At 69.4% G+C, this 55,208-nt stretch carries 50 protein-coding genes and 1 pseudogene (1 of these 51 running past the window's edge); 19 read left to right on the top strand and 32 right to left on the bottom strand.

The annotated features are described in order from the left end of the window. On the bottom strand, positions 1-1,647 hold the 5' portion of the coding sequence (locus tag KIT53_RS16585) for a PBP1A family penicillin-binding protein (protein ID WP_297754799.1). It extends 657 nt beyond the left edge of the window; the window shows 1,647 of its 2,304 coding nt (coding positions 1-1,647); its start codon is at positions 1,645-1,647; its stop codon lies beyond the left edge, outside the window. 126 nt (positions 1,648-1,773) lie between these two features. On the opposite strand from KIT53_RS16585, the gene creB reads away from it, so the two are divergent. The 3 genes from creB (at position 1,774) to creD (ending at position 5,375) form a co-directional block, all read left to right on the top strand. Continuing rightward, positions 1,774-2,469, top strand: a complete 696-nt coding sequence (gene creB / locus KIT53_RS16580; RefSeq protein WP_297754797.1) for a two-component system response regulator CreB — start codon at positions 1,774-1,776, stop codon at positions 2,467-2,469. Between the two features lie 3 nt (positions 2,470-2,472). Beyond that, positions 2,473-3,915, top strand: coding sequence for a two-component system sensor histidine kinase CreC (gene creC / locus KIT53_RS16575; RefSeq protein ID WP_297754794.1), 1,443 nt, complete (start codon positions 2,473-2,475; stop codon positions 3,913-3,915). A gap of 98 nt (positions 3,916-4,013) precedes the next feature. After that, entirely contained in the window at positions 4,014-5,375 is a 1,362-nt protein-coding gene (gene creD / locus KIT53_RS16570) for a cell envelope integrity protein CreD (RefSeq protein ID WP_297754791.1), read from the top strand. Here creD and KIT53_RS16565 read toward each other — a convergent pair. After that, positions 5,340-5,627, bottom strand: a complete 288-nt coding sequence (locus KIT53_RS16565; RefSeq protein WP_297754788.1) for a DUF1330 domain-containing protein — start codon at positions 5,625-5,627, stop codon at positions 5,340-5,342. The genes creD and KIT53_RS16565 overlap by 36 nt on opposite strands. Positions 5,628-5,708: 81 nt before the next feature. Between KIT53_RS16565 and KIT53_RS16560 the strand changes: the two genes are divergently transcribed. The 3 genes from KIT53_RS16560 (at position 5,709) to KIT53_RS16550 (ending at position 7,024) form a co-directional block, all read left to right on the top strand. Then, a complete protein-coding gene (locus tag KIT53_RS16560) occupies positions 5,709-6,086 on the top strand; it encodes a metalloregulator ArsR/SmtB family transcription factor (RefSeq protein WP_297754786.1) in 378 nt (125 codons plus the stop codon). After that, the gene (locus tag KIT53_RS16555) at positions 6,083-6,613 is read left to right on the top strand and encodes an SRPBCC family protein (RefSeq protein WP_297754783.1); all 531 of its coding nucleotides are present in this window, start codon (positions 6,083-6,085) and stop codon (positions 6,611-6,613) included. Before KIT53_RS16560 ends, KIT53_RS16555 begins: the two co-directional genes overlap by 4 nt. Positions 6,614-6,733: 120 nt before the next feature. Then, on the top strand, positions 6,734-7,024 hold the full coding sequence (locus KIT53_RS16550) for a hypothetical protein (protein WP_297754780.1): 291 nt from the start codon (positions 6,734-6,736) through the stop codon (positions 7,022-7,024). Between the two features lie 23 nt (positions 7,025-7,047). On the opposite strand, the gene KIT53_RS16545 is transcribed toward KIT53_RS16550, so the two are convergent. The 6 genes and pseudogenes from KIT53_RS16545 to KIT53_RS16520 form a co-directional block, all read right to left on the bottom strand. Continuing rightward, the gene (locus KIT53_RS16545; protein ID WP_297754777.1) at positions 7,048-7,395 is read right to left on the bottom strand and encodes a LysR family transcriptional regulator; all 348 of its coding nucleotides are present in this window, start codon (positions 7,393-7,395) and stop codon (positions 7,048-7,050) included. 66 nt (positions 7,396-7,461) lie between these two features. After that, positions 7,462-8,358 (bottom strand): annotated as a pseudogene (gene glxR / locus KIT53_RS16540) (2-hydroxy-3-oxopropionate reductase); the annotation flags it as partial. Between the two features lie 22 nt (positions 8,359-8,380). After that, positions 8,381-9,172, bottom strand: a complete 792-nt coding sequence (locus KIT53_RS16535; protein WP_297754770.1) for an aldolase/citrate lyase family protein — start codon at positions 9,170-9,172, stop codon at positions 8,381-8,383. A 31-nt stretch (positions 9,173-9,203) separates the two neighbouring features. Continuing rightward, positions 9,204-10,550, bottom strand: a complete 1,347-nt coding sequence (gene gudD, locus KIT53_RS16530; RefSeq protein WP_297754768.1) for a glucarate dehydratase — start codon at positions 10,548-10,550, stop codon at positions 9,204-9,206. Positions 10,551-10,671: 121 nt separating this feature from the next. Continuing rightward, positions 10,672-11,622, bottom strand: coding sequence for a tripartite tricarboxylate transporter substrate binding protein (locus KIT53_RS16525; protein WP_297754765.1), 951 nt, complete (start codon positions 11,620-11,622; stop codon positions 10,672-10,674). A 133-nt stretch (positions 11,623-11,755) separates the two neighbouring features. Beyond that, on the bottom strand, positions 11,756-12,784 hold the full coding sequence (locus KIT53_RS16520) for a LacI family DNA-binding transcriptional regulator (protein ID WP_297754762.1): 1,029 nt from the start codon (positions 12,782-12,784) through the stop codon (positions 11,756-11,758). 74 nt (positions 12,785-12,858) lie between these two features. On the opposite strand from KIT53_RS16520, the gene garD reads away from it, so the two are divergent. After that, positions 12,859-14,436 (top strand): galactarate dehydratase, encoded by a 1,578-nt coding sequence (gene garD / locus KIT53_RS16515; protein ID WP_297754760.1) that lies wholly within the window; start codon positions 12,859-12,861, stop codon positions 14,434-14,436. A 7-nt stretch (positions 14,437-14,443) separates the two neighbouring features. Here the strand turns inward: garD and KIT53_RS16510 are convergent, their stop codons facing one another. The 13 genes from KIT53_RS16510 to mutL all read right to left on the bottom strand — a co-directional run bounded on the left by KIT53_RS16510 (position 14,444) and on the right by mutL (position 29,632). Then, positions 14,444-14,854, bottom strand: a complete 411-nt coding sequence (locus tag KIT53_RS16510) for a hypothetical protein (RefSeq protein WP_297754757.1) — start codon at positions 14,852-14,854, stop codon at positions 14,444-14,446. Positions 14,855-14,973: 119 nt separating this feature from the next. Next, complete coding sequence (locus tag KIT53_RS16505) at positions 14,974-15,336, bottom strand: hypothetical protein (RefSeq protein WP_297754755.1); 363 nt, start codon at positions 15,334-15,336, stop codon at positions 14,974-14,976. Between the two features lie 124 nt (positions 15,337-15,460). After that, the gene (pgi, locus tag KIT53_RS16500; RefSeq protein WP_297754752.1) at positions 15,461-17,047 is read right to left on the bottom strand and encodes a glucose-6-phosphate isomerase; all 1,587 of its coding nucleotides are present in this window, start codon (positions 17,045-17,047) and stop codon (positions 15,461-15,463) included. Positions 17,048-17,068: 21 nt separating this feature from the next. Continuing rightward, the gene (gene eda / locus KIT53_RS16495) at positions 17,069-17,701 is read right to left on the bottom strand and encodes a bifunctional 4-hydroxy-2-oxoglutarate aldolase/2-dehydro-3-deoxy-phosphogluconate aldolase (protein WP_297754750.1); all 633 of its coding nucleotides are present in this window, start codon (positions 17,699-17,701) and stop codon (positions 17,069-17,071) included. 21 nt (positions 17,702-17,722) lie between these two features. Further along, complete coding sequence (gene edd / locus KIT53_RS16490) at positions 17,723-19,555, bottom strand: phosphogluconate dehydratase (RefSeq protein WP_297754748.1); 1,833 nt, start codon at positions 19,553-19,555, stop codon at positions 17,723-17,725. A 138-nt stretch (positions 19,556-19,693) separates the two neighbouring features. Then, positions 19,694-20,395 (bottom strand): 6-phosphogluconolactonase, encoded by a 702-nt coding sequence (pgl, locus tag KIT53_RS16485; RefSeq protein ID WP_297754745.1) that lies wholly within the window; start codon positions 20,393-20,395, stop codon positions 19,694-19,696. Then, entirely contained in the window at positions 20,396-21,874 is a 1,479-nt protein-coding gene (gene zwf, locus KIT53_RS16480; RefSeq protein WP_297754742.1) for a glucose-6-phosphate dehydrogenase, read from the bottom strand. It lies immediately after the preceding gene. 163 nt (positions 21,875-22,037) lie between these two features. Then, entirely contained in the window at positions 22,038-22,688 is a 651-nt protein-coding gene (locus tag KIT53_RS16475) for an ABC transporter ATP-binding protein (protein WP_297754739.1), read from the bottom strand. 10 nt (positions 22,689-22,698) lie between these two features. Beyond that, on the bottom strand, positions 22,699-23,670 hold the full coding sequence (gene miaA / locus KIT53_RS16470; protein WP_297754736.1) for a tRNA (adenosine(37)-N6)-dimethylallyltransferase MiaA: 972 nt from the start codon (positions 23,668-23,670) through the stop codon (positions 22,699-22,701). Continuing rightward, the gene (locus KIT53_RS16465; protein ID WP_297754733.1) at positions 23,667-24,932 is read right to left on the bottom strand and encodes a Bcr/CflA family efflux MFS transporter; all 1,266 of its coding nucleotides are present in this window, start codon (positions 24,930-24,932) and stop codon (positions 23,667-23,669) included. Before KIT53_RS16465 ends, miaA begins: the two co-directional genes overlap by 4 nt. A 49-nt stretch (positions 24,933-24,981) precedes the next feature. Then, positions 24,982-25,857 carry an alpha/beta fold hydrolase gene (locus KIT53_RS16460; protein ID WP_297754730.1) on the bottom strand — a complete coding sequence of 292 codons (876 nt, stop codon included), beginning with the start codon at positions 25,855-25,857 and terminating at the stop codon, positions 24,982-24,984. A 382-nt stretch (positions 25,858-26,239) separates the two neighbouring features. Next, positions 26,240-27,583 (bottom strand): NADP-specific glutamate dehydrogenase, encoded by a 1,344-nt coding sequence (gene gdhA / locus KIT53_RS16455; RefSeq protein WP_297754834.1) that lies wholly within the window; start codon positions 27,581-27,583, stop codon positions 26,240-26,242. 114 nt (positions 27,584-27,697) lie between these two features. Further along, the gene (gene mutL, locus KIT53_RS16450) at positions 27,698-29,632 is read right to left on the bottom strand and encodes a DNA mismatch repair endonuclease MutL (RefSeq protein ID WP_297754727.1); all 1,935 of its coding nucleotides are present in this window, start codon (positions 29,630-29,632) and stop codon (positions 27,698-27,700) included. 38 nt (positions 29,633-29,670) lie between these two features. On the opposite strand from mutL, the gene KIT53_RS16445 reads away from it, so the two are divergent. Then, a complete protein-coding gene (locus KIT53_RS16445; protein WP_297754725.1) occupies positions 29,671-30,324 on the top strand; it encodes a DedA family protein in 654 nt (217 codons plus the stop codon). A gap of 42 nt (positions 30,325-30,366) precedes the next feature. Here KIT53_RS16445 and KIT53_RS16440 read toward each other — a convergent pair whose 3' ends face one another. Then, a complete protein-coding gene (locus KIT53_RS16440; protein ID WP_297754723.1) occupies positions 30,367-31,830 on the bottom strand; it encodes an N-acetylmuramoyl-L-alanine amidase in 1,464 nt (487 codons plus the stop codon). After that, entirely contained in the window at positions 31,827-32,357 is a 531-nt protein-coding gene (tsaE, locus tag KIT53_RS16435; RefSeq protein ID WP_297754721.1) for a tRNA (adenosine(37)-N6)-threonylcarbamoyltransferase complex ATPase subunit type 1 TsaE, read from the bottom strand. Before tsaE ends, KIT53_RS16440 begins: the two co-directional genes overlap by 4 nt. A 33-nt stretch (positions 32,358-32,390) precedes the next feature. On the opposite strand from tsaE, the gene queG reads away from it, so the two are divergent. Continuing rightward, positions 32,391-33,467, top strand: coding sequence for a tRNA epoxyqueuosine(34) reductase QueG (queG, locus tag KIT53_RS16430; RefSeq protein ID WP_297754719.1), 1,077 nt, complete (start codon positions 32,391-32,393; stop codon positions 33,465-33,467). Here the strand turns inward: queG and KIT53_RS16425 are convergent, their stop codons facing one another. Next, positions 33,468-33,917 carry a MarR family winged helix-turn-helix transcriptional regulator gene (locus KIT53_RS16425; RefSeq protein ID WP_297754717.1) on the bottom strand — a complete coding sequence of 150 codons (450 nt, stop codon included), beginning with the start codon at positions 33,915-33,917 and terminating at the stop codon, positions 33,468-33,470. 94 nt (positions 33,918-34,011) lie between these two features. Between KIT53_RS16425 and KIT53_RS16420 the strand changes: the two genes are divergently transcribed. The 4 genes from KIT53_RS16420 to KIT53_RS16405 all read left to right on the top strand — a co-directional run bounded on the left by KIT53_RS16420 (position 34,012) and on the right by KIT53_RS16405 (position 37,413). Next, the gene (locus KIT53_RS16420) at positions 34,012-34,815 is read left to right on the top strand and encodes a siderophore-interacting protein (protein ID WP_297754714.1); all 804 of its coding nucleotides are present in this window, start codon (positions 34,012-34,014) and stop codon (positions 34,813-34,815) included. Between the two features lie 83 nt (positions 34,816-34,898). Then, positions 34,899-35,705 (top strand): ABC transporter permease, encoded by an 807-nt coding sequence (locus KIT53_RS16415; RefSeq protein ID WP_297754710.1) that lies wholly within the window; start codon positions 34,899-34,901, stop codon positions 35,703-35,705. Positions 35,706-35,713: 8 nt separating this feature from the next. Beyond that, positions 35,714-36,724, top strand: coding sequence for a mammalian cell entry protein (locus KIT53_RS16410; protein ID WP_297754707.1), 1,011 nt, complete (start codon positions 35,714-35,716; stop codon positions 36,722-36,724). Beyond that, a complete protein-coding gene (locus KIT53_RS16405) occupies positions 36,721-37,413 on the top strand; it encodes a hypothetical protein (RefSeq protein ID WP_297754704.1) in 693 nt (230 codons plus the stop codon). Before KIT53_RS16410 ends, KIT53_RS16405 begins: the two co-directional genes overlap by 4 nt. A gap of 24 nt (positions 37,414-37,437) precedes the next feature. On the opposite strand, the gene KIT53_RS16400 is transcribed toward KIT53_RS16405, so the two are convergent. Further along, a complete protein-coding gene (locus tag KIT53_RS16400; RefSeq protein ID WP_297754702.1) occupies positions 37,438-38,415 on the bottom strand; it encodes a tripartite tricarboxylate transporter substrate binding protein in 978 nt (325 codons plus the stop codon). Between the two features lie 42 nt (positions 38,416-38,457). Then, a complete protein-coding gene (locus tag KIT53_RS16395) occupies positions 38,458-39,330 on the bottom strand; it encodes a fumarylacetoacetate hydrolase family protein (RefSeq protein ID WP_297754701.1) in 873 nt (290 codons plus the stop codon). A 158-nt stretch (positions 39,331-39,488) separates the two neighbouring features. Here KIT53_RS16395 and KIT53_RS16390 point away from each other — a divergent pair, with 158 nt between their 5' ends. Continuing rightward, the gene (locus KIT53_RS16390; protein WP_297754700.1) at positions 39,489-40,160 is read left to right on the top strand and encodes a FadR/GntR family transcriptional regulator; all 672 of its coding nucleotides are present in this window, start codon (positions 39,489-39,491) and stop codon (positions 40,158-40,160) included. 243 nt (positions 40,161-40,403) lie between these two features. On the opposite strand, the gene KIT53_RS16385 is transcribed toward KIT53_RS16390, so the two are convergent. Together KIT53_RS16385 and KIT53_RS16380 are read right to left on the bottom strand one after the other, a co-directional pair. Next, the gene (locus KIT53_RS16385) at positions 40,404-41,552 is read right to left on the bottom strand and encodes a carotenoid 1,2-hydratase (protein WP_297754699.1); all 1,149 of its coding nucleotides are present in this window, start codon (positions 41,550-41,552) and stop codon (positions 40,404-40,406) included. Then, positions 41,552-44,107 carry an ABC transporter permease gene (locus KIT53_RS16380; RefSeq protein ID WP_297754698.1) on the bottom strand — a complete coding sequence of 852 codons (2,556 nt, stop codon included), beginning with the start codon at positions 44,105-44,107 and terminating at the stop codon, positions 41,552-41,554. The genes KIT53_RS16385 and KIT53_RS16380 overlap by 1 nt, the downstream gene beginning before the upstream one ends. A gap of 82 nt (positions 44,108-44,189) precedes the next feature. On the opposite strand from KIT53_RS16380, the gene KIT53_RS16375 reads away from it, so the two are divergent. Further along, positions 44,190-44,360: a hypothetical protein gene (locus KIT53_RS16375; protein WP_297754696.1), complete on the top strand. Its 171-nt coding sequence runs from the start codon at positions 44,190-44,192 to the stop codon at positions 44,358-44,360. A 66-nt stretch (positions 44,361-44,426) separates the two neighbouring features. Here KIT53_RS16375 and KIT53_RS16370 read toward each other — a convergent pair whose 3' ends face one another. Then, on the bottom strand, positions 44,427-45,527 hold the full coding sequence (locus KIT53_RS16370; protein WP_297754694.1) for a crosslink repair DNA glycosylase YcaQ family protein: 1,101 nt from the start codon (positions 45,525-45,527) through the stop codon (positions 44,427-44,429). A gap of 162 nt (positions 45,528-45,689) precedes the next feature. Here KIT53_RS16370 and KIT53_RS16365 point away from each other — a divergent pair, with 162 nt between their 5' ends. Genes KIT53_RS16365 through KIT53_RS16350 form a run of 4 tightly spaced genes read left to right on the top strand, consistent with a single transcriptional unit; the run spans position 45,690 to position 50,629 of the window. Then, positions 45,690-46,172, top strand: a complete 483-nt coding sequence (locus tag KIT53_RS16365; RefSeq protein ID WP_297754692.1) for a MarR family transcriptional regulator — start codon at positions 45,690-45,692, stop codon at positions 46,170-46,172. A gap of 52 nt (positions 46,173-46,224) precedes the next feature. Further along, positions 46,225-47,688 (top strand): efflux transporter outer membrane subunit, encoded by a 1,464-nt coding sequence (locus KIT53_RS16360; RefSeq protein WP_297754690.1) that lies wholly within the window; start codon positions 46,225-46,227, stop codon positions 47,686-47,688. 42 nt (positions 47,689-47,730) lie between these two features. Further along, a complete protein-coding gene (locus tag KIT53_RS16355) occupies positions 47,731-48,993 on the top strand; it encodes an efflux RND transporter periplasmic adaptor subunit (RefSeq protein ID WP_297754689.1) in 1,263 nt (420 codons plus the stop codon). A 40-nt stretch (positions 48,994-49,033) separates the two neighbouring features. Next, positions 49,034-50,629 carry a DHA2 family efflux MFS transporter permease subunit gene (locus KIT53_RS16350; RefSeq protein ID WP_297754831.1) on the top strand — a complete coding sequence of 532 codons (1,596 nt, stop codon included), beginning with the start codon at positions 49,034-49,036 and terminating at the stop codon, positions 50,627-50,629. Between the two features lie 18 nt (positions 50,630-50,647). Here KIT53_RS16350 and KIT53_RS16345 read toward each other — a convergent pair whose 3' ends face one another. The 3 genes from KIT53_RS16345 to KIT53_RS16335 all read right to left on the bottom strand — a co-directional run bounded on the left by KIT53_RS16345 (position 50,648) and on the right by KIT53_RS16335 (position 55,110). After that, positions 50,648-51,808, bottom strand: coding sequence for an epoxide hydrolase family protein (locus tag KIT53_RS16345; protein ID WP_297754688.1), 1,161 nt, complete (start codon positions 51,806-51,808; stop codon positions 50,648-50,650). Positions 51,809-51,871: 63 nt separating this feature from the next. Then, complete coding sequence (locus tag KIT53_RS16340) at positions 51,872-53,770, bottom strand: ankyrin repeat domain-containing protein (protein ID WP_297754687.1); 1,899 nt, start codon at positions 53,768-53,770, stop codon at positions 51,872-51,874. Positions 53,771-53,916: 146 nt separating this feature from the next. Then, positions 53,917-55,110, bottom strand: a complete 1,194-nt coding sequence (locus KIT53_RS16335; RefSeq protein WP_297754685.1) for a lytic murein transglycosylase — start codon at positions 55,108-55,110, stop codon at positions 53,917-53,919. Positions 55,111-55,208 lie beyond the last annotated feature (98 nt).

Genomic DNA, 55,208 nt, shown 5'->3' with positions numbered 1-55,208 from the left:
GAGCGTGAGATTGTCCGGCTGCCGTGCGGGGTCCAGGCCGTAGCGCGCCAGCCAGTCGCGCGCAGGCTGCGTGCCGGTGTGCTGCAGCACCCGCACGCTGGCCAGGTTGCTGGAGCGGGCCAGGGCATCGCGCACCGTGATCGGGCCGGCGAACGCGTGGTTGCTGTTGCTCGGACTCCAGCCGTTGGCGGCGGTGAAGGGCATGTCGTCCACGAAGGTGCCCGGCATGACGCGGGCTTCGAGCGCGGCCGAGTAGAGCAGAGGCTTGAGCGCCGACCCGGGCTGGCGCCAGCCCTGGGTCACATGGTTGAAGGGTTGGCGCGTGAAGTCGAAGCCGCCCACCAGGGCGCGGATGCGGCCGTTCTGCGGGTCCACGGCCACCAGTGCGGCTTCGGCCTCGGGCCATTGGGAGATGGCCCATTGCTTCTTGCCGGTTTCCACCACCCGCACGACGGAACCGCGCTGGATCTTCAGCGGCGCCTTCGCCTTGGGATCGAGCGCACGTAGGGCCCAGCGCAAGCCCTCCCCCTGTACCGTGACACGTTCTCCGCTGGTGAGCTGAACCTGCATCGCCTTGGGGCTGGCCGCGAGCACGATGCCCACACGCAGGGTCTCGTCGTCGCGGTGGTCCTTGAGCGCCTGGGCCGCGGCGCGCTCCACCTCGGGGCCGTCGCCCACCGGCAGTTCCTCCTGGTCTTCGGGCCCGCGCCAGGCGCCTCGGCGGTCGAATGCGAGTACGCCGCGCTGTACCGCTGCATGGGCCGCACGCTGGTCGGCCGCGCGCAGGGACGTGGTCACACGCAGGCCGCTGGAGTAGGCCTCGGTGCCGAAGCGCTCCACCACCGCCAGGCGGGCCATCTCGGCCACGTGGGGCGCGTGCACGCTGCGCAGGCCTGGCGGGCGTACCGTCAGCTTCTCGGCCTTCGCGGCCGCCAGTTGCTGCTCGTTGATGGCGTCGACCGCGCGCATGCGTTCGAGCACCACCCGCTGGCGCTTGACGGCCCGGTCGAAATTGGCCACCGGGTTGGCGTAGTAGGGGTTCTGCGGCAGACCGGCGAGCATGGCGTTTTCCGCCAGCGTGAGCTTGTCCAGGGGTTTGCCGAAGTAGGTCTGTGCCGCGGCCGCAAAGCCGTAGGCGCGTTGACCGAGAAAGATCTCATTGAGGTAGATCTCCAGGATGCGGTCCTTGGAGAGTTCCTGTTCCAGCTTGAGCGCCAGCCAGATTTCCTTGGCCTTGCGTTCGGCCGAGAACTCGCGCGTGAGCAGCATGGTGCGCACGAGCTGTTGCGTGATGGTGGACGCTCCCTGCCGCTGGCCACCGGTGATCGCTGCCACCAGGGCGCGCGCAATGCCCTTGGGATCGACGCCCGAATGCTCTCGATAGCGTGCGTCCTCCACCGCCAGCACGGCCTGCTGCAATTGCACCGGAATGCGCGAGAGCGGTACATACTCGCGCCGCTCCGCGCCGAACTGCGCGATCTCCACACCGTCGGAGGTGAGCACCTGCAGAGGCAGCTTGGGCTGGTAGTGGACGATGCGGTCGAGCGCCGGCAGGTCGAAGGCCGGTGCGGTGGCGGGCACCACGGAGAGACAGACGGCGACCGCGCCTGCAGCGAGGAGCGCGCGCCGGGGAAGCGGCGGAAACATGGAGGCGAATTGTCCCGGATCGGTGTGAAGCCGGCGTGCGCCCGCCAGCCTGGCAAGGTAACGAGCTGTGACGGCGTGCGGGGTTAACATCCGCCGTCCGACCCGATCCACCGACCCCAAACCCTCATGCGCAAGCACATCCTGCTGCTGGAAGATGAACAGGCCATCGCCGACACGCTGATTTACGCGCTGGACAGCGAGGGTTTCGAGGTGCGGCACGTCCACTTGGCGCGCGAGGCGCTGCAGGCATGGGGCGAGACCGCAGCGGACCTGGCGATCCTGGATGTGGGCGTGCCGGACGGCAGCGGCTTTGACGTGTGCCGATCCATTCGCCGACGCAGCGATATGCCCATCGTCTTTCTGACGGCGCGGCACGAGGAGATCGATCGCGTGCTGGGCCTGGAGCTTGGTGCGGACGACTACGTGGTCAAGCCGTTTTCGCCACGCGAGGTGGTGGCCCGGGTACGCGCCATCCTGCGCCGCGCAGCAGGCGCCGCCGTGGTGCCATCGCCATCATCGTCGGTGCCGGATGGCCGCCTTGTGCTGGACGAAGGCACGCAGCGCATTGCCTGCGGCGGCGAGTACCTGCAGCTCACGCGCTATGAATTCCAGTTGCTGGCAACGCTGCTGCGCCGTCCCCAGCGAATTTTCTCGCGTGCCGAACTGATGGCGCTGGTTTGGGACGGTGCGCATGAGACCTCCGAGCGCACCGTGGATGCCCATGTGAAGCTGCTGCGGGCCAAGCTGCGCGGGCGTGGCCTGCCGGCGGACCTCATCCAGACCCATAGGCACATGGGCTACTCGATCCGTCGGCCGGACTGAGGCATGCGCATTGGTTTGCGCCTGCTGCTGGGCTTCTTCCTCATCCTGGGGCTGGCGCTGTTTGTGGTGCTGCGCGTGTTCGTGGAAGAAGTCAAGCCTGGCACGCGCCTGGCCATGGAAGATAGCCTGGTCGACGCAGCCTACACGCTGGCCCGCCTGGCTGCGCCCGATATGAAGGCTGGCATCATGCCCAGTGGCGACTTCGCCCTGGCGCTGCAAGGCTTGCCGGCAGAAGACCCACAAGCCCGCATATGGGGCTTCCGCAAGGACCGCATCGACTACCGCGTCACTGTCACCGATGCGCAAGGCATCGTGCGCTTCGACACTCGACCCGAGGCGGTTGGGCAGGACTTCTCGCGCTGGAACGATGTTGCCCGTGCGCTGCGCGGCGAATACGGTGCTCGTTCCAGTCCAGCCAGCCCGTACGAGCCCGAGCCCACCACCGTCATGCATGTGGCTGCGCCCATACGCGATGGCGATCGCATCATCGGCGTACTGTCCGTTTCGCGCCCCAACCACCGGCTGGAGCCCTATATCGAGCGCAGCCAGCAGCGCATACTGCGCTGGTCCTGGGCTCTGCTGGGCCTGTCGCTGCTCATCGGACTGCTGTTCAGCTGGTGGATAGCCCACTCGCTGTCGCGCTTGCGCGGCTACGCCAATGCGGTGGCCAAGGGTGAGAGGGCCTCGCTGCCGGTGCTGGGTCGCTTCAGCGGCAACACCGAATTCAGCGAGCTGGCGGGTGCGCTGGAGCGCATGCGCTTGCGGCTCGAGGACAAGGCCTATGTGGAAAGCTATGTGCACACGCTCACGCATGAGCTCAAGAGCCCGCTGGCCGCGATACGGGGCGCCGCTGAGCTGTTGCAAGAAGACCTGACGGCCGCAGACAGGCAGCGTTTCACCGGCAACATCCAGCGCCAGACCGAGCGCCTGCACCAACTCGTGGACAAGTTGCTGGCGCTGGCGCGCGTTGAACAGATGCGCGACCTCGGGCAGCGTGGTCCTGTCGATCTCTCGCGTCTCACACGCGAACTGCTGCAACGCCTGGAGCCGCGGCTGCGTCTGAGAAGGCTCACGGTGCGCGACGAACTTGGTGAAGGCATGACGGTCTCCGGCGACGCCTTCCTGATCGGGCAGGCGCTGCAGAACCTGCTGGACAACGCGATCGACTTCTCACCCCCCGGTGGTGAACTGTGGCTGCGGCTCGAACGGGATGCGGGCGGCCTGGCGTGGTCCGTTCGAGACCAGGGACAGGGCATACCCGACTATGCGCAGGCCCATATCTTCGAGCGCTTCTACTCGCTGCCGCGCGTGGCATCCGGAGAACGGAGTTCGGGGTTGGGCCTGTGTCTTGTGCGTGAGGTGAGCGACCTGCATGGCGGACGCATCGAGGTCTGCAATGTGGCCGACCCCGTGGGGTGTCTGGTGCGCTGGGTGCTGCCAGCCTGATACGGCGCTTCACTTTCGCTGCACAAATTTCCCGCTCGCTGCACGGGTGTTGCTCATGCGAGGGAGAGACTGCCCGGGTTTCATCCACGGAGCCTGTCTTGAACAAATACCCCTTGCTGAACAAAGTGCTGGTCATCGGTGTGCTGATGCTGCTGCTCCTGATTCCACTGACCATGGTGCGTGACGTGATCCGTGAACGCTCCCAGAACAGAGGCACCGCGTCCTCCGACGTGGCCAGGGCGCATGCCGGTCCACAGACGCTTACCGGGCCGGTGCTCTACCTGCCGTATACAGAGACCTTTACGCGAACTGTGGCGACCGCCGAAGGCAGAACGCGGGAAGAGCGCGTCTCCGAGGAGCGGGTGGCGATCCGCTTTCCTGTGCGTATGGATACCCGCAGCCGGCTGGATACGGAGGTGCGCTGGCGCGGCATATTTCCCGTCACCGTCTACACCAGCATCCACGAAATTTCCGGCAGCTTCGTGTGGAGCGAAGTCGAGCCACGCGAGAAGAATGGCGAGGTCGTACTTGGGCAGCCGCGTGTCCTGCTGGGTGTGAGCGACCTGCGCGGCCTGCAGAGCGTGCCGCAGATGAACCTGGGCGGCCAAGCCCTGGTGGTGTCGCCCGCCATGTCGCCGCAACGCGCGCCGTTGCCCCTGGGCGCGCCAGTGAACCTGCAGGTGCTGCGCTCGGGCGAGGCGGTTCCCTTCACCCTCCGGTTGGAACTGGCCGGCACCGGGCGACTGGGCTGGGTGCCGCTGGCCGACGAGAACACCGTGAGCATCAGCGGTGCCTGGCCGCACCCGAACTTTGGTGGCGACTTCCTGCCGCGTTCACGCACGGTGAGTGGACAGGGTTTCGAGGCCCGATGGAGCGTGCCATCGCTCTCTGCTCGCTCGCAGCAACAATTCCTGCAGCACGAAGGCCGGGGCGAGGCGATCGAAGGCTTCTCCGTCAGCCTGGACGACCCCGTGGACGTCTACCGGCAGACCGAGCGTGCCACCAAATACGCGACGATGTTCATCGTGCTGACGTTCGCGGCCTTCTTCGTGCTGGAGATGGTGCGCCGCTGGCGCATCCATCCCATGCAGTACCTCATGATCGGCGCGGCCTTGGTGTTGTTCTTTCTGCTGCTGCTCTCGCTGTCGGAGCATGTGGCATTCCGCTGGGCCTATCTGTCGGCCAGCCTGGCCTGTTCCGGGCTGCTGGCGCACTATCTGCGCCACGTGCTGGGAGGCTGGCGGCCGGGCCTGCTCATGAGCGGCTTGCTTGTGGCGTTGTACGGGGTGCTTTACGGCATCCTCATCTCGGAAGACAACGCGCTGATGATGGGCTCCTTGCTGCTGTTTGGTGTGTTGGCCGCCGTCATGACGGCCACCCGTCGTGTGGACTGGTACAACGTGATGGGCTCGGCCCCTGCGGCCTCAGACCCCCTCGATAGCCACCAGCGTGCCGCGTGAGGCGCTCTGGCGTATGGCCACCAGCCGCTGGTACTCGGGCGAATGGTAGAAGGCCATGAGGTGGGCCATGTCAGGAAACTCCAGGATCACCTGTCTGCGCGGTGTGCCGTCGCCTTCCAGCATGGTGGCGGCACCGCCCCGCACCAGGAAACGCCCGCCGTGTGCTGCAACGACCGCGGGCACGTCCTGGCGGTAGCGCTCGTAGGTGGCGGGGTCGGTCACTTCCACGTTGGCATGGATGTAGGCGGGCATGGGGCAGCTCCTTAAAAAGGGTGATGAAAACATTTAACCATCCGGTTGACATTTTGCCGCGCCTGGCCTAAATTCAACCATATGGTTAAACATTCAAGCCCAGACCGCCTTGATGCCGTGTTCCACGCACTGGCCGATCCCACGCGCCGCGCGATGCTGCAGTCTCTGGCCGAGAACCCTCGGCCGGTGGGTGAGCTGGCGGCACCGTTCGCGATCTCGCTGGCGGCGGCCTCCAAGCACATCAAGGTGCTGGAGGGAGCCGGGTTATTGCAGCGCACCGTCAGCGGCCGCACGCACCTGTGCGCGCTGGACGCGGCGCCGCTGCACGCGGGCATGGAATGGATACGCCATTACGAGCGGTTCTGGCAGGAGCGCCTGGACGTGCTGGAGGCCCTGCTCAAGGCCGAGGACCGCGCCCGCCAACCCCGAACCCGCCACCCATCCAGGAGAAAACCATGAACGACGACTACGGCGTGCTCACCGCCACCGATACCGTGCGCATCGAACGCCTGTTGCCAGGTCCCATCGAACGCCTCTGGGCTTACCTTACCGAAGCCGACAAACGCGCCCTGTGGCTGGCCGGTGGCCCGATGGGGTTGCAGCCCGGCGGACAGGTGGAGCTCGTGTTCCGCAACAGTGGCCTGGCCAAGGACGACATTGCACCACCCGAAAAGTACCGCAGCGAATCGGGTGAGCACCGCCTTCACGGCGTCGTGACCGACTGCGAACCGCCCACCTTGCTGGCTTTTACCTGGGGCGAGTCCTCGGCGGTGCGCTTTGAACTCACGCCGCGTGGCGCTCAGGTGCAGTTGGTCATCACGCATTCGAGGCTGGCCAACCAGGGCGCCGTGCTCGCCGTCTCGGCTGGCTGGCATGCCCACCTGGGCATCCTGCGCGCGCGGCTGGAAGGCCAGGAGCCTGTCGGTTTCTGGGCCACGCATGCGCGCCTGGAGGCGGAGTACGCCCGGCGCTTTGCGGCGAGCTGAACCCGGCCCGTGATCTCGCGGTCGTTTTTTTCTTGCTCGCGGGATGCAGTGTGGTTATATTCTGGTGAACATAGCGTCTCCCCTGGGAGGCGCAGCCGTTTCATCTTCCCCAGGCACACCATGGCCACACCGCTGCCTTCCAATCCCTTGTCAGCCGGGCTTGCGCCCATGGCCGCGGACATCCTGCCCGGGCGGCCGCAGCAGCAGGAGGTCTGGGTGCGCGCGGCCCTCAGCCGCCTGCAGGAGCCGCGCAGTGCGGTGCGCGTATGCGAATGGCTGGTGGAGCCCGTGGCAGGCTCTGGCGAAGTGGCGCTCACCCTGGTGCTGTCGAGCAACGTCAGCCTGTCTTTCCTGCTCGGTGCCGAGGACGCCTCGGACCTGGGACAGGTGCTGCGGCCGCCGGGAGACTGAGCCGCCGTGTTGTGCTGGTGGCGTCAGGGCTTCAGCAGGCGAGTGAGCTTGCGCAGTTCCTTGTCGGCGGCCTGCAGTGCCAGGTTTTCGACTGTGCGGTAACACCGCACGATCTCCTGGCCGACGGGTGTGAGCGCGGCACCACCGCCATGCGCGCCGCCGACCGAGGCCGCCACGGCGGGCTCGCGCAGACTGCGGTTGATCTCGTCGACCAGCAGCCAGGCGCGCCGGTAGGACATGCCCAGTTCCCGGCCCGCGGCGGAGATCGAGCCGGTGCGCTCGATGGCTTCCAGCAGGCCGATCTTGCCGGGTCCGATGGCGATGACATCGTCGCGCCGTATGCGCAGACGGAACTGCACCTGGGGTTGCATGGGGCTCCTCGTGGACGCGCGGAGGCGCGTGCGCGGACCATGCTACCCCATGCAGGCGCGATGCGATCAGGCCTTGGCCACCTCGTGGTCCGCCATCAGTTCCAGGGCCTTGACGAGCGCGGAGTGGTCGAGATCGCCCATGCCGTGCGCCGCGCAGGTCTGCATGAGTTGCGCGGCGTTGGCCGTCTGCGGCAGCGCCACGCCGATCTCGCGCGCGCCCTGCAGCGCCAGCCCCAGGTCCTTCTGATGCAGCCGGATGCGGAAGCCTGGGTTGAAGGTGCGCTGGATCATGCGTTCGCCATGCACCTCCAGGATGCGGCTGGCCGCGAAACCGCCCATGAGGGCCTGGCGCACCTTGGCGGGATCGGCCCCTGCCTTGCTGGCGAACACCAGGGCTTCGCTGACGGCAGCGATGTTGAGCGCCACGATGATCTGGTTCGCCACCTTGGTGGTCTGGCCGTCGCCGTTGCCGCCCACCAGGGTGATGTTCTTGCCCATCAGCGCCAGCAGAGGTTGTACGCGCTCGAACACAGCCGCATCGCCGCCACACATGATGGTGAGCGTGCCAGCCTTGGCGCCGACCTCGCCGCCGGAGACCGGTGCGTCCAGGTAGTCGCAGCCCAGCGCGTTGATGCGCCGGGCGAAGGCTTTGGTTGCCATCGGGCTGATGGAACTCATGTCGACCACCACCTTGCCGGCGCTCAAACCGTCGGCCACGCCGTTCTGGCCGAACAGCACGGCTTCCACGTCCGCGGTATCGGGCACCATGGTGAAGACCACCTCGGCCTCGCGGGCCACAGCAGCGGCGTTCTCGCAACGCCGGGCACCGGTCGACAGCATGGCCTCGGGTACCTGGCTTCGGGTGTGCACGTACAAGTCATGGCCCGCGCCGGCCAGCCGCAGTGCCATGGGCGTGCCCATGATGCCCAGGCCGATGAATCCGATTTTCATGGAGTGGTCCTTCGTGTATGAGAGAGTGGCGTGTTCAGTAGGCGTTGGTGTCGCCTGCGGGTTTTTGAGAGGTACGCAGCGTGGCCAATACCTGCTGGGAACCGGCTGCCATCAGACGTGCGTCGGAGCCGATGGTGACGAACTGGAACCCCATGGCGATGCGGCGTGCCGCTGCCTCGGGCGTACCGTTGTGGATGCCGGCCACCAGGCCGTGCGCCTTGGCGCGCGCCAGGATGTGCTCGACGGCCGCGGCCGCTTTCGGATCGAGATCGTCGAAGGTCGGGGTGCAGCCCAGCGCCAGTGAAAGGTCCGAGGGACCGATGTAGATCGCGTCCAGGCCCGGCACCGAGAGGATGTCGTCCAGGTTGTCCAGCGCCTGAGCGGTCTCGATCATCGCGAAGGTCACGATGGTCTCGTTGGCGTGGCGCGGGTAGTCGGCGCCGCCATAGAGGAGGGCGCGCACCGGTCCGAAGCTGCGTGTGCCCTGCGGCGCGTAGTGGGTCCAGGCGACCAGCCGCTCGGCATCCTGGCGGGTGTTGACCATGGGGCAGATCACACCGTAGGCGCCAGCGTCGAGCACCTTCATGAGGATGCCTGGCTCCAGCCAGGGCACGCGCACCACCGGCACCGTGGACGTGGTGGAGATCGCCTGCAGCATCGGCACCATGGCCTGGTAGTCCACCACGCCATGCTGCAGGTCGATGGTGAGCGAATCCCAGCCCTGGTGCGCCATGGTCTCGGCGGAGAAGCTGTTGGGGATGGCCAGCCAGCCGTTGGCTACCGCGCCGCCGCTGGCCCAGATCTCGCGCAGTCGGTTGGGTCTCATGGTGTCGTGTCCTTTGTTGTGCAGGAGGGGGTCATCGGTCCAGCGCCGGTCGCTTGGGGTGGAAGGTCCAGCCCGGGAGCAGGTACTGCATGGCCACGGCGTCGTCGCGCGCGCCCAGGCCATGCTGGCGGTAGAGCTGGTGAGCCTTCTCCACTTCGGCCATGTCCAGTTCCACGCCCAGGCCGGGCTTGTCGGGCACCTGCACATGGCCGTCGACGATGCGCAGCGGCTCGCGCGTGAGGCGCTGCCCGTCCTGCCAGATCCAGTGCGTGTCGATGGCGGTCACCTTGCCGGGTGCCGCGGCACCCACGTGGGTGAACATGGCGAGCGAGACGTCGAAATGGTTGTTGGAATGGGAACCCCAGGTCAGGCCCCAGTCGCGGCAGGTCTGTGCCACGCGCACGCTGCCGGCCATGGTCCAGAAATGCGGGTCGGCCAGGGGGATGTCCACGCTCTGCAGCGAGAGCGCGTGGCTGAGTTGGCGCCAGTCGGTGGCGACCATGTTGGTCGCCGTGGGCAGGCCGGTGGCACGGCGGAACTCGGCCATCACCTCGCGCCCGGAGAAGCCCTCTTCGGCACCGCAGGGGTCTTCGGCATACGCCAGCACGCCGCGCATGTCGCGCATCAGGCGCACCGCGTCTTTCAGCAGCCAGCCGCCGTTGGGGTCGAGCGTCACGCGCGCCTGCGGAAAGCGTTCGTGCAGCGCGGTGACGGCTTCCACCTCGGCCTCGCCGCGCAGCACGCCGCCCTTGAGCTTGAAGTCGTTGAAACCGTAGCGCTCGCGCGCGGCCTCGGCCAGGCGAACCACGGCCTCGGGCGTCAGGGCTGTCTCGTGGCGAAGGCGTGACCAGGCGTCGGGCGCATCGGGCTCGCTGGCGTAGGGCAGGGTGGTCCGGTTGCGGTCGCCCACGAAGAACAGGTAGCCCAGCATCTCGACCGACGCGCGCTGCTGACCCTCGCCCAGCAGGGCCGCCACCGGCACCTGCAGGTGCTGGCCCAGCAGGTCCAGCAGCGCCGACTCCACCGCAGTGACCGCATGGATGGTGGTGCGCAGGTCGAAGGTCTGCAGGCCGCGTCCGCCCGCGTCGCGGTCGGCGAAGCGGGCATGCAGTTCGCGCAGCAGGCGCTGGTGGTCGCCGATCGGCTGGCCTACCACCAGCGTGCGGGCGTCCTCCAGCGTCTGCCGGATCTTTTCTCCCCCCGGTACCTCGCCCACTCCCGTGCGCCCCGCACTGTCGGTGAGGATCAGCAGGTTGCGCGTGAAGAACGGCGCGTGCGCGCCACTGAGGTTGAGCAACATGCTGTCGCGCCCGGCGACAGGGATGGCGCGCAACTCGGTGATGCGCGGCGTGTCGGACACGGTGACAGGTTTGAGCATAGGGAAGGGAGGAAAGATGGCCGGTGCGACATGCCCCGGACCCCGGGATGCCGAGGAATCGGCTTCGCCGGGCCGGGACATCGCCCCCTTGAGGGGCGCGGCGCGGTGGGGGTGGTGGTCCTCAATCCGCCTTGATGTTGCGCGCCTCGATCAGCTTTTTCCAGCGAGCGAACTCGCTCGCCTGGAACGCGGTGAACTGCTCCGGCGTGCTGGCGACGATCTCAAACCCCAGGTCCAGCAGCTTGGGCTTGATCGCGGGGTCGTTGAGCGCGTCCTTGATCGCCGCGTGCAGCTTGCCGCGCAAGTCCGCGGGCAGTCCCTTGGGGCCGGCCACAGCCTGCCAGGAGTTCACGTTCGCGTCCTGGATGCCGAGTTCCTGCAGCGTGGGCACGTCCGGCAGCAGCGGCGAGCGTTGGGCGCTGGTGATGGAGAGGGCGCGCAGCTTGCCGGCCTTGATCTGCGGCATGGCGGTGTTGATGTTCATGAACGAGGAATCCACCTGGTTGCCCAGCAGATCGGTCATCACCGGGCCACCGCCCTTGTAGGGCACGTGCACGCCGCTGGTGCCGGTCTGTTGCCAGTAGAGCTCGGCGGTCAGGTGGTCGCTGCTGCCGTTGCCGGAAGAGGCGAACGTCATCTTCCCGGGGTTGGCCTTCTGCCAGGCCATCACGTCGGCCATGCTCTTGTGGGGCGAGGCGGCGGGCACCACCAGCACGTTGGGCGCCTGCACGGCCACCGAGATCAGGTCGAAGTCCTTGGTGGCGTCGTAGCTGACCTTGGTCAGGTGTGGGGCGATCACGAACGGACCGAGCGATGACACGAAGAGGGTGTAGCCATCGGGCGCGGAGCGCACCACCTGCGCGGCGCCAATGGTGCCGGTGGCCCCCGGCTTGTTGTCCACCACGAAGCTGCCGCCGAACTTCTCCTGCAGTTTGGGCTGCAGGGTGCGGGCGATCATGTCGGTGGAACCGCCGGGCGGGAAGGGCACCACGATGGTGACGGGTTTGTCGGGCCAGGCCATGGCCGCGCTCAGGGTCATGGACGCGCCCAGCGCGCATAGCAGTTTCTTCATGGTGTCTGTCTCCTGTCGTTGAAAGTCGGGCGGCGAAAGGACTTCCTTGGTACCGGTACCAAATCGAGTCGAGGCGAATGGTACCGGTACCAAATGGACGCGTCAATGCATTTTTCCGGCGCGCCGGAAAGCCTCAGGTTGTTTCGCGCTCGACGATGGAGAAACCCACGTCCACCACCTGCGGGACGACCTCCCGGCCCTCGGCGCGGTCGATCAGGTGCCGCGCGGCGAGCCGCCCGATGTCCGCCCCATTGATGCGCACGGTGCTCAGGGCGGGTGCCATGTCGGCGGCGAAGGGCACGTCGCCGAAGCCCACGAAGGCCAGCTTGCCCGGCACGTCGATGCCGCGCACCCGTGCCTCGGTCAGCGCGCCGAGCGCCAGCAGGTCGGAGCTGCAGAACACGGCGTCGGCATCGGGCGCCTGTTCCAGCAGTTGCGTCAGCGCGTCGCGCCCGCTGCGCAAGGAACGCGAGGCGCCGACGTTGATCTGCGTCACCGGCGCCAGCCCCGCCTGGGCGGCGGCGTGGGCGAAGGCGCTGGCCCGCCGGTCCGCGCGCTCGTCCTCGGCACGGATCAGCGCCAGCCGCCGGCGTCCCTTGGCGATGAGAAAACGCGCCACCTCGCGGCCGATGTCGTGGTGCGAGAAGCCCACCAGCATGTCGATCGGCGTGGGCGTGAGGTCCCAGGTCTCCACCACCGGGATGCCCGCGGCCAGCAGGCGTGTGCGGCCCAGGCCTGGCCGCAGGATGCCGGTGAGGAAGATGCCGTCCGGACGGCGGCCGATGATCGCCTCCAGCAGCGACTCCTCGCGGCTGGCCGAATAACCCGACTGCCCGAGCATGAGCTGGTAGCCGGCATCGAACAGCGTGTCGTTGAGGGCCTCGATGGTTGGCATGAACACCGACATCACCGTGCTGGGAACCACCGCGGCAATGAGGCGGCTGCGCGATGAGGCCAGTCCGCCAGCCATGCGGTTGGGCACGTAGCCGGTCTTCTGCACCGCCTCCATGACCTTCTGCCGCACTTCGGCCGAAACCTGGGCCGGTGTGTTGAGCGCCCGCGAGGCGGTGATGGGCGCCACGCCCGCCAGCCGGGCCACGTCGCGCAGGGTGATGGCCCCGCTGCCACGGCGCGCGCGCCGGGGGGTGTCGGATTCTTTCATTTGCCGATTAGAATGGTACCGGTACCATGCGGTCAAGGCGCATTGCCATGGCCGCGCTCACCGAATCATAGGAGATGCGGATGCCGGACACCCCCGCCCCCGCGCTGACCATCCGCATGCACGCGGACGACAACGTGGCCATCGTCGCCAACGACGGCGGCCTGCCTGCGGGCACCGCGTTGCCCGGCGGCCTGGTGCTGCGCGACAAGGTGCCGCAGGGCCACAAGGTGGCGCTGACGGATTTGCCGCGTGGTGCCGCCGTCCTGCGCTACGGCGTGGCCATTGGCCATGCGCTGGAGGACATCCCCGCTGGCGCCTGGGTGCACGAGCGCCTGCTGGGCATGCCACCGGCTCGTGGCCTGGACGACTTGCCCATGGCCACGCGCGGCACCATGGCGCTGCCCCCGCTGGAGGGCTACACCTTCGAGGGCTACCGCAACCCGGACGGTTCGGTGGGCACGCGCAACATCCTGGCCATCACCCAGAGCGTGCAGTGCGTGGCCGGCGTCACCGCTTTCGCGGTGCAGCGCATCAAGGCCGAACTGCTGCCCAAGTACCCGAACGTGGACGACGTGGTCGCTCTGGAGCACGGCTACGGTTGCGGTGTCGCCATCGACGCACCCGACGCGGCCATCCCCATCCGCACGCTGCGCCACATCAGCCTGAACCCGAATTTTGGCGGTGAGGTGATGGTGGTCAGCCTGGGTTGCGAGAAGCTGCAGCCCGAACGCCTATTGCCGCCAGGGAGCATTCCCATCGCCAGCGGGCGTGGCGCCGCCGCCGCCGATGCGCTCGACGTGGTCTGCCTGCAGGACGAGGCGCACGTCGGTTTCATGAGCATGGTCGATTCCATCTTGCGCCAGGCCGCGGTGCACCTGCGGCGGCTGGACGCGCGCCGGCGCGAGACGGTGCCGGCCAGCGAACTGGTGGTGGGCGTGCAGTGCGGCGGCAGCGATGCCTTCTCCGGCGTCACCGCCAACCCCGCCGTGGGTTTCTGCACCGACCTGCTGGTGCGGGCCGGTGCCAGTGTGATGTTCTCGGAAACCACCGAGGTGCGCGATGGCATCGCCCAGCTGACGGCACGCGCCGCCACGCCCGAGGTGGCAGAGGCCCTGGTGCGCGAGATGGCCTGGTACGACGGCTACCTGCGGCGCGGCGGCGTGGACCGCAGCGCCAACACCACGCCGGGCAACAAGAAAGGTGGCCTGTCCAACATCGTGGAGAAGGCCATGGGTTCGATCGTGAAGTCCGGCAGCGCACCCATCGCCCAGGTGCTCGCGCCGGGCGAGAAGCTGCGCGGCCGGGGCCTCACCTACGCCGCCACGCCGGCCAGCGATTTCATCTGCGGGACGCTGCAGACCGCCGCCGGAATGAACCTGCATGTGTTCACCACCGGACGGGGCACGCCCTACGGACTGGCGGTGGTGCCGGTGATCAAGGTCGCCACGCGCAGCGACCTGGCGCGCCGCTGGCACGATCTGATGGACCTGAACGCCGGCACCATCGCCGAAGGCCGGGCCAGCATCGAGGACGTGGGCTGGCAACTCTTCCACCTCATGCTGGAGGTGGCCAGCGGCCGCCAGCGGACATGGGCCGAGCGCTGGAAGCTGCACAACCAACTGGTGCTGTTCAACCCCGCGCCGGTGACCTGAGCCCGCGTCAGCGGGTGATGACCGGCTCCTGCGTCACCAGTTCGCGGATCAGGCCACCGCCGCTGACCGAGCCCGAGACCGAGCCTTCGCCGCGCACCATGCGCTCGCAGAGGGCGCGTTCGTCGGGCGGATGCGGCTGACAGCGTTGCAGGGCGTTGTGTTCGAGTTGCTCCGGTGTGGGGGCGATCGCGCGGCCGCCGCGCTGGCTCTGCTGGCGCGCGGCACCCAGATCGCGCAGGCAGTTGGTGCGGGCTTCGCCCGGCGCCATGGCCGTGCAGGCGGCGCGCTCGCGCTGGTAGGTGGCATCGGCAGCCGCCTTGGGCGCGCCACTGCTGGCCCAGGCGGGCAGTGCCAGGGTCAGCGCCGCCGTGGCCAGCCAGGCGCGGGAGTGTCGTCGGGGAGATGTCGGTGCTTGCATGGGCTTCCTCCAGGGACTGGGCGACGCCGGTTGGCATCGCGTCCTTTCATGCTAGGAAGCACCCTGGCGGGTCTCTGTAGGCGCAGTCCGACCTGGCCGTAGGTCGTCGCCCAGGCTGGTCAGTAGCGCGAGCGGCGCTGGCCGCGCTGGTAGGCCTGCAACTGGGTCTTGGGGATGTTGCCCTCGAACAGGGGCGTCAGGTCGGCCACCGCCTGCAAGGCATTGGTCTCGTCGATCTGCAGGCACAGGGCCTGGGCCAGGTCGGCACGCAGGAACCACAGGCTCTCGATGTTCTGGGCGTAGCGGATGCGGTGTTCGAGCTGGGGGTTGAGCCGGGCACCTTTTTCACCCAGCAGCCGCAACATGGATTTCTGGATCATCACCATCGCATGCGGGTCCGGTGCCTTGGGAGCGGCGTCCGCATTGCCGGGCGTCAGGATCGACGTCAGGCTGCTCAGAAAAGTCTTGACGCTGCTGTGCATGCGGGAGGTTCCTCGGGCGGTCCGGGCGCGCAGGCCAACCCGGCCCGCACGCGGCAGCCCGATTTATACCCTATGGAGCATCAAATGTGGTTCTTTTGGGTGACAGCCCAGGTGCCGCACCGGGTCAACTGGCGGTTGCGGCCTTCTCCATCGCCTTGGCCATGGTCTTGCCCAGTTCCACGCCCCACTGGTCGTAGGCGTTGATGCGCCAGATGGCGGCCTGGGTGAAGACCTTGTGCTCGTACAGGGCGATCAGCGCCCCCAGGCGCTGCGGGTCCAGCCGGTCCAGCCACAGCACATGGCTGGGGATGTTGCCGTCGAAGCTGCGGTGCCCGGCCAGGGCTTGGGCCTGCGCGGCGCTCAGCCCGTCCTTCAGCAACTGTGCGCGGGTGTCTTCCAGAGAGCGGCCGCGCGCCATGGCCTCGGCCTGGGCGCGCAGGTTGAGGTTGACCACAGCGTGGTGGGTGGCGGCGAGTGGCAGCGGGGTGTCCTCGTTCTGCACGCCGATGAAATCCACCGGCACGGTGTGGCGGCCCTGGTGCACGAGCTGGAAGTAGGCGTGCTGCCCGTCGATGCCCAGGCCGCCCCAGACGATGGGTCCGGTGTCCACGGTAGCGGGCGTGCCGTCCAGGTGCGTGTGCTTGCCGTTGGACTCCATGTCCATCTGCTGCACGAAGGGAGTGAAGCGCGCCAGGCGTGACGCGTAGGGCACGATGAGGTGGGTGGGCAGGCGCAGGAAGTTGCGGTTCCAGATGCCGTGCAGCGCCATCAGCACGGGCAGGTTCTGCGGCAGCGGCGCCTGCCTGAAGTGCTCGTCCATGGCGCGCGCGCCAGCCAGGAAGTCGCGGAAGTTGGCCGCACCGATGGCGATGGCCAGCGCGAGCCCCAGCGCCGACCACACCGAATAGCGGCCACCCACCCAGTCCCAGAACAGGAAGGTGCGTTCGGCCGGGTAGCCCAGGCGCGCGGACTGCGCGGGGCTGGCGGTGATGGCCACGAGGTGGCGGTGCAGGCGATCGGCGGGGCAACCGCCATCGGTGAGCCAGCGCTGCGCGCTCGCGGCGTTGGTCAGGGTCTCCTGCGTGGTGAAGGTCTTGCTGGAGACCACCAGCAGGGTGCGCGCTGGATCGAGCCCGCGCAGCACGCTGTGCAGTGCCCAGGCGTCGGGGTTGGACACGAAGTGCACCCGAGGTCCGGGCACCGCGGGGTCGGTGAGGTGGGCGAGCGCGTCGGCGGCCATGCGCGGCCCCAGATCGGAGCCACCGATGCCGATGTTCACCACGTCGGTGATGGGCTGGTCGCTGTGGCCCTTCACGGCGCCGGCGGCCAGCGCATCGGCGAAGTCGCACACGCGCGCCAGTTCGCGCTGCACCTCGGCCTGAACGGCATGGCCCCAGGGGCCGGTGTGCAGCGGGTCGCCGCGCAGGGCCACGTGCAGCACCGGCCGGTCCTCGGTGGTGTTGATCGCGTCGCCGCGGAACATGGCCTCGCGCTGGGCGGCCAGATCGGCCTGTCCGGCCAGCGCGGCCAGCGCCTGTTCGATCGCGGGCGTGACGCGCTGGCGGCTGGCGTCCAGCGTGATGCCGGCGGCGCTGTGCGTGAGGCGCGTGGCCCGGCCGGGCTCGGCGAGCAGTTCGCGCAGGTGGGGCACGGGTGCATCGGCCAGGGCTTGCAGTTGGTGCCAGGCGGGCAGGGTGGTGGGCAGTTTCATGGGTGTGTCGGGTTCCAGGAATCAGGCTTGGGCCAGGGCGGTGGCTTCGCGCGCGAGGCGGGTGATGCGGGCCCAGTCGCCTTCGCGCAACGCGTCGGCCGGCGTGAGCCAGGAGCCGCCAACCATGGCCACGTTGGGCTGCGCCAGCAGTTCACGCAGGTTGTCGGTGCCCACGCCGCCGGTGGGGCAGAAGCGCACGTCCGCCAACGGCGAGGCCAGGGCCTTGAGCATGCCGATGCCACCGGCCTGCGCGGCGGGAAACAGCTTCATGAGCCGGTAGCCATGGTCGCGCGCGCGCATCACCTCGCCGGGCGTCATCACGCCGGGCACGAAGGGCAGGCTGGCAGCCTGCATGGCCTCGACCAGGGCGTCGGTGAAGCCGGGCGAGAGCGCAAAGGCGGCACCCGCGTCCACCACGCGAGGCACTTCGGCCGCGCGCGTCACGGTGCCGGCACCCAGGTGCATCTGCGGCACCTCGCGCGCCACCGCTTCGATGGCGGCCAGCGCGACGTTCGAGCGCAGCGTGATCTCCATGACGTCGACGCCGCCTTCGAGCAGGGCATGCGCCAACGGGACGGCCTGGGCCACGTCGCTGAGCACGATCACGGGCACCACGCGGGAGCGGAAAGCGGGAAGTTCGCGGGAAGAGGTCATGGTGGTGGAAGGCGCATGGGTTCAGCCGAGCAGCGGCGAGGCGCCGAGTTCGGCGGTGCCGGCCTGTCGGCGAAAGAGCTGGAAGAGTTCGCGGCCGCTGCCGTGTTGGTGGGCGCTCAGGTCGGGGTGGCGCACGCGCCGGCGTGCCAGGGTGGCCGCATCCACTTCGAGTTCGAGCACGCCGCGTTCGCAATCCAGGGTGATCCAGTCGCCCTCGCGCACGCGGGCGATGGGCCCCGCGGCCAGCGCCTCGGGACTGAGGTGGATGGCAGCCGGCACCTTGCCGGAGGCGCCGGACATGCGGCCGTCGGTGACGAGCGCGACCTTGAAGCCCTTGTCCTGCAGCACCGCCAGCGGCGGCGTGAGCTTGTGCAGTTCGGGCATGCCATTGGCGCGCGGGCCCTGGTAGCACACCACGGCCACGAAGTCGCGTTCGAGCTGTCCGGCACTGAAGAGCGCGAGCAGTTCCTGCTGGTCGTTCACCACCACCGCCTGCGCGCGCACCACGCGGTGCTCGGGCTTGACGGCGGAGACCTTGACCACGCTGCGGCCCAGGTTGCCTTGCAGCAGGCGCAGGCCGCCGTCGGGGCTGAACGGGTCGCTGGCTGGCCGCAGCACGCCGGTGTCGCCGCTGCGTTCGGGTGCCTCGCGCCAGGCGAGCTGGCCATTGTCCAGCCAGGGCTCGCGTGTGTAGCCCCAGAGGCCCGGTCCCATCACCGTCTGCACGTCTGCATGCAGCAGGCCGGCACTGAGCAGTTCGCGCATCAGGAAGCCCATGCCGCCCGCGGCGTGGAAGTGGTTCACATCGGCGCTGCCATTGGGGTAGACGCGGGCCAGCAGCGGCACCACGTGCGAGAGCTCCGCGAAGTCGTCCCAATCCATCACGATACCCGCGGCGCGCGCCATGGCCACGAGGTGCAGGGTGTGGTTGGTGGAACCGCCGGTGGCCAGCAGGCCAACGATGCCATTGACCAGGGCCTTCTCGGTCACGATGTCGGCCAGGCGCACCGCGGGCTCACCGGTGCGCCCGGTGTTGGCCACCGCGCGCTTGACCGCGCCGCGCGTGAGCGCCTCGCGCAGCGGCGTGCCCGGGTTGACGAAGGAGGCCCCCGGCAGGTGCAGGCCCATGATCTCCATCAGCATCTGGTTGCTGTTGGCGGTGCCGTAGAAGGTGCAGGTGCCGGGGCTGTGGTAGGCGCGGGCCTCGGACTCCAGCAATGCGTCGCGGCCGACCAGGCCTTGCGCGAACTGCTGGCGGACCTTGGCCTTGGCGTCGTTGGACAGGCCCGAGGTCATCGGGCCCGAGGGCACGAAGACCGTGCTGAGATGGCCGAACTGCAAGGCGCCCATGAACAGACCGGGCACGATCTTGTCGCAGATGCCCAGCATGAGCGCCGCGTCGAACACGTTGTGCGAGAGCGCCACCGACGTCGACAGCGCGATCACGTCGCGCGAGAACAGCGAGAGTTCCATGCCGTCCTCGCCTTGCGTGATGCCATCGCACATGGCCGGCACGCCGCCGGCCACCTGCGCGGTGGCGCCCAGCGCATGCGCGTGCTCGCGCAGCCTGGGCGGGTAGTTCTCGTACGGCTGGTGGGCCGAGAGCATGTCGTTGTAGGCGGTGACGATGCCGATGTGCGGCGCGCGTTCGGCGTGGATCTTGAGCTTGTCCGGCGCCGGCAGCGCGGCCGTGGTGTGGGCCATGTTCGCGCAACCCAGGCCCGCGCGCTGCGTACCCTGCTTGCGCTGCGCCTCCATGGCGTCCAGGTAGGTGGCGCGGGTGGGCGCGCTGCGCTCGGTGATGCGGCGCGTGACGCGGTCCAGGATGGGGTGGGTGGGTGTGATCGTGCTCATGTCTTCATCCCGTTTTGGCGTGAGGTGACAACAGGCCGGAAACACCGTGGAACCGTTTTGCAGGGCCACAGGTGCTGCCCCCTTGCGAAGGGATGCGGCGGCATGCAGCGAGCAGTCGGCGGTGGGGGAAATGTTTCATCACGCCATCCAGACGCTGACCGGTGTCTGGTACTGGTTGAGCACCAGGGAGACCGGCAGCGATTCGTCGGCGGCCAGGCGGGCCTGTTGGTAGGTGGAGAGCTTGGCCGCGCCGGTGATGGCGAGCGCGATTTCGCGCGTGGCCAGCAGGGCCGGCAAGGTGAGGGTCAGGCGCGGGTGCGGCGCGGCCGGCGGGCGCAGCCAGGTCAGCGGGCCGCTGCCGCGCAGCGCGCGCGCCAGCCCGGGCGCGCCGGGAAAGAGCGAAGCGGTGTGCCCGTCCTCGCCCATGCCGAGCACCGCGATGTCCATCGGCCAGGGGTGGGCGGCGAGCCGGTGGTTGGCCAGATCCGCCAAGGCCTCCAGCGCCGCATCGCTCAGCGTGGGCGGCAGGGTGTCGAAGAACGGCACGAAGGTGGCGGCCGCGGCGGCTTCCCGCAGCAGGTGGGTGCGCACCAGGGTGGTGTTGCTGTCGGGGTGGTCGTGCGGCACGCAGCGTTCGTCGACCAGCACCACGGTCACGCGTGCCCAGTCCAGCGGCTGGTGGCGCAGTTGTTCGAACAAGGCCACCGGCGACCTGCCGCCCGAGACCGCGAGCACGGCATGGCCGCGCGCCGTGATTGCCTCGCGCAGTCGCCGCGCGATATGCCGCGCTAGCTGCTCTGCCTGCTCGGCCGGGCTGTTGCAGGGGTGCTCCAGGTTCATTCAGGTTTCTTCCGTCCAGGCGGAGTTCTCGCGCGCCATCAGGGCCGACGAAGCGGCCGGCCCCCAGCTTCCCGCCACGTAAGGGCGCGGGCGCTCGTTGAGGTTCTTCCAGCCATCCAGGATGGGTTCGACCCAGGTCCAGGCGGCCTCCAGCTCATCGCGCCGCATGAAGTGGGTCAGGCGGCCCTTGATGACGTCGATCAGCAGGCGCTCGTAGGCCTCGGCGCGGCGCGTGCTGAAGGCGGACTCCAGGTCGAGGTCCAGGCTGACCTGGCGCAGCCGCATGCCGCTGCCGGGCTCCTTGGCCATCATCTGCAGTTGCACATGCTCTTCGGGCTGCAGGCGGATCAGCAGGCGGTTCACAGGCTGGCGCGGTGTGTCGGGAAACAGGGTGTACGGGAGTTCGGCGAACTCGACCACGATTTCCGAGCGCCGCTCGGCCATGCGCTTGCCGGTGCGCAGGAAGATGGGCACGTTGGCCCAGCGCCAGTTGTTGATGTGGGCACGCAGTGCCACGAAGGTCTCGGTGCCGCTGTCGGGCGGCACGTTGGCCTCCTGCAGGTACCCCACGGCCTTGTCGCCGTTGAGCGCGCCGGCGGTGTACTGGCCGCGCACCGTGTCGCGCGCCACGTCGGCCAGCGTCATGGGACGCAGCGAACGCAGCACCTTGAGCTTTTCGTCACGCACCGCGTCCGGGTCCAGCGACACCGGCGGCTCCATGGCCACGATGCACAGCAGTTGCAGCAGGTGGTTCTGCACCATGTCGCGCAGGGCACCGGTGCCGTCGTAGAAGCCGGCTCGGCTGCCCACCCCGACGGATTCGGCCACCGTGATCTGCACGCTCTTGATGTAGGGGCTGCGCCAGAGCGGCTCGAAGATGGTGTTGCCAAAGCGCAGCACCATCATGTTCTGCACCGTCTCCTTGCCGAGGTAGTGGTCGATGCGGAAGGTCTGCTGCTCGCTGAAGTGGCGGCCCACCTCGTCGTTGATGGCGCGTGCGGAAGCCAGGTCGTGGCCCAGGGGCTTTTCCAGCACCACGCGTGCCCGCGCATCGATCAGGCCGGCACCGGCCAGGTGGCCGCAGATGGCGGTGAACAGCGTGGGTGCGGTGGCCAGGTAGTAGATGCGGTCCGAGCCCGGCCGCAGCGCCTGGCCCAGGTGCGCGAAATCGGCCGCCTGCGTGGCGTCCAGGCACACATAGCCCAGGCGTTCCACGAAGCCTTGCCAGGCGGCGTCGTCCAGCGAGTCCGGCGCGATGAAGCCGCGCACCTTGTCGTGCAGAAAGACCTGGAAGGCCGTCGCGTCCCAGGGCTGGCGGCCCAGCACGTGGATGCGGGCGACGTCCGGCAGGCTGTGGTGCAGATGCGCCATGTAGAGCGCGGGCAGCAGCTTGCGCACCGAGAGGTCACCCGCACCGCCGAAGATGACCAGGTCGATCGGGGCGGCGGTGTCCGTGGAGGTCTGGCTTGAAGCGGTCATGTTTCTAATTTAGTTACCGGATTTTGTTTGATTTTATTGTTATCTAGTTACATGCCGGGTTCTTTCTGCCCGGTGGCTCCGGCAGGCGCAGGCCCCACCTTACCCCGATGTGGGGCCGACGCCCAGCCCGGGACATCTGAAAAATGGCGCGCCGTGCGCGCGGTCACGTCGGCCGCAGGCCGTTGGCGGTCAGGAGCAACACCCGGTCCGCGCGCGCCGCGGCGGCCTGTGAATGCGTCACCAGCAGCAAGGCGGCACCGCTGTCGCGCACCTGTTGCGTCAGCACATCCATGACCTGGGCCGCCGTGGCCGGATCCAGGTTGCCGGTGGGTTCGTCGGCCAGCAACAGAGCAGGGCGGTGCACCAGCGCGCGGGCGATGGCCACGCGCTGCAGCTGTCCGCCCGAGAGCTCGGCCGGCAGCCGCGCGCCCAGCCCACCCAGGCCCACCGCGTCCAGCATCTGCTGCACGCGCGCCGCGTCGGGGCGGCCCAGCAGCAGCAGGGGCAGCCCCACGTTCTGCGCCACGTCCAGGTGGGGCAGTACGTGGAAAGCCTGGAACACGAAGCCCAGGTGGGCCCGTCGCCAGTGGGCGCGCTGGCTGTCGTTGAGCGCGCCGAGGTCGGTCTCCCCGTGCACGATGCGCCCCTCACTCCAGTCATCGAGCGCGGCCAGGCAGTTGAGCAGGCTGGATTTGCCCACGCCGGACTCGCCCACGATGGCGAGGAACTCGCCCGGCTCGACGCACAGGTCCACGCCCTGGAACACCGCGGTGTCGCCATAGCGCTTGCCCAGGCCTTGGGCCGTCAGACGCACGGGAGGGTCCTCATGCGGGGGCTCCCAGCCGCTGTTCGACGGCCTGGAGCACCTGGGCCAGGGCGTCCGGTGCATCGCAGGGCACCACCTGGCGCGCCGGCATCCCGCGCAGCCAGGTGAGCTGGCGCTTGGCCAATTGGCGCGTGGCGGCAATGCCGCGCTCGCGCAGTTCTGCCAGCGGCGCTCCTTGCAGCGTTTCGCCGTGCGCATCCATGGCCTCCCAGGCCTGGCGGTAGCCCACGCAGCGCATGGAAGGCAGGCTGGGCGAGAGGTCGCCGCGCGCGCGCAGGCGACGCACCTCGTCGAGCAAGCCGCCGGCCAGCATGGCGTCGAAGCGCTGCGCGATGCGTTCGTGCAGCCAGCTTCGCTCGACCGGTTCCAGGGCCAGCAGATCGTTCTGTGCGAGCACGCCAGTGGTCTTGCCGGCGCCACCGGTGTGGAAACTGGAGAGGGGTCGGCCCGTCACGGCGTACACCTCCAGCGCGCGCTGGATGCGCTGCGCGTCGCCGGAGGGCAGGCGCGCCGCTGTCAGGGGATCCACGCGGGCGAGTTCGGCGTGCAGCGCGGGCCAGCCCTGCGCCAGGGCACGCGCGTCGATGGCCCGGCGCACGGCGGGGTCCGAGGGGGGCATCTCGTCCAGGCCATCGAGCAGGGCCTTGAAATACAGCAGCGTTCCGCCCACCAGCAGCGCGGTGCGGCCGCGTTCGGCGATCGCCTGCACCAGGCGGGTGGCGTCGCGCACGAAGTCCGCCGCGCTGTAGCTCTGCAAAGGGTCCAGGATGTCAATGAGGTGGTGCGGTACCTGGGCCTGTTCGGCCACCGTGGGCTTGGCGGTGCCGATGTCCATGCCCCGGTAGACCAGGGCGGAGTCCACGCTGACGATCTCCACCGGCCAGCGCCGCGCGATGGCCAGCGAGGCCGCGCTCTTGCCGCTGGCCGTGGGGCCGGCCAGTGCCAGGCAGCGTGGGCGTGGCGCGTTCATTTCACACGTTCGGGCGCGGGCCTGGGTTCGCCGTGGCGCTGCACCAGCGTCCAGGCCGTGGCCGCGATCAGCACGCACCAGAACCAGATGCCGTTGGTCAATGGCAGCACCGAGCCCGCGCCCTGCGCGATGCCGGCCAGGCTGCGTCCGAGCCAGGCGCCCATGAGAAAGGCAGCCACCATCATGAGAAATCCGCTGAGCGCCGAGGCCGCGCCCGCCGCCAGCGGGAACGGGCCCACCGCGCCGCTCTGCCCCACCGGCTGGTGCACGCCGTGCGCGACCATGAACAGGTAGAAGGGCACCAGGATGGCCCAGGTGTTCTGCACCCCCGCCAACGCCAGCAGGCCCATGCTGGTGCCGGCGGTGAGCGTGAGCGCGCCGGCGATGGCCACCGTGCGCCGGATGCCGAAGCGCGGCAGCAGCCGGCGGCACAGCAGCGTGCCCAGGATGTAGCTGAACGCGGTGCTGAACATCAGCAGGCCATAGGCGGTCTTGCTCAGGCCCAGCACCTGGATGAACACGAAGGACGAACCGGCCAGGAAGGTGAACAACCCGCCATACGAAGCCGTGGCCAGGACCGCGAAGGCCCAGAAGGTGGGATGGCGCGCGATCTGTGCCCAGGTGCCGATCAGCACACCGGGCCGCAGCGCGTTCGGGTTGCGCTGTGGCAGGGTTTCCTGGAAGCGCAGCGCCAGCACCGTCAGCGTGAGCGCGCCGAAGATCGCCACCGCGAGCAGCGCGGCGCGCCAGCCGAACAGGTCCGAGACCAGGCCGCCCAGGGGCGCGGCCCCGCAGGCGATCACGCCCAGGCCCGTGAGGCCCTTGGACATCACGCGCGCACCCTCCAGCGGTGCGTACAGGTCGCGCACGATGGCGCGCGCGCACATCACGCCCGCGCCCAGGGCCACGCCCTGCACCGCGCGCCAGACGATGAGCTGCTCCATGGACGAGGAAAACGCGCTGCCCACCGACGCCGCCACATAGGCCGACATGCCCATCAGCAGGATGGGCCTGCGACCGAAACGGTCCGACAGCGGCCCCCAGGCAAGTTGCGAGACACCGAAGGCCAGCAGCAGCGCCGTGAGCGTGAGCTGGGCCTGCGACATGGGTGCGCCGAAACCCTCGCGCAGCGCGGGCAGGGCGGGCAGGTAGAGGTCGGTGGTGATGGGCTGCAGGCCCAGCAGCAGAGAAAGCACCAGCACGATCAGGCCGGGCGACATGGTGCCGCGTGCGGCGGCGGTGACAGGGGGAGACGCGGACATCCGGTTGAGCGTAGCAGAAGGCCCGCGGCCCGCCGGCCACCCCGTGTGCTCAGTTGCCCACGACCTTGATGGCGCCGTGCTCCTGCAGGCCGAAGAGATCGGCCAGGGCCTGGCGGTACTGCGCCTGGCCAACGGAATTGGTGTTGTGGTGCGAGCCACCCTCGACCAGCACGAAGGCCTTGCGGCCCTTGGCCGCGTCGTAAAGCCGGCGCCCCAGTTCGGGCTGGATCAGCCGGTCTTCGCCGCCGTGCACCACCAGCAGCGGCGCACCGATATCGGGCACGCGCTTGACGGCCTCGAAACGCTGCGTGATGAGCAGCGAGATCGGCAGCCAGCCCCATTTGAAGGTGCTCACCACGTCGGGGATGGATGTGAAGGTGCCCTCCACCACCGTGCCGGCCTCGTCCGTCACCTGCGCCGCCAGCTCGATGGCGATGGCACCGCCAAGGGAATGGCCAAAGATGTAGCGCGGCCGGCCTGGATAGCGTTCGCCCAGCCATTCCCAGGCGGCGCGCGCATCCTCGTAGGCCATGGACTCCGAGGGGAGGTCGTTGCTGCTCTTGCCAAAACCCCGGTAGTCGATGGCCAGCACCGAGAAACCCAGTTCCTGCATGCGCCGCGCCCGGAACGCCGAACCGACCACATTGAAGCGTGCGCCGTGCAGATAGAGCAGGATGGGCGCGTCCTGGCGGTTCTGGAAATCCTCTCGCGCCGCCCACAGGCCGTGCAGCCTGACGGGCTTGCCGGTGACCTGGGAGTCAAAAGGAATCCACACATCCTCCATGCCCTCGGCGGCGGCGACACCGCCAGCCCAACTGCGGTTCGACGGCTGGAAGATCCACTCCCGCTGCTTCTCGTCCAGCGTCGCGCACCCGGCCAGCAGAGCCAGGGCGGCAATGAGGAAGGCGAGCAAGCGCGCAGTCATGGCGGAAATGGAGCCGCCATGGTGCGAAAAAGTTCAGGGCGGCCTGTCGCACAGTGTGCCGCAGGTTCCGTGCCACCACACACGCCCTGGGGGGCAGCGACCCGCGCAGCGGCGGAGCGTGGGGGCCAGGGACCCCGCCGCCGGGCCGCCCCAAGGCGGGGTCAGCCCCCTCGGGGGGCAGCGACCCGCGCAGCGGCGGAGCGTGGGGGCCAGGGACCCCGCCGCCGGGCCGCCCCAAGGCGGGGTCAGCCCCCCCTGGGGGGCAGCGACCCGCGCAGCGGCGGAGCGTGGGGGCGATCCGACCCCGCCGCCGGGCCGCTCCCAAGGCGGTGTCAGCCCCCTCGGGGGGCAGCGACCCGCGCAGCGGCGGAGCGTGGGGGCTCTACACCACGCCCTGAGCCAGCATCGCGTCGGCCACCTTCACGAAGCCGGCTATGTTGGCACCGTCCACGTAGCTGACGGTGCCGTCCGGGCGGCGCCCGTGGCGCAGGCAGGCCTCGTGTATGCCGACCATGATGGTGTGCAGACGGCTGTCGACTTCCTCGCGTGGCCAGGCCAGGCGCATGGCGTTCTGGCTCATTTCAAGGCCGGAAGTCGCCACGCCGCCTGCGTTGCTGGCCTTGCCTGGCGCATACAGCACGCCGGCCTGCTCGAACACGGCCACCGCGTCCATCGTGGTGGGCATGTTCGCACCCTCGGCCACGCAGGTCACGCCGTTGCGCACCAGCAGGGCCGCGTCGGCGGCGTCCAGTTCGTTCTGTGTGGCGCAGGGCAGCGCGACGTCCACCGGCACCGCCCAGGGTTTCACGCCGGGTTCGAAGCGGGCCTTGGTGCGCTGCGCGTAGTCGCTCACGCGGCCATAGAGGTGGTTTTTCACCTCCATGAGTTCAGCGAGTTTCTCGGGGCTGAAGCCGTCCTCGTCGATCACGGTGCCGCTGGAGTCGGAGACGGTCACCACCCTGGCGCCCAGCGCCATGGCTTTCTCCACCGCATACTGCGCCACGTTGCCGGAGCCCGAGACGCTCACGCGCAGGCCCTGGAAGTCCTTGCCCTGCTGCTTGAGCATCTGTTCGGCGAAATAGACCGTGCCGTAGCCGGTGGCCTCGGGCCGGATCAGCGAGCCGCCGAACGCAAGGCCCTTGCCGGTGAACACGCAGTCCGCCCGGTTGCTGAGTTTCTTCATCATGCCGGCCATGAAGCCGACTTCGCGCCCGCCGACACCGATGTCGCCCGCCGGTACGTCGGTGTCGCTGCCCACGTGGCGGAACAGCTCGCTCACCAGCGCCTGGCAGAAACGCATCACCTCGCCCGGGCTCTTGCCCTTGGGGTCGAAGTCGGACCCACCTTTGCCTCCGCCCATGGGCAGCGTGGTCAGCGCGTTCTTGAACGTCTGCTCGAAGGCGAGGAATTTCAGGATCGAGAGGTTCACCGAGGGGTGGAACCGCATGCCACCCTTGTAGGGGCCAATGGCCGAGCTGTGCTGGATGCGGTAGCCGCGATTGACCTGGACTTCACCCTGGTCGTTGACCCAGGAAACACGGAACATCACCACGCGCTCAGGCTCCACCAGCCGTTCGAGCAGCCCATGTTCGGCGTAGCGCGGATGGGCGCTGATGAACGGCCAGAGGCTCTCCATCACCTCGGTGACGGCCTGCAGGAATTCGGGTTGCTGGGGGTTGCGCTGAGCGACGTGTTCGAGGAACTGGTGGACCGAAGTGGCTTTCATGGTGTCGTGCTTCATATCAGTGCATGACATTATGCAAGGATCGCATTTCGCGCCACGAAATGCACCATTTGTGCGCTATTTGGAGCATTTCATCCCTGAGATGCCCTGTTTTGACTAGCGTCCGCGCAAAAACAGTGCGTCCAGCTCCCGCATGCCCAGTTGGCGCCAGGTGGGGCGGCCGTGGTTGCACTGGTCGGAGCGTTCGGTGATCTCCATCTGGCGAAGCAGGGCGTTCATCTCGTCCAGGGTGAGGCGCCTGTTCGCGCGCACCGCGCCATGGCAGGCCATGGTGGCCAGCAGTTCGTTGCGGGCGCGCTGGACCACGGTGCTGGCGTCGTGCTGGCCCAGTTCGGCCAGCACGCTGCGCGCCAGTTCCACCGGATCGCCCTGGGCCAGGGAGGTGGGCACGGCGCGCACCGCCAGCGTGCGCGGCGACAGCGGCGACACCTCCATGCCCAGCGTGGCCAGCACCTCGGCGCAGGCTTCGGCGGTGGCCACCTCCTCGGGGGTGGCGGCGAAGGTGGCCGGAATCAGCAAGGGCTGGCTGGCCACCTGCCGGTCGTCGAGCTGCTGCTTGAGGCGTTCGTAGACGATGCGCTCGTGGGCGGCGTGCATGTCCACCACCACCAGGCCCTGGGTGTTTTCGGCCAGGATGTAGACGCCCTGGAGTTGGGCCAAGGCGCGGCCGAGCGGCCAGTCGCCTTCGGGGAGAGGTTGGTACTGGGTGAGGGCTTCGACAGGCTCAGCCCGAACGGGCGGTGGCCGGCCAGCGACGGATGCCATGCCCTCCGTTCGGGCTGAGCCTGTCGAAGCCCCTGCCGGCCCGCTGCCCCACAACGCACCCAGGTCGCTCACCCGATGGCCGACCTCGGGTTCGCGCGGCGCGAACGCCAGCCCGGCCTGCCGTGGCGGGGGAGCCCAGCCCGGTGCGGTGGCCGGGGCTGGCGCGGTCACGGCCACGGCCACGCTGCCGGCGCGTGGCACCGCCAATGCCGCTTCCACCGCGTGGCGCACGGCGTGGTGCACCTCGCGGCTGTCCCGGAAGCGCACCTCGATCTTGGTCGGGTGCACATTCACGTCCACGCGCGCGGGGTCCAGCGAGACGAACAGGGCATACACCGGTTGCCGCTGGCCATGCAGCACATCCTCGTACGCGCTGCGGGCGGCATGGGTGATGACCTTGTCGCGCACGTAGCGGCCGTTGACGTAGGCGAACTGCCAGTCGGCGCGAGAGCGTGCCGCATCGGGCACGCCCGCAAAACCCCATACGCGCAGGCGCTGCGCGGCGTGCGGGTCTTCGCTGGCCACCGTGGGTTCGGCGGGCCAGCTCACGGGAACGGCCTGCTCGATGAAGTCTTCACCCAGCACGTCGGCCAGGCGTTGGCGCAGCGCGTCGATGCCACCGCCGGGCACGGCGCGCCATTGGGCCGCCAGTTTGCCCTCGTGCCAGATGGCGAAACCCACGTCGGGGCGGGCCAGGGCATGGCGGCGCACCGCCTCGATGCAGTGCGCCAGTTCGGTGGCATCGGTCTTGAGGAACTTGCGCCGCGCCGGCGTGGCGAAGAACAGTTCCCGCACCTCCACCGTGGTGCCGCGCGCGCGGGCGGTCGGCCGCAGTTCGCCGCTGCGTCCATCGAGCAGCCAGCCGTGCGAGGTCGCTCCTGCGGTGTCCACCCGGGTGAGCAGCGAGACTTCGGCGATGGCGTTGATGGCGGCCAGCGCCTCGCCGCGAAAACCCATGGTGCCCACGGATTCGAGGTCCGAGAGGCTGGCGATCTTGCTGGTGGCGTGGCGCTTGAGCGCGTGGGGCAGTTCGTCGCGCAGGATGCCGATGCCGTCGTCCTCCACGCTGATGAGGCGCACGCCGCCGGCCTGCAGCCGCACCGTGACCTGTGTGGCGCCGGCATCCAGCGCGTTGTCCACCAGCTCGCGCACCACCGAGGCCGGGCGCTCCACCACCTCACCGGCCGCGATCTGGCTGATCAGTTCGTCGGGCAGTTCACGAATCGGCCGTCGGGCTTCGGGCGAGGATGGCGGGAGGTTTGTCACGGACAAATTGTAGAAGGGCTGGGGATAATCCCTGCTTTATGGAAATCATCACCTTCCTCATCGACTTCATCCTGCACGTCGACCAGCACCTGCAGACCTTCGTCCAGAACTACGGCGCCTGGGTGTATGCGCTGCTGTTCCTCATCATCTTCACCGAGACCGGCGTGGTGGTGATGCCCTTCCTGCCCGGCGACTCGCTGCTGTTCGTGGTCGGCACGCTGTGCGGTGCCGGGCTCATGAGCCTGCCCCTGGCGATGACCTTGCTGGTGATCGCGGCCATCCTGGGTGACCAGGCGAACTACTCCATCGGGCGTTACTTCGGGCCCAAGGTCTTCCAGTGGGAGAACTCGCGCCTGTTCAACCGCAATGCCTTCAACCAGGCGCACGCGTTCTACGAACGCTACGGCGGCATCACCATCATCCTGGCGCGCTTCATGCCCTTCATCCGCACCTTCGCGCCCTTCGTGGCCGGTGTGGCGGAAATGACGCGGGTCAAGTTCACGGCCTACAACGTGATCGGCGCGCTGATCTGGGTCGTGGGCCTCACCGCCGCCGGCTACTGGTTCGGCAACCTGCCCTGGGTGCAGGACAACCTGAGCAAGATCATCTGGGCGATGATCATCATCCCGGGGCTGATCGCGCTCTACGGCGGCTGGAAGGCCAGCCGCGAGGCCAAGAGCGGCGCCGCCTGATCCCTCAGCCCGCGTGCTGCGGCAGGGCATGCGGGCGGGGGATCAGATCTGCCGCGTGCGCGCCAGCGGCGGATTCTTCGAGAAGTAGGCCACGATACCGCGCAACAAGGCGTCGGCCAAGTCGTCCTGGTACTTCGGATCGTTCAGCCGTTTCTCTTCGTCCGGGTTGCTGATGAAGGCGGTCTCCACCAGCACGCTGGGAATGTCTGGGGCGCGCAGCACCGCGAAATTGGCCTGCTCCACGCGCGGCTTGTGCAGCTTGCCGATGCGCTGTACGTGGCCGAGCATGGCCGAGCCCAGCTTGATGCTGTCGTTGATCTGCGCGGTGGTGCTCATGTCCAGCAGGGCGCGGCGAACGTGGGCGTCGGATGTGGCCTTGACGTTGAGGCCGCCGACCAGGTCGGCCGCGTTCTCCTTGTCGGCCATCCAGCGCGCGGCCGCGCTGCTGGCGCCGCGCGTGCTCAGCGCATAGACGCTCGCGCCCTGCGGCCGGGGCGAGAAGAAGGCGTCCGCATGCAGGCTGACGAACAGGTCGGCCTGCACGCGCTGCGCCTTCTGCACGCGCACCTGCAGCGGCACGAAGAAGTCGCGGTCGCGCGTCATGAAGGCCCGCATCGGGTTGCCGTTGACGCGGGTCTCGTTGATGCGGTCGCGCAGCTTTTGCGCGATCTGCAGCACCACCTTCTTCTCCTGCGTGCCACCGGGGCCGATGGCGCCCGGGTCTTCGCCGCCGTGGCCGGGATCCAGCGCGATCACGATGAGCCGCTCGGTCTTGCCCTTGCCGGCCTGAGCCTGTCTGGCCGGACTGCCCTTGGGGTCGGCGCGGGCCACGGTGTCGCTGCCCGGGTCGGCCGAGGGCGGCGCGGCGGGGCCGGTTCCGCCCTGGTTTGCGCGCGGCTTGTCCTGCTGGGCGATCAGTGCGCCCAGTGGGTCGTCGGCAGGAGGCTCCGCCGCTCTGGGGCCGCCCGCGACCTTGCCGGTCTCCAGCCCCAGCAGGCGCGCGGCGCGCTCGCTGGCTGCGTCCAGGTCCTTCATGCGCTGGCTGATGAGCTGGGCCAGCGGGTCGGGTGGCGTGGCCGGATAGAGGTCGAACACCAGCCGGTGTTGGTAGGCCGCCACCGGCTCCAGGCTGAACACCTGCGGCTTGATGGGCTGCTTGAGGTCGATCACCAGGCGCACCACGTTGGGGGCGTTCTGCCCGACGCGGATGCCGGCGATATTGGGGTCGTCGGACTTGAGCTTGCCCACCAGCTCGCGCAGGCCGGGCAGCAGGTCTATGCCTTCGATGTCCACCGCCAGGCGCGGCGGTTCGCTGACGAAGAACTGTCTGGCCTGCAACGCGGCGTCCGATTCGATGGTCACGCGCGTGTAGTCCTCGGCCGGCCAGATGCGCACCGCCACCACGCTCGCACCGCGCGCGATCTGCTGCGCTCCGAGCAGCAGCACGAGAGACCCGGCGCGCAGGACGGCCCGGCGCTTCAGGGTTCCTTGCAGGCCGGTGCTCATGCCAGCGTGTCCATCAGCAGGCGCCCGGTCGGCGAGATCGCGGTGACCTGCACGCTCCGCGCGCTGTCGAGGTCGTCGTCGTCATGAGGCAGGGTGGTCATGGTGTCGGGCTGGATGTGAATGCGCAGGTCGATCGGTGGCAAGGTATCACCGGCGCGCTCGGGCCATTCCACGAGCTTGAGGCCCGGGCCGGCGAAAAGTTCGCGAAAGCCGGCATCTTCCCACTCGCGCGGATCGCCGAAACGGTAGAAGTCAAAGTGCCAGATGGACAGCGGCTCGCCCGCCGGCATCACCGGGCAGTCGATGGCGCTGTGCGGTTCCACCACGGCGTAGGTAGGGCTCTTGATGCGCCCTCGCACGCCCAGCGCACGCAGCAGGTGGCGCACCAGTGTGGTCTTGCCCGCGCCCAGGTCGCCGTCCAGCGCCAGGGTGGCGTGCGCAATGGCCGGGCTGCTCGCCAGCCGCTGCGCGAACGCCAGCGTGTCCTGCTCGCTGGCCCAGCGGCCGTGCCAGGTGGCGGCCGGCACGGCGATGGGCGCGCTTCCTACAATGGGTGCGACATGAAGACCGGTTTCGATGCTGCTCAACTCGTCTCGCAGATTCAGGCTTGGGGCCAGGAGCTCGCATTTTCCCAAATCAGCGTGGCGGGTGTCGACTTATCCGCGGCGGAACCCGGTCTGCGCGCCTGGTTGTCGGCTGGATGTCACGGCGAGATGGCCTACATGGCCGCGCACGGCATGAAGCGCGCCCGCCCGGCCGAGCTGGTGCCGGGCACGCTCAGCGTGGTCACCGCCCGCATGGACTACCTGCCGCGCGACACGCCCGAAGGCTGGCAGGGCATCGAGTTCGCGCGCCTGCGGCAGCCCGGCGAGGCCGTGGTCTCGATGTACGCCCGTGGCCGGGACTACCACAAGGTGCTGCGCAACCGCCTGCAGGCGCTGGCTGAGCGCATCGCTGATGCCGTTGGTCCGCTGGGCCACCGCGTGTTCACCGACTCCGCCCCGGTGCTGGAGGTGGAACTGGCCCGGCGCAGCGGCCAGGGCTGGCGCGGCAAGCACACCCTGCTGTTGCACCGCGACGCCGGCTCCATGTTCTTCCTGGGCGAGATCTACCTGGACCTCGCACTGCCGCCGAGCGAGCCCGTGAGCGATCACTGCGGCGCCTGCAGCGCGTGCATGGACGTCTGCCCCACGCAGGCCATCGTCGCGCCGCAGCGGCTGGACGCGCGGCGCTGCATCAGCTACCTCACCATCGAACACCCCGGGCCCATTCCCGAAGCGCTGCGCCCGCTCATGGGCAACCGCATCTACGGCTGCGACGACTGCCAGCTCGCCTGCCCCTGGAACAAGTTCGCGCGGCGCAGCCCCTTGCCCGACTTCGATGCCCGCGAAGGCCTGCGCGGTGCCGCGCTGGCCACGCTGTTTGCCTGGAGCGAGGCCGAATTCCTGCGGCGCACCGAAGGCAGCCCGATACGGCGCATCGGCCATGAGCGCTGGTTGCGCAACATTGCCGTGGCACTGGGCAATGCCTTGCGCATGCAGCCCGACGACGGCGTGCGCAGTGCGCTGCAGGCCCGCGCGCAGCACGCCAGCGCGCTGGTGCGCGAGCACGTGGCGTGGGCGCTGGCCCAGGGTTGATCAGTTCCGCTCGCCCACATTGGCCTGCAGCCGGTCCAGCAGGTCCAGCAGGCTGGAGCGCTCGGCGCGGTCCAGGCCGGCGGTGAGCGCGCGCTCGAAGCGCGCCTGGTGCTGGCGCATGCGCTGTTGCTGGGCACGGCCTTGCGCCGTTGGCGCGATGCGCTGGGCACGCCCGTCCTGGGGGTCTGGCGTGCTCTCCAGCAGGCCACGCTCATGCAGCGCCTTGACGATGCGCGCGATCTGCGCCTTGTCGCGCCCTGCGTGCTGCACCAGGTCGCGCTGCGTGTGGCCCGGATTGCGCACGAAATAGGCCAGGCAGCGCGCTTCCATGGGGGCCAGGCCCAGGCCGTCCTCGCGCATGGCCTCGTGCATGAAGCGCCTCAGACCGTGCATGAGGCCATGCAGGCGGTCGATGACTTCGGTGTCGGATGAACGGTTCGTGGTTGCCATATGGTTGACAATATCATCTTGTTTCGACAGAATGGTTGTCATTATCAACCACATGGGGTCGCGTCGCGATGCCCAAAAAAAGGAACCTGTATCCATGCCTATGGACAACCCGTCACCCCTCGCCGTCGAGCGTGTTCGCCATCCCTTGCAAGTGCGTCGTCTGCAGGTGCGTGGCATCCGGCGCATTGGCGCGAACTTCCTGCGCCTGAGTCTGGTCGGTGAGGCGCTGCGCGGCTTCGTCAGTGCGTCTTTCGATGACCACATCAAGCTCATGCTGCCGCCCCGGCCCGGCGCCACGTTGTCGTTGCCCGTGCCCGGACCGGATGGTCTGGTCCTGCCGCCGGGGACCGAGCGGCCCGTCATGCGCGACTACACCCCACGCCACTTCGACGCCGTCGCCGGCACGCTGGACATCGAGTTTCTGTTGCACGGCGACGGCATGGCTTCGCGGTGGGTGGAGCAGGCGCGTGTGGGCGATGAAGTGGGCGTGGGCGGTCCGCGCGGGTCCTTCGTGGTGCCGACCGGTTTTGACTGGCACCTGCTGGTGGGGGACGAGACCGCATTGCCGGCCATCGCGCGCCGGCTGGAAGAACTGCCCGCTCGTGCAAACGCCATCGCTGTGGTCGAGACCGCAGACGAGAGCGATCGCCGCGTCTTCGACAGCGCTGCCAACCTGCGCGTGCATTGGGTGAAGAGCGGGGACGCCGCCGCGCTGGCGCGCGCGGTGCGCGCGCTGGCACTGCCGCCGGGCGAGGGGTTCGCCTGGGCGGCAGGAGAGGCCGCCAGCATGGTGGCGGTGCGCCAGGCGCTGCTACACGACCACGGGCTGGACAAATCCCGCGTGCGCGCCTCGGCCTACTGGAAGCGCGGAAGCCCGGGTCACCACGAGACGCTCTGAGGCGGCGGCGCGGGGCTCGCGCTGTCACCTTTGCTCACCACTGCGAGGCTGGGGGCGCGTGCCCGCGCGTCTATCATCGCCGCATGAATCCCGTGACATCGACCCACAGCCTGCTGGGCCGCTGGGGCCGTGAGGCCCGTGCGAGCTGGCGGCGCTGGTGGCATGTGGTGCACATCGGTGCGCAGATCGTGGTGCTGGCACTTTCGCCTTCCAGCCATGCCGGTGCCGCGCGGCGGCGCGCGGTGTTCACCCACCTGCACGCGGCCAGTGCGCCGCTTCTCACCGGCTTCCTGGTGCTCAGCGCGCTGGTGAGCCTGGTGCTGATCCGCATCGTGGTGGCCACGGCCTACAGCTATGGCCTGTCGCAGTACGCGCTGGAGGTGCTGGTGCGCACCCTCGTGCTCGAACTCATTCCTCTGTACGCGGCCATGTTCGTGGCGGCGCGCTACACCATGCCCGAAGCCCAGGTGCTGCGCCAGCGTTTTGCCGTGCAGCACGGGCAAGGCGTGCTGCCGCCGCAGGGCGCGCTGCTGGCTTCGGTGCTGCTGCCGCGCGCGCTGGCGGCCATGTTCTCGGTGGCGCTGCTGGCGGCCCTGAGCTGCGTGGTGGCGCTGGTGCTCACCTACCTCACCGTCTATGGTTTTTCGCCCTGGGGCCTCGTGCCGTACACGCGCAGCGTCGGCCAGGTGTTCTCGCCCACGGTGACACTGATCTTTTCGCTCAAGACCCTGTTCTTCAGCCTGGCCGTGGCCGTGGTGCCGCTGGCGGCGAGCGCGCAGCACGATGAGCGCGGCGGCTTTTCGCCGCGCAGCGACATGTCGGAGTTCGCGCGCCTGTTCTCCGTCGTACTGCTGATCGAGATCACCTCCCTTGTCGGGAACTACTACTGAAACCACCCATGACCCCCACGCCCGATGTCCCGCCGAACGACGAGCCGCCGCCGGTGAAGAACCTGGAGTTCAAGGCCGCGCTGCTGCTGGTGGTGATGGTGCTGCTGGTGGCCGGGTCGGCGCTGTACGTGATGTTCGCGCGCGGCGTGTTCGAGCCCACGCAGCGGCTGGTGCTGATTTCCGACGATTCCGAAGGTGTGGTGGTGGGCATGGACATGACCTTCGCCGGTTTCGCCATCGGCCGCGTGGCGCGCATCGAACTGGCCGACGACGGCAATGTGCGCATCCTCGTGGACGTGCCGCGCAAGGATGCGAAGTGGCTGCGGACCTCCAGCATCTTCACCATGGAGCGCGGCCTGGTGGGCGGCACGCGCATCCGCGCCTTCAGTGGCGTGCTCGACGATCCGCCGCTGGAGGACGGCGCCGAGCGCACCGTGCTGCGTGGCGATACCGCGGCCGAGATCCCGAAGCTGGCGGCGAACATGCGCGAGGTGCTGGAGAACCTGGCCGCGCTCACCGCGGCCGACGGTGCCGTGGCCGGCACGCTGGGGGGCGTGCAGGCCACCGCGGAACGCCTGAAGGGGCCGCACGGTGGCCTGGGCGTGCTGATGGGCAACGACGAGGACGCGAAGAAGCTTGTGCTCACCATCGACCGCACCAACGCCTTGCTGCTGCGCGCCGATGTCCTGACCCGGCGCCTGGACAGCCTGGCGGCCAACGCGGACCGGCAGGTGTTCGGCCAGGGTGGCGGGCCTGGCGAGGCTGGGCTGGTGGGCGATGTCCGGCTGACCGTGCGTGAAGTCAATGGCCTTCTGGCCGAGGCCCGCACCAGCCTGCGCAAGGTCGATGCGGTGCTGGTGGAGGTGCAGGGCATCGCGGGCAATACGCGCGAGGCCACCAGCGATCTGGGCTACCTGCGTGGCGAGGTCGAGTCCAGCCTGCGCAAGGTGGACGCCATGATCAACGACATCCACCGCAAGTGGCCCTTCGCCCGAGACCCGGAGATCAAGCTGCCATGAAGAAGCGCTCTCTCCGGCCGGTCCCGCGCGGTTTCTCGATGGCCGCAGCCGCCCTCGCTGCCGGCGTGCTGCTGGCCGCGTGCGCCAGTGCGCCGCCCGCGCCCGAATGGCAGATGAACGCCAAGGGCGGCGCGGAGCGCGCGACCGAGGCCTGGCTGCGAGGCGACCCGGCTGTCGAGTCGGCGGAATTTGCGCGGGTGCGCCGCGAACTCACCGGCACTGGCCGCCCCGACCTGGTGGCGCGCGCGGAGCTGCTGCGCTGCGCCACGCGCGTGGCCGCGCTCGTGTTCGAGCCCTGCACCGGTTTCGACGCCCTGGCACAGGACGCGGCAGCGGCCGAGCGGGCGTATGCGCGCTACCTCGCAGGGCAGGCGGGAGCGGGCGACGTGGCGTTGCTGCCCGAGGCGCAGCGCGCCGTGGTCGCCGCTGGAGCCGCACCGGACGCGGCGCTGGCCGGCGTCAAGGATCCGCTGTCGCGGCTGGTGGCCGCCGGCGTCCTGCTGCGCGCGGGACAGGCCACGCCGGGTGTGATCGAGCAGGCGGTGGACACCGCCTCGGCCCAGGGTTGGCGGCGGCCGCTGCTGGCCTGGCTGATGCTGCAGCAGCGGCGCGCGCAGGCCGCTGGTGCGAACGACGAGGCCGCGCGGGTGCAGCGGCGCATCGACCTCGTATCGGGCACGCCGCGCTGAAGCGCGCCGCGGCCCGTCTTTTTTTCAGTCCACCTTGCCGATCTTCTGCACCACGGTCGCCATGGCCTTGGCGTCGTCCTGCACGAACTTGTCGAAGTCGGGCGCGTCCTGGAACTGGAACGCGGTGCCCGCCGCGGTCATGGTCTGGATGGTGCGGGGGTCCTGAGTGGCCGCCCGTGCGGCCTCGCGCAGTTTGTTCACCACGGCGGGCGGCGTCCCGGCAGGGGCGAAGAGGCCCGCCCATTGCGAGTAGCGGATGGGCACGCCCAGTTCGCGGAAGCTGGGCACGTCCGGCAGCAACGCCAGGCGGCCTTCGCCCCAGTGCGCCAGCGCGCGCAGCTTGCCCGCCTTGATCTGGCCCACGGCGCTGGCCGGGCCGGTGGCCAAGGCGTCAACCTGGCCGCTGAGCATGCCCAGGATGGCCGGTCCGGCGCCGGTGTAGGGCACGTGCAGCATGAAGCTGCCGGTGGCCGCCTTGAGCTGCTCCATCGGCACGTGCATGGTGCCGTAGTTGCCCGACGAGCCGAAGGAGATGCGGCCCGGGTTGGCCTTGGCGTGGGCGATGAATTCGGCGTAGGTTTTCCAGGGGCTGTCGGCGCGCACCACCAGCACCGTGGGATCGGCCGTCATGCGCGCGATGGGCACCAGTTGCGACAGCTCGAACATCGGCGGCCGGTCGAGGATGCGGTCCGCCTCCGGAAGCACCACGATGGAGGACAGCGCCATCAGCACGTTGTAGCCATCGGGCGCGGCCTTGGCCACCTGCGCCATGCCGATGCCGCCGCCCGCGCCCGCGCGGTTGACGACCACCACGGGCTGGTTGAGGTGCCGCGCCATGGCCTCAGCGACCGGGCGGCCCACCACGTCGGCCACGCCGCCCGGTGGGAACGGCACCACCATGGTCACCGGCTTGCTGGGGTAGGCGTCCTGTGCGCTGGCGGCGCCCACGGTGGCGGCCAGGGCCAGCACCAGCGCGCCGATTCGGGTCAGGGGTCGGTTCATCTGCTTGTCTCCTTGTCGTGTCGTTTGAAGAGGCGGCGTGCTTCAGGCGAAGCGGTTCTGCAGCACGCCGATGCCGTCGATCTCGATGCGCACCACGTCGCCTGTCTTCAGGAAGGTGGGCGGCGTCATGCCCAGGCCCACGCCGGCTGGGGTGCCGGTGGCGATCACATCGCCCGGGTAGAGCGTGATGCCGCGCGAGATGGTCTCGATCAGCGTCGGGATATCGAAGATCAGGTCCTCGGTGCGTGCGTCCTGGCGAACCTCGCCGTTGACCCAGCAGCGCACGCGGGTGTGCTGGCCGTCGAGCTCGTCGGCGGTGACGATCCACGGACCCATGGGGCAGAAGGTGTCGAAGCTCTTGCCCATGTCCCATTGCTGGTGGCGTATCTGCACGTCGCGCGCGGTGACGTCGTTGACGATGGTGTAGCCATAGACGTGGCGCATCGCGTCCTCGCGGCGGATGTTCTTGCCGCCGGTGCCGATCACCACCGCGAGCTCGGCCTCGTAGTCGATCTGGGCCGATATCGACTCGCCCGGCAGCCGCACCTCGTCCTGGTCCGCCACCACGCACTCAGGCACCTTGGTGAACACGATGGGCCAGACGGCGGGGTTGCTGTTGTTGTTCTTGAACACCGAGCCCTGCAGCTCCTTGGCGTGTTCGTGGTAGTTGCGTCCCACGCACCACAGGTTGCGCCTGGGCAGCGGCAGCGGTGCCTCCAGCCGCACCTGGCTCCTGGGCAGGCTCGCGCCGGTGGTGGCGGGCAGCGGCTGGCCTGCCGCGCTCGCTTCGATCAGCGGCAGCGCGCCGCGCTGCGCGTCGGCGGCGGACAGCACCAGCGGCTGCAGGCTTTGGCCGTCGGCCGAGACCAGGCCGACCTGGCGTTGGCCCTGATGGATGAAAGTGGCGATGCGCACGCAGACTCCTTGCATGAAGTGAAAGAAAAGCGTTCAGACCAAAAAATACCAATTGGTACCGAATCGACCGGGGTACGCTAACACAAAAGCGATTTTCAAAGAGAAAAACTCAGTTTTGCTCAGAAAGGAAATTGGTCTGTTTTGGTATATTTGGTCGCATGAGCATGTCCACTCCTTTGCGTGAAGCCATCGTTGTGCAAATGCGCGCCGGCCAGTGGCGCGCGGGCGACCGCCTGCCGCCCGAGCGTGATCTCGCCGAGCGTTTCGGGGTGAGCCGCACCACCGTGCGCAAGGCGCTGGGCGAGCTCAAGCAGATGGGTCTGATCGAACAGACCGTGGGCAGCGGCACCTACGTCGCGCCCGGCGCGGTCATGCGCCTGGACGTGCGTGCGCGGCAGGACTCGTCGCAGCACACCAGCCCGGCCGAACTCATGGAGGCGCGGCTGGCCATGGAGCCGGCCATCATCGAGATGGCGATCCGCAATGCCAACAGCGCCGACCTCGACCGCATGGACGACTGCTGTACACAGGCCGAGAACGCGGATTCGCTGGAAGCCTTCGAACATTGGGACGGCGAGCTTCATCAAGCCATCGCCGATGCGGCGCACAACAGCTTCGTGGGCAATGTGTTCAGCCTGATGAAGACCGTGCGCGCGCAGAGCGACTGGGGACAGCTCAAGAAGAAGAGTGTCACACCCGAGCGCCGTATGGCGTACCAGACCGAACACCGCGCCATCGTCGAGGCCCTGCGCGACCGCGATGCCGAACGCGCGCGCGCCCTCACGCTGGCGCATTTGCTGCGCGTGCGTCAGAACCTGTTGGGGTACTGAGGGCACCCCCCTGCGCCGCTGCGCGGCTTCCCCCCTCCGTGGCGCGCCTTCGGCGCTTCGAGGGGAGACGATGCCTTGGGCCGGCGGAGCCGGACCCTCGGCATCTCTGGGCTTGCGCGCTTCGCTTCGCTCGCTGGATGGCTTGCTTCTGTGGCGGGTGTTCACGCCTCACTGAGGTGGGGGCACCCGGTCCGCCCACCCTCGCACGGGTCGGCTCTATGAAACTGGCGCTTGTCTCCTGTCCTAGAGAGTCAGTCTTTGCGCGTAGCCGGTCATTTCCAGGTAGCCACGGCCAACGGTGCGGCCGTTGCTGTCGAGCAGGTCGGACAGGCCTTCCCAGTAGACGGTGCCGGTGCTGGCGCGGCTGTCGAGTTCCTGTGGGTCGATCACGGCGCGCACGGTGTAGAAGTCGGCCGGCGTGCGCACCACCCATTCCACGGGATAGCGGGCGCGGGTGAGTGGGCTGGTCCAGTGGCGGCGAGCCGACCAGTCGACTTCGCCGGGGCGGAAGTCGTACAGATCTGTGGGGCTCTGTGCGCTGTTGGCGGAGCGGAAGGAGCCGCCGGCCCAGAGCTTGCTGCCGTCCTGGCGGCGCAACTGGAAGGCGGTGAGGCTGTGTCCGTCGAAGAGGTTCATTCCGATCCAGTCCCAACCGACGGCGTCGGGGTGGAGCAGGGCTTCGCTCCACTCGTGGTCCAGCCAGCCACTGCCCTGCACGGTGAAGCGCTGGCCGCGCACGCCCAGGGTGCCGCGCACGGCGAGGTGAGGCTGGCTCACATAGAAACTGGCCTGCGCGGCGTCGGGACCCTTGCGCGAAAAGCCCCGGTCGCCCTGCAGCAGGAGCGCCTGTCGGGGAGTGGCTTGCAAGTCGATCAGCAGGGACGGGCCTTGCGCATGCAGAAGGTACTCGCCGCCGGTTTCGCGCCGAAGGAGCCAGTCGCGCAGCGCCACGTGGGTGTCGTGTTCGCTGGCGAACACCGCGCGCGCGGTGTCCGTGGGTGGGTCGCCGTTCCAGCGTGCGATGCGCTGGTCGTGCACCAGTTCGCCGCTGCGAACATCGGTGATGGCCGCGTGGGCAAACAGCAGTTGCCGGGCCGCCAGCCGGCTCGGCAGGTCGCGTGCGGCATCTACCCGGCTGCGAAAGAACGTGAGCTGAAAGCCGAAATCCCGGCCTTCGGTGTCTCGCGCGTGGCCGGTGAGGTACCACCACTCGGTGCGGGTCTGGTTGTGGCTGCCGTGGTCGCGCGGGAAGCGCAGCGGGCGGGCTTGCAGCGCATCGCCCGGACGGTGCGATGCCTGCGCCTGCGCCTGCAGCAGGCCGGGCCAGGCCATCGCGGCGGTCGCGCCCAGGAGCAAGGGGCGCCGGGTGAGTCCTGGGGGGCGTTTGTCCATCACCAGTCTTCCTTCACCGCGCGCACCGCGTCGCGGCTGGCGGCGGCGCGCCCGGCCAGCCAGGCGGTGAGCGTGCCGGCCAGCACCACCGCCGCGCACAGCGCGAACAGGCGGCTCCAGGGCAGCACCAGGTCCATGGTCCAGTGAAAGCTCTGGGGGTTGACCACGTGCACCAGCACCAGGCTTACCGCCAGGCCCAGCGACAGCCCCGCCAGCGCGCCGAGCAGGGTCCACGCCAGGCCTTCGAGCGCCACCACGCCCAGGATCTGTGCGCGCGTGAGGCCCAGGTGGGCCAGCAGGCCGAACTCACGCTTGCGCGCCAGCACCTGCGCGCTGAAGCTCGCGGCCACGCCGAACAGGCCAATGCCGATGGCCACGCCCTGCAGCCACACGGTGACCGCGAAGCTGCGGTCGAAGATGCGCAGCGAGCTGGCGCGGATCTGGCCGGCCGAGGCCAGCTCGATCTGGCCGCTCAGGCCCCGCGCCTGTGCGATGGCGAGGATGCGCTGGCTCACCGCATCCTCGCGCTCGTGCGGCACCAGGTGCAGGGCGAGATCGTTGGCGCGCTCGTCGCCCGTCAGTCGCACGAAGTCTGCCCGGTCCATGGCCACGCTGCCCTGCTGGCGCGCGTAGTCGCGCCAGACTCCGGCGACAAAGAAGCGCGTGCCGCGCGCCTGCGGTCGGGCGGCAAAGGCCTGCCCCAACGCATCGAGCCAGTTGCCAGGGCGCGCGCCGTACAGGTCGCGCATGGCTTCGCTCACGTAGACCGCCACCACCTGCTCGCCTTCGGCCGCGGGTGGGGCGGTCAGGGGCGCGCCCACCAGCGGCAGGGCCAGCGCCGGGCCGGGGCCTGGCCGCAGTGTGCGCGTGAGCAGGGTGACGGGCGGGCGCGCCGGGTCCAACTGGATGGGGATGGCGCGCAGCGCGTCGATCCGCGCCACGCCGGGCAGGCGTGCCAGCGCCGCGACGAAGTCCGCAGGCAGGTGGGCACTGTCGCCCCCACTGGCGGAACTGCGCACGTACAACGGTGCCGGCAGCACCGCATCCAGCCATTGCGTCACCGAGTCCCGGAAGCTCGCCACCATCACCGTGAGCGCGACCGACAAGGCGAGGCTGGCGACCACGCCGCTGGTGGCGACGGCAGCGGTCTCGCGCAGACGGCGTGAGCGCTCCACCGCCAGCAGCGGCAGGGCGTGCCGCGCCACGCGGGGCGCCACACGGTCCAGCAGCCAACCCACGGCCAGCGGCAGAGCGGCGATGCCGCCCACCAACAGGAGACCGACCGAGAAGTAGGCCGCCAGCGGCATGCCGGCCACGGGCGGCGCCCAGGCCAGCGCGCCGGCCAGCAGCACCAGGGCCAGTGCCGCGCCATGGCGGCGCGCACCGGGAGTCGCCGCCGCACCCAGTCCCTTGAGCGCCAGTGCGGGAGCCATGCGCGCGGTGGCGCGCGCCGGCCACCAGCCACCGACCACGGCAGCCGCCACGCCCAGCAGGCCATAGGCCAGCGCGGTCCAAGGGCTCCACAGCAGCGTCGGCGTGACGCCGGGAAAATAGCCGCCGCCAAGGTCGCCACCGAGCAGGCGCAAGGCGAGGGCGGCCAGGGCCGTGCCCAGCGCCACACCCAGCCCGCTGCCCAGCGCCCCGAGCAGAGCGGACTCCGCCAGCACCAGTTGCAGGCGTTCGCGGCTGGAGAGACCCAGCACACCGAGCAGCGCGAACTGCGGCTGGCGCCGCGCCACCGAGAGCGACAGCACCGAGAACACCAGGAAGGCGCCGGTGAACAGAGCCACCAGCGCAAGCACCGTGAGATTGACGCGGTACGCGCGCGAAAGGTTGCTGACCCGCTCGCCCGATTGGCCCGGGCGCTGCGCGATCACCTGGGCCGGCAACCGCAACGCCGCCAGCACCGTGTCGGCTGGCGTGCCCGGCTGCAGACGCAGGTCGATGCGGCTGAGCGCATCCGCGCGGCCGGTCAGCGCCTGCACGGCGGCCACATCCATCACCAGCAGCGCCGGGCCCGGCGCGTTCACCCGGCCCGCCACACGCAGGGTGCGCACGCCGCCGGCCAGGGGCAGGTCCAGCGTGTCGCGGTCTGGCCAGCGCAGGCGTGCCGCCGGGTTGAGGAACACCGCGTCGGGTGCGAACAGGTCGAGGCGGCGTGCCGCGTCCTCCGTCACCGGCATCAGCGCCGGCGAGACGCCCGCCACCGTCAGGGCGTCCACACCCACCAGCCTGACCGTCGCGCGCTGGCCGGCCGCGTCGGTGGTCTGCAGCACCGCCTCCAGCACCGGGCTGGCCAGCGCTACGCCAGGTTGGGCGGCGACGCGTTCGAGCAGGCGGTCGTCCAGGTCGCCCTGGCGAGCGCGCAGCGACAGGTCGGGCTCGCCATTGACCGAACTCACGGCGCTGGAGAATTCGGCCAGCGCCGAGGCGTTGATCAGGTGCACCGCGAACGCCAGCGCCACGCCCAGCATCACCGCCACCACCGCCGACGCGTTGCGCCAGGGGTGGTGGCGCAGTTCCTGCCAGGAAAAGGTGCGGAGCAGCGCGCGCATGGCGGGGAGCTTACGCGCATGCGGGGGCGGCGACGGCTTGTGGCCTAATAAGCGGTTTTTCAACACCCGAGGAAAGAACCACATGGGCAACAAGATCGTCACCGAAGCAGACCGCAAGCGCACCCCCCGCCCGACCCCGGTAGCGGGCGTCTCGCTGCCCACCCCGGGTCGCGGCCAGCGCGTCAGCCTGGAGCGCGGCGTGGCCACGCGCAGCAAGAAGAACCCGGGCAAGCGTTCCAAGAAGGGCGGCTGAGCGCGCGCTGGCGAGCCCTGCTCCCGCATCGCCAAAGCCCGCGCAGCGGGCTTTTTTTGTTTGTGGTCAGCGCGCGGCCAGGAACTGCGCCATGCGCTGCAACTCCTCGTCCAGCGCTTGGCGAAACGCCCCGTCCTTCGGCGCCGATCCGCTCGCGTAGCCGAAGGTGGTCTCCAACTGTCCGGCGCGCGCCGAGAGGTTGGCCCAGCCGATCACCTGGCCGCGCCAGAGCATCGGCAGCGCGTAGTGGCCGAACCGGCGCCGGGCCGCTGGTGTATAGGCCTCGAATTTGTAAGTCCAGTCCCAGAGCAGCGTGAAACGGCGGCGGTCCCAGACCACCGGATCGAAAGGCGCCAGCAGGCGCAGCGTGTCGTCGACGCGGTAGCGGTGTGAGCGCGGGTTCTCATCGGCGGGCCAGTACCAGGTGGTGCCGTCGATGCGCTGGCTGGCCAGGTGCTCGCGGGCCAGCCGCAGCGCTGCCTGCGTCTGCGCCGCCAGGTGGGGCGCACCATAGCCCGCGAGCAGCCGCACCAGGTAGGTCAGGCTGGGGGCCGGCAGCGGCGCGTACAGGCGCACCACCAGGCCGATCAGGGCGGCGGCGCGGCGGGCGGTCCCGGCGGGGCTGTCGTCCGCGGGCGCATGCCGGGCCAATTCGTAGACGCGCGTGCCGCTGTCGCGGCGCTGGACCCGCAGTTGGCCACGGTAATGCAGGCCGTCGAGCAGTTGCGTGCCGGCGTTGCTCGAACCGCCCCAGTAGTTCTGCACACGTCCGTGCGAGAAGTGCTGCTCGACCTCGCGCGGGTGGACCGCGCCCCGCTCGCGCACGAAGGCCAGCACGTCGGCGGCCTTGCGCCGGGTATCGGCGTCCCATGCCCGCCGGGCCTGGCGCGGATGCATCAGCGCCAGGTGTTCGCGGGGCAGGAAACCGTAGTTGACGAGGGCATCTTCTTCAATCGGCAGCCGCGCGTAGCGCTGCTCCAGGTCGCCCGCGCGGTAGTCCCGTACGCGGTGGCGCAGCATGAGGTCCTGGGCCCGGGCCGGAGCGCGAATCGGATCGGCCTGCAGGAAACCCAGGCGCCGGATGGCGGCCGGCAAGGTGGTGGGCGCGAACAGGGTGCGCGCCACCGCGTAGCGGCGCAGGTGGGCGAGGCTCGGTTCGGTGGACATGACGGCATTGGAGCACGGGAGCGAACCAGGGCGAGCCGGCCCCGATCGATGGGCAGAGAGGTCCTGTCCATGCCCCTTTTCGTGCCGTGGGAATTTATTGCCTTGATAATTTTTGCCTAGGCATTAATATGCCTGGTCATATTTTTTGCCAACGCCTGCCCCATGCCACGCACGCCCAAGCCCGCCCAGTTCTACGACGGCGACTCCCTGACCGCCGAACACAGCGTGGGCTACCTGCTCAAGCGGGTGCTCATGTCCATCGTTTACCAGGCCGACAAGCGCCTGTGCGTGCACGATCTCACCAGCGCCCAGTGGGGCCCGCTGATGCGCCTGCGCGTGCACGGCCGGGTCACCGTGGCCGAACTGGCGCGCAGCGCGCAGATCGACGCCGGCGCCATGACCCGCCTGCTGGACCGTCTGGAGAAAAAGGGTTTGTGCAAACGCGTGCGATCCACCGAAGACCGCCGCGTGGTGCTGGTGGAACTCACCCCCGAAGGCGAGGCCGCCATGGAGCATGTGCCACAGGTGCTGGCGGATGTGCTGAACGCGCACCTGGCCGGTTTTTCCAAGACCGAATGGACGGCGCTGGTGGGCTACCTCCGGCGCATGGCCGATACCGGCGACGCCCTGCGGGAGGGTGGCTGAGCCGCGTCTGCCGCATGTCTCGCCTTTTTTGCCCAAATAATTGCCTAAGCAAATGAAGCCCAAACAAATATCCATGGCGCACCCGCAGCCCTACCGGCTGGGGGGCGTGCTGTCCCTGACGGTGGCGTTGGTGCTCGCCGGTTGCGCGAGCAGCGCTGGCATCGCGCCGCAGGCCACGGCGATCACGCCGCAGGCGGTAGGTCTGGACGCCTCATCGAACGCAGCCGCGTTGCAGGCGGACTGGTGGCGCGGCTGGGGGGACGAGACGCTCACCGGGGTGATCGAACAGGCGTTGCAGGCCCAGCCTTCGCTGAAGGTGGCGCAGGCGCGCCTGCGCCGCGCCCAGGCGGCCACGGCGGCCGAACAGGCGGCCAGTGGTCCCGTGGTGCAGGGCAGCGCCGACGCCACGCGCCAGCGCTTCAGCGCCAACAGCATCTACCCCGCCCCGTTGGGAGGATCCACGCGCACGCTGGCCAATGCGCAACTGGCCGGCAGTTGGGAGATCGACTTCTTCGGCCAGCACCGTGCCGCACTGGAGGCCGCGCTGGGCAGCGAGCGCGCTGCCACTGCCGAATGGCAGGCCGCGCGCCAGGTGCTGGCCAGCCAGGTCGCGCAGACCTATGTGCAGTTGGGCCGGCTGCTGGCGCAGCGCGCGGTGGCGCAGCAGGCGCTGGCACAGCGCGAGCAGATGCTCTCGCTGATTCGCCAGCGTGTCGATGCCGGGCTGGACAGCCGCGTGGAACTCAAGCAAGGCGAGGGCGCGCTGCCGGAGACGCGCGTGCAGTTGGAGCAGCTCGACGAGCAGATCGCCGCCGCCCGGCATGCGCTGGCGGCGCTGGCCGCGGTGCCGGTGCAGCACTACGCCGCCTTGGCGCCGGACCTGCGCCGCCTGCAGCCGCAGGCCTTGCCCGACGTGCTGCCGGCCGACCTGCTGGGCCGGCGTGCCGACGTGAGCGCGGCGCGCTGGCGCATGGAAGCCGCCACGCACGGCGTGGACGCGGCCAAGGCGCAGTTCTATCCCAACGTCAACCTCACGGCCTTCATCGGTCTGTCCAGCATTGGCCTGAACCGCCTCATGGAGGCCGGCAGCCAGCAATGGGGCGTGGGGCCGGCCATCCACCTGCCCATCTTTGACGCCGGCCGCCTGCGTGCGCAGCTCAGCGCGCGCACCGCCGACCTGGACGCTGCCGTGGAGAGCTACAACGGCGCGGTGCTGGAGGCCGTGCGCGAGACCGCCGACCAGCTCGAGGCGCGCCAGTCGGTGCAGCGCCAGCGCGAGCAACAGGCCCAGGCGGCCAGCGCCACCGAAGCCGCCTACGACTACGCCACCCAACGCTACCGAGCAGGGCTGGGCAACTACCTCACCGTGCTCAGCGCCGAGACCGCGTTGCTCAACCAGCGCCGGCTGGACGTGGACTTGCAGGCCCGCGCGCTGTCGGCCCAGATCGGGCTGGTGCGTGCCCTGGGCGGCGGGGTCGACACGGCCGGGCTTGCCGCGCCCCTTGGCGTGCGCTGACGTGAAGCCTTCTCTTTTCTGCTCATTCAACGGAGCCTTTTCATGAACACCCCCAACGACAAACCCCAGTCCGGCGGCAGCGCCCGCAAGAAGGCCCTGGGCGGCGTGGCCGCTGCCGTGCTGCTTGCTGGCGTGGCCTACGGCGCCTACTGGGCGCTGGTGCTCAACCACTACGAGACCACCGACAACGCCTACGTGCAGGGCAACCTGGTGCAGATCACGCCGCAGGTGCCGGGCACGGTGGTGGCGATCAACGCCAACGACACCGACCCGGTGAAGGCCGGCCAGTGGCTGGTGCGGCTGGACCCCACGGACGCGAAGATCGCGCTGGAGCAGGCCGAGGCCCAGTTGGCGCAGACCGTGCGGCAGGTCCGCACGCTGTACGCGAACAACCGGACGCAGACGGCGCAGATCGCGCTGCGCGAGGCCGACCTGGCGCGTGCGCAGGCCGAATGGCAGCGCCTGCAGGACGACGTGGCGCGGCGCCAGCCGCTGGTGGCCACCGGCGCGGTCGGGCAAGAGGAGTTCAAGCACGCGAACGCGCAGCTCGCGGCGGCGCGCAGTTCCGCCGAAGCCGCGCGCGCAGCGGTGGTGGCGGCGCGCGAGCAACTGGCGTCCAACCAGGCACTGACCGAAGGCATCGCGGTGGACAGGCACCCCAGCGTGCTGCAGGCCGCGGCCCGCGTGCGCGAAGCCTACGTGGCGCTGCAACGCATGGAGTTGCAGGCGCCAGTCGACGGCTACGTGGCACGCCGCAGCGTGCAACTGGGCCAGCGCCTGCAGCCGGGGGCGCCGCTGCTCTCGGTGATCGCGCTCGACCAGGTCTGGGTCGAGGCCAACTTCAAGGAAAGCCAGCTCAAGAACCTGCGGCTGGGCCAGCCGGTGTCGCTCACGGCCGACGTGTACGGCAAGAACGTGGTCTACCACGGCACGGTCGATGGCATGGGTGCCGGCACGGGTGCGGCCTTCGCACTGCTGCCGGCGCAGAACGCCACGGGCAACTGGATCAAGGTGGTGCAGCGTGTGCCGGTGCGCGTGCGCCTGGATGCCGCCGAACTGGTGCAGCACCCGCTGCGGCTGGGGTTGTCTATGGAGGCCAAGGTGGACGTGAGACAGACCGATGGCCGCATGCTGGCCGACGCCGCCTTGCAGGCCGAGCCCGCGCAGACGCGGGTGTTCGACCAGGACAGCCGCGACGCCGATGCGCGTGTGCAGGCCATCATCGCGCAGAACAGCGGAGCCGCTGCCGCGAAGGCGGCTTCTGCCGCGCCGGTCAAGGCCGCGATGGCCAGCCCGCAACACTGAAACCCTGACCATGGCCAGCCAAGTTTCCACCGCGCCCGGGATGCCGGACGGCGCCGCCGGCCGACCCGCCGTGCCGCCGGCCCCAACGGCCCCACCGGCCGCCCATGAGCCGCTCAAGGGCGGCCAGCTCGTGCTGGGCACGCTCGCGCTGTCTCTGGCCACGTTCATGAACGTGCTCGACACGTCCATCGCCAACGTGTCCATTCCGGCGATCGCTGGCGACATGGGCGTGAGCCCGGCACAGGGCACCTGGGTCATCACTTCTTTCGCGGTGGCCAACGCCATCTCGGTGCCGCTGACCGGCTGGCTGACGCAGCGCTTCGGACAGGTGCGGCTGTTCACGCTGAGCGTGCTGCTGTTCGTGCTGGCCTCCTGGCTGTGCGGCCTGGCGCCCAGCATCGAGATGCTGATCGCTTTCCGCGTGCTGCAGGGGCTGGTGGCCGGTCCGATGATCCCGCTGTCGCAGACGCTGCTGCTGGCCAGTTACCCCCGCGCCATGGCGGGCACCGCCATGGCGATGTGGTCCATGACGGTGCTGGTGGCGCCCGTGGCCGGGCCGCTGCTGGGCGGCTGGATCACCGACAACATCGCCTGGCCCTGGATCTTCTACATCAACATCCCTGTGGGCCTGGGCGCGGCGGCACTCACCTGGTCGATCTACCGCAGCCGCGACCCCGGCCCGCGCCGGGTGCCACTGGACGTGGTGGGGCTGGTGCTGCTGGTGCTGTTCGTCGGCGCCATGCAGATCATGATCGACAAGGGCAAGGAGCTGGACTGGTTCGCTTCCGGCGAAATCGTCATGCTCGCCGTGGTCTCGGTGGTGAGCTTCATGTTCTTCCTGGCCTGGGAGCTCACCGAGCGCCATCCCATCGTGGAGATCCGCCTGTTCGCCCGGCGCAACTTCGTCGCCGGCACGCTCGCGCTCTCGGTGGCCTATGGTCTGTTCTTCGGCAACGTGGTGCTGCTGCCGCTCTGGCTGCAGCAGCACATGGGGTACACGGCCACCTGGGCCGGCCTGGCGACCGCGCCGGTCGGCCTGCTGGCCATCGTGCTTTCGCCCTGGGTGGGCAAGAACGTGGGCCGCATCGATCCGCGCCGCCTCGCCACCGTGGCCTTCCTGGGTTTTGCCCTGGTGCTGTGGATGCGCTCGCTCTTCAACACCCAGGCCGACTTCACCACCATCCTGATCCCCACGCTGCTGCAGGGCGCGGCCATGGCCTTCTTCTTCATTCCGCTGCAGGCCATCGTGTTCTCGGGGCTGGCCCCGCACCAGACGCCGTCGGCGGCGGGCCTGTCCAACTTCGTGCGCATCACCGCCGGCGCGGTGGGCACCTCGCTGTTCACCACGCTGTGGGAAGACCGCGCGGCCCTGCACCATGCGCAGCTCGTGGAATCGATCCACCTGGGCAACCCCACGGCCGTGGCCACGTTGGCACAACTGCGCGCCAGCGGCATGAGCCAGGAACAGGCGCTGGCCACGGTGGACAGGTTGATCAACCAGCAGGCCTTCACGCTGGCCGTCACCGACCTGTTCTACCTCTCGGCGGTGATGTTCTTCGTGCTGATCGTGCTGATCTGGTTCACCCGGCCGGTCGCGCAAGGCAGTGCTGGCGCAGGCGGCGGCGGTGCGCACTGAGCCCGGTGCCCGAGGCGCTCAGTAGCCGATCTGCCTGAAGAAGGCACGCACCTCGTCGGAGAACGCCACCGGCTCCTCCAGCGCGGCGAAATGGCCGCCGGCCGGCATGGGCGTCCAGCGCGCCACCGCATAGCCGCGCTCGACCATGGCGCGCGGCGGGTAGGGAATGATCTCGGCCGGAAACAGCGCGATGCCGGTGGGCACCTCCACGCGGGGCGCCACGCCCCCGGCGGCGAACTCGTCGGCGCGGCCACGGTACATCCACAGCGAGGTGCCTGCCGCGTCGTTGACGAGGTAGAGCATCAGGTTGGTGATCAGCGTGTCGCGGTCGAAGCGGCTGTGGATGTCGCCTTCTCGCGTGTCGCTCCAGGTGCGGAACTTCTCGCACACCCAGGCGGCAAAGCCCAGCGGCGTGTCGGCCAGGGCCAGCGCCAGTGTCTGTGGCTTGGTGGACTGCACCGCGTGGTAGCCCATCTCCTTCGCACGCATCGCGGCCACGCGCTGCAGGTACTGCGCCTCTTCGGCATCGGGCGCCGCGCTCGCCTGCAAGGCCCAGCTGGGCACCATGTTCAGGTGAATGGCCCGGGTCACGTCCGCGTGCTCGGCGCCGAGCCAGTTGGTGACCGCCGCGCCCCAATCGCCGCCCTGCGCGGCGAAGGCCGGATAACCCAGCACGTCCACCATGAGTTCGCGCCACATTCGCGCCACCGCGCGCGGGCCGATGGGGCGGGACGGGCGCTGCGAGAACGCGTAGCCCGGCAGCGAAGGGATCACGAGGTCGAACCCATCCTCGGCCTGGCCGCCGAAACGCTGTGGGTGGGCCAGTCGTTCCACGCAGCCCAGGAACTCCAGCACCGACCCCGGCCAGCCGTGTGTGAGCAGCAGCGGGCGAGGGCGCGGGGCCGAACCCTTCACATGGTAGAAGTGCACGCGCTGGCCAGCGACCTCCGCCATGAACTGCGGCCAGCGGTTGAGCTCGTGCTCGGCTGCGCGCCAGTCGTAGCGCGTGACCCAGTGCTCCACCAGGCTCCGCAGCCAGCGCGCGTCGGTGCCGTAGGTCCAGTCGGCGTCGTCGTCCGGTGCGGCGGCCCAGCGGGCGTTGGTCAGGCGGTGGTGGATGCGTTCGATGGTGGCGGGGTCGATGTCGACGCGAAAGGGCTGAAGTCGGTTCGGGTTCATGCAGGGTGGCTTCGTGTCAATGGTCTGACATTGTCAGCCAAGTCCCCAAACGGCCCCTCGGTCTCACGGGCCCATGGATGGCCCCGATTCCGTGGATGGCTGCGGGCCACCACGGTGCGTTGCCTGTGTGTCCAGGTAGCGTTGCCAATGTCCCGTGTCGGCGGCCGCGCTCGACAGCGCCTGGACGAGGCCGTCATCCCCCCGCTGGCGCGCCGCGTCCAGCGCGGAGTGCCCGTCACCGTCGGGTGTGTGCGCAGAGGCTCCGTGCGCCAGCAAGGCTTGCACCGCTGCCTCGCGGCCACCGCGGACAGCGTGGTGCAAGGGCGTGCCGCCCAGGTGGTCCGCTGCGTCGATCTCCGCGCCGTGGGCCAGCAGGAGTTGAACGGTGTGGCTGTGTCCGCCAACGGCGCCGTCGTGCAGTGGGGTTTGGCCGGTGTGGTCGGTGGCCCGGACATCACTGTCGGCGGCGAGCAGGGCCTGCAACGCTTCGGCATGGCTCGCGCGCGCTGCCAGGTGCAGGGGGGTCCTGCCTCCCTTGTCCTGCACGTCCCGAGATGCGCCGTGCAGCGCCAGTGTGCCGATGGCGGAGGCCTGGCCCGCCCATGCGGCGTAGTGCATGGGCGTCTGGCCATGGGTGTCCACCGCGTCGGGATCGCACCCACCGGCGGCCAGTACCTCCAGCGTGTGGGCGTGGCCGCGCAGGGCGGCCAGGTGCATGGCCGTCGCGCCGCGCTCGGAGGTGACGTCGGGGCGCGCACCGAGCGTGAGCAGGGCGTCGGCGCAGCCGGAACGCCCCAGCCTGGCCGCGGCGAGCAGCGGTGCTTCGTGCCCGTGGCCGGCAGCGGACAGATCGCACCCGGCCTGAGCGAGCGCCCGGATCACCCCCACATGTTCGTACATGGCCGCGATACCCAGTGCGGTGCGCCCCTGGCCGTCTTCCATGCCCAGCAGTGGCACACCGTGCAGGGCCGCGGCATGCGCCAGTTCCCTGGCGATGCCGGCGTGCCCACCCTCTGCGGCGAGGTGCAGCGCCGTGCTGCCGGTGTCGTTCTCCGCGCTCAGGCCGGCCGGGCGCCGCAGCAGTTCGACGGCGACATCGAAATGCCCGCCGAGCGTGGCCTGGTGCAGGGGCGTGCCCTGCGGGCCGGGCAGGTCGGGGCGGGAGCCGCCGTGCAGCAGGCTGTGGACCGCATCGGCGTGTCCCGCGTCCACGGCGATATGAATCGGGGCGAAGCCGTCCGCATCCATCGCGCCGTGGTCGCAGCCGGCTTCGCTCAGCACCTCGATCACCGTGCCATGGCCTTCGCTGGCGGCGTAGTGGAGCAGCGTCTGGCCGTTCTCGTCGGTGATGCGCGGATCGGCGCCGGCCTGGATGAGGACTTCGACCATGTTGGCATGGCCATGCAGTGTGGCCTCCTGCAACGCGGTGCAGTACGCGGGGCCGGGGCCCACCGCGTCCACCCGTGCACCGTGGCTGGCCAGCACCCTCACCGTCGCGGGTTCGTCGCTGCATGCCGCGTGGAGGACGGGCGCGAAGCCTGCCGCATCCGGCCGGTCCCCATCCACCCCGGGGCAGGTGAGCAGGTAGCGCATGGCCGCCGCATGGCCCTGGCCGGCGGCGATGTGCAATGGCTCGGTGCCGTCGGCGCAGTGCAGGGTCATGTCGATGCCGGCGGCCGACAGTGCCCTGAGCGCATCCACGTTGCCCTGGGAGGCGGCCAGGCCTGCGGCGGTCAGGCCGGTGAGCGGGTTCGCGGCCGAAGGGTCGTGCTCAAGTACCCTCACGGCGTCCACGCACTCGTGGACGCAGGCGATCGTTTCGGGGTGAGCCTCCTCGCAGACCAAGACGGCCTGGGCCAGGGCGCTGTACCGCCCGGCCACGAGGGCAGGCGTGATGGCGGTCACATCCGCCGCCTGGGAGGGTGAAGGTGCTGGCGCGGGGCGGCCGGGCGTGTGTCCCATGGTGAAGCCTCGGTCGTTGACGATGGTGGGTGGTTCGCCACAACGTAACCCATCTCTCGCTCACGCGAATTCAACGTGACGAAACGAAGCCCTTCAAGAACCAGCGACGCGATTCGCGGTGGCAGCGCCGTTTGCCGATGCGAGGGTCAGTTGCCCCGCAACGCACGCAGCAGCTTCTGCCCGGCGCGTCCGCTGGCCTCCTGGCCCAGCCGCTCCTGCTCGGCCCGGATCGCGGTGCGGCTCTTCTCACCCAGCATGCCGTCCACCTCGCCGATGTCGTGGCCGCGCTGGATCAGCAAGGTCTGCAGTTCGCGGCGCTCCGCGCGCGAGAGGCCAGGGTCGTCGGTGGGCCAGGGCGTGGCGAACGGACCGTCGCCGCGCAGGCGGTCCGACAGGTGGGCGATGGCCAGGCCATAGCTCTCGGCGGCGTTGTAGCTGTAGAGCGCATCGAAGTTGCGCAGCACCAGGAAGGCCGGCCCCTGCGCGCCGGCGGGGGTGAGCAGGCCGGCGTTGCCGCTGACGGGCAGCGGCGAGCCGTCCACACGCACCACGCCGCGCGCGGTCCATTCGCCCATGGCGCGCTTGCTGCGACGGCCTTCGCCAGCGACGGAAAAACCGGCCGGCAGCTTGACCTCGAAGCCCCAGGGCTGGCCGCTCTGCCAGCCGGCCTTCTGCAGAAAATTCGCGGTCGAGGCCAGCGCGTCCGCGGTGCTGTCCATCAGGTCCGCGCGGCCGTCGCCGTCGAAGTCCACCGCTAGGCGCTCGAACGTGCTCGGCATGAACTGCGTGTGCCCGAAGGCGCCCGCCCAGGAACCATTGAAACGCTCGGGTGCGATGTGACCGGCCTGCAGGATGCGCAGCGCAGCGAAGAACTCGCCCCGGAAGTAGTTCTGACGCCGTCCGAAGCAGGACAGCGTGCCCAGCGACTGCACCAGCGGCGACTTGCCGAAGCTCTGGCCGAAGTTGCTCTCCACCCCCCAGACCGCCACCACCGTCTCCGGGTCCACACCGAAGCGCTCGCTCACGCGCGCCAGCGTCTGCCCATGCTGCGCCAGCAGGGCCTTGCCCTGCGCCACGCGCTCATCGTCCACCAGGCCCGCCATGTAGTCCCAGATCGCGGTGCGGAACTCAGGCTGGAAGTTCAGCCGGTCGATCACCGTCATGTCCGGTACCAAGCCCTGCGTGAAGCGCGAAAACGAAGCGTCCTGCACCCCCGCCGCCCGTGCCGGCGCACGCAACCCATTCAGGCAACTGTCGAACTCAGGCGAAGCCGACTGCGCCCAGGCAGGAGCAGCCACGAACAGAGCGCCGCAAAGCAGCATGGAAAGAGATCGCGTCATCAAAATACGAGCCAGAAGCAGCACCAGAGTTTCGGCACCGAGTGTGAAGAAATGTGAGCGCCCCCCAGAGATGCCGAGGGTCCGGCTCCGCCGGCCCA

It is taken from the genome of Hydrogenophaga sp., assembly GCF_026125785.1.
Taxonomy (GTDB): Bacteria; Pseudomonadota; Gammaproteobacteria; order Burkholderiales; family Burkholderiaceae_C; genus Hydrogenophaga.
Note: the sequence above shows the minus strand (reverse complement) of the source record. Positions and strands in the feature narration are given on the sequence as shown.

Excerpts from the sequence above, each read along its gene's own strand:
- eda (WP_297754750.1), bottom strand. The coding sequence starts at position 17,701 with ATGACCTCTTCCCGCGAACTTCCCGCTTTCCGCTCCCGCGTGGTGCCC.
- KIT53_RS16510 (WP_297754757.1), bottom strand. The coding sequence starts at position 14,854 with ATGCAAGCACCGACATCTCCCCGACGACACTCCCGCGCCTGGCTGGCC.
- KIT53_RS16465 (WP_297754733.1), bottom strand. The coding sequence starts at position 24,932 with ATGTCCGCGTCTCCCCCTGTCACCGCCGCCGCACGCGGCACCATGTCG.
- KIT53_RS16565 (WP_297754788.1), bottom strand. The coding sequence starts at position 5,627 with ATGCCCGCCTACATCCATGCCAACGTGGAAGTGACCGACCCCGCCACC.
- creB (WP_297754797.1), top strand. The coding sequence starts at position 1,774 with ATGCGCAAGCACATCCTGCTGCTGGAAGATGAACAGGCCATCGCCGAC.
- KIT53_RS16440 (WP_297754723.1), bottom strand. The coding sequence starts at position 31,830 with ATGAGCACCGGCCTGCAAGGAACCCTGAAGCGCCGGGCCGTCCTGCGC.
- KIT53_RS16345 (WP_297754688.1), bottom strand. The coding sequence starts at position 51,808 with ATGAACCCGAACCGACTTCAGCCCTTTCGCGTCGACATCGACCCCGCC.
- KIT53_RS16425 (WP_297754717.1), bottom strand. The coding sequence starts at position 33,917 with ATGGCAACCACGAACCGTTCATCCGACACCGAAGTCATCGACCGCCTG.
- KIT53_RS16545 (WP_297754777.1), bottom strand. The coding sequence starts at position 7,395 with ATGCAACCCCAGGTGCAGTTCCGTCTGCGCATACGGCGCGACGATGTC.
- KIT53_RS16460 (WP_297754730.1), bottom strand. The coding sequence starts at position 25,857 with ATGACTGCGCGCTTGCTCGCCTTCCTCATTGCCGCCCTGGCTCTGCTG.
- zwf (WP_297754742.1), bottom strand. The coding sequence starts at position 21,874 with ATGACCGCTTCAAGCCAGACCTCCACGGACACCGCCGCCCCGATCGAC.
- queG (WP_297754719.1), top strand. The coding sequence starts at position 32,391 with ATGAAGACCGGTTTCGATGCTGCTCAACTCGTCTCGCAGATTCAGGCT.
- creC (WP_297754794.1), top strand. The coding sequence starts at position 2,473 with ATGCGCATTGGTTTGCGCCTGCTGCTGGGCTTCTTCCTCATCCTGGGG.
- KIT53_RS16410 (WP_297754707.1), top strand. The coding sequence starts at position 35,714 with ATGACCCCCACGCCCGATGTCCCGCCGAACGACGAGCCGCCGCCGGTG.
- KIT53_RS16335 (WP_297754685.1), bottom strand. The coding sequence starts at position 55,110 with ATGACGCGATCTCTTTCCATGCTGCTTTGCGGCGCTCTGTTCGTGGCT.
- KIT53_RS16365 (WP_297754692.1), top strand. The coding sequence starts at position 45,690 with ATGCCACGCACGCCCAAGCCCGCCCAGTTCTACGACGGCGACTCCCTG.
- pgi (WP_297754752.1), bottom strand. The coding sequence starts at position 17,047 with ATGAAACTGCCCACCACCCTGCCCGCCTGGCACCAACTGCAAGCCCTG.
- KIT53_RS16360 (WP_297754690.1), top strand. The coding sequence starts at position 46,225 with ATGAAGCCCAAACAAATATCCATGGCGCACCCGCAGCCCTACCGGCTG.
- KIT53_RS16525 (WP_297754765.1), bottom strand. The coding sequence starts at position 11,622 with ATGAAGAAACTGCTATGCGCGCTGGGCGCGTCCATGACCCTGAGCGCG.
- gdhA (WP_297754834.1), bottom strand. The coding sequence starts at position 27,583 with ATGAAAGCCACTTCGGTCCACCAGTTCCTCGAACACGTCGCTCAGCGC.
- gudD (WP_297754768.1), bottom strand. The coding sequence starts at position 10,550 with ATGCTCAAACCTGTCACCGTGTCCGACACGCCGCGCATCACCGAGTTG.
- KIT53_RS16560 (WP_297754786.1), top strand. The coding sequence starts at position 5,709 with ATGGTTAAACATTCAAGCCCAGACCGCCTTGATGCCGTGTTCCACGCA.
- KIT53_RS16370 (WP_297754694.1), bottom strand. The coding sequence starts at position 45,527 with ATGTCCACCGAACCGAGCCTCGCCCACCTGCGCCGCTACGCGGTGGCG.
- pgl (WP_297754745.1), bottom strand. The coding sequence starts at position 20,395 with ATGAACCTGGAGCACCCCTGCAACAGCCCGGCCGAGCAGGCAGAGCAG.
- KIT53_RS16420 (WP_297754714.1), top strand. The coding sequence starts at position 34,012 with ATGCCTATGGACAACCCGTCACCCCTCGCCGTCGAGCGTGTTCGCCAT.
- KIT53_RS16405 (WP_297754704.1), top strand. The coding sequence starts at position 36,721 with ATGAAGAAGCGCTCTCTCCGGCCGGTCCCGCGCGGTTTCTCGATGGCC.
- KIT53_RS16340 (WP_297754687.1), bottom strand. The coding sequence starts at position 53,770 with ATGGGACACACGCCCGGCCGCCCCGCGCCAGCACCTTCACCCTCCCAG.
- KIT53_RS16550 (WP_297754780.1), top strand. The coding sequence starts at position 6,734 with ATGGCCACACCGCTGCCTTCCAATCCCTTGTCAGCCGGGCTTGCGCCC.
- KIT53_RS16415 (WP_297754710.1), top strand. The coding sequence starts at position 34,899 with ATGAATCCCGTGACATCGACCCACAGCCTGCTGGGCCGCTGGGGCCGT.
- KIT53_RS16520 (WP_297754762.1), bottom strand. The coding sequence starts at position 12,784 with ATGAAAGAATCCGACACCCCCCGGCGCGCGCGCCGTGGCAGCGGGGCC.
- edd (WP_297754748.1), bottom strand. The coding sequence starts at position 19,555 with ATGAGCACGATCACACCCACCCACCCCATCCTGGACCGCGTCACGCGC.
- KIT53_RS16555 (WP_297754783.1), top strand. The coding sequence starts at position 6,083 with ATGAACGACGACTACGGCGTGCTCACCGCCACCGATACCGTGCGCATC.
- garD (WP_297754760.1), top strand. The coding sequence starts at position 12,859 with ATGCGGATGCCGGACACCCCCGCCCCCGCGCTGACCATCCGCATGCAC.
- KIT53_RS16400 (WP_297754702.1), bottom strand. The coding sequence starts at position 38,415 with ATGAACCGACCCCTGACCCGAATCGGCGCGCTGGTGCTGGCCCTGGCC.
- KIT53_RS16385 (WP_297754699.1), bottom strand. The coding sequence starts at position 41,552 with ATGGACAAACGCCCCCCAGGACTCACCCGGCGCCCCTTGCTCCTGGGC.
- KIT53_RS16355 (WP_297754689.1), top strand. The coding sequence starts at position 47,731 with ATGAACACCCCCAACGACAAACCCCAGTCCGGCGGCAGCGCCCGCAAG.
- KIT53_RS16350 (WP_297754831.1), top strand. The coding sequence starts at position 49,034 with ATGCCGGACGGCGCCGCCGGCCGACCCGCCGTGCCGCCGGCCCCAACG.
- KIT53_RS16375 (WP_297754696.1), top strand. The coding sequence starts at position 44,190 with ATGGGCAACAAGATCGTCACCGAAGCAGACCGCAAGCGCACCCCCCGC.
- KIT53_RS16390 (WP_297754700.1), top strand. The coding sequence starts at position 39,489 with ATGAGCATGTCCACTCCTTTGCGTGAAGCCATCGTTGTGCAAATGCGC.
- KIT53_RS16380 (WP_297754698.1), bottom strand. The coding sequence starts at position 44,107 with ATGCGCGCGCTGCTCCGCACCTTTTCCTGGCAGGAACTGCGCCACCAC.
- miaA (WP_297754736.1), bottom strand. The coding sequence starts at position 23,670 with ATGAACGCGCCACGCCCACGCTGCCTGGCACTGGCCGGCCCCACGGCC.
- KIT53_RS16445 (WP_297754725.1), top strand. The coding sequence starts at position 29,671 with ATGGAAATCATCACCTTCCTCATCGACTTCATCCTGCACGTCGACCAG.
- KIT53_RS16535 (WP_297754770.1), bottom strand. The coding sequence starts at position 9,172 with ATGAGACCCAACCGACTGCGCGAGATCTGGGCCAGCGGCGGCGCGGTA.
- KIT53_RS16505 (WP_297754755.1), bottom strand. The coding sequence starts at position 15,336 with ATGCACAGCAGCGTCAAGACTTTTCTGAGCAGCCTGACGTCGATCCTG.